Source organism: Salipiger bermudensis HTCC2601, assembly GCF_000153725.1.
GTDB lineage: Bacteria > Pseudomonadota > Alphaproteobacteria > Rhodobacterales > Rhodobacteraceae > Salipiger > Salipiger bermudensis.
Map to the genome: position 1 here is coordinate 577,050 of NZ_DS022277.1, position 56,265 is coordinate 633,314.

Here is a 56,265-nt window from a genome sequence, read left to right on the forward strand (position 1 = left end):
CGGTGCGTGCATGCGCAAACCGGCACCGCCCAATCGCTGGCAGGAGTACGCAGTTTCACGGAATTTTTGCATTCATTTTAGGCGGTTCTGGTGTTTCCGCTCCATTTCGAAACTTGCCATGGGTCAGGTTTCTGCGGTCCCGGTCCGAGCTGGCCGAAGGCGTCCACGATGCAGTGCTCAAGGATTGGGCAATCCTCTTGGGGTGGGCTGAGATCGGCCCTTTGCGATCTGCCGGACCCTCGCGGGACGCAAGGCTCCGACGATTCCCGTCCGACTGCCAGGCCACCTTGGGACCGTGGCGCATGAACGCTTTCCCGGCCGCCACCCGAGATCGGGCCCTCTGCGTTGATGCACACTCAGTGTGCGAGAATCGACCGTTCGGTCGAAGTATATGATCGAACGGGCGGTCAGATATGACTGATCGGGTCCTTATAATAAGGGCGTTCTGTAAGTTTCTGCGCGATTGCACGGTATACCGCAGCACTCCGCCGGATGGCCGCGCTGCCACCGTCTCGGTCCTGCAAGCCCGCCGCAGCGCTTGCGCGGCATCCTGCCGCGGCCTAGGTCGAGCCCAGTGCATTGTTAGCGCACTTACGTTCCACCCATACCGGCAGGACATTCTACATGACCGATCTCCCCGGATACCCGAGCCGACGCAACTTCCTCAAAGCGTCGGCGGCAGGTGTCGCACTCTCCGGTCTGGCCGCCCAAGCGAAAGCGCAGGAGACCACGCCCCCCGTTCCCCTCGAAGATTACGACCGCGCCTATCTGACCGCGGCCGAGTGGGCCTTCGTGATGGCCGCGACCGCGCGGCTGATCCCCTCCGACGGCGATGGCCCCGGCGCAATCGAGACCCGCGTGCCCGTCTTCATCGACCTCCAGCTGGCCGGCGACTACGGCACGGCTGACGACTGGTACATGGAAGGCCCGCACGATCCCGATGCCGAGCCCGCCCGCGGCTGGCAGACGCCTCTGACCCCGGCCGAGATCTATCGGCAGGCGATCCCGGTTTTCGACGCCTGGTGCGAAGAGACCCACGGCGCGACCTTCGCCGAGCTCGATGCCGAGCGTAAGGACGCGGCGCTGACCTCGCTGCAGAACGGCGATGTCGCGCTCGATTCCGAGATCCGCGACTTCTTCACCATCCTGCTGGCCAACACCAAGGAAGGCTACTTCGCGGACCCGCAATACGGCGGCAACCACGAGATGCAGTCCTGGGTCTATATCGGCTTCCCGGGCGCCCGCGCGGCCTATCGCGCGTGGCCGGAACGGCACAATGAAAAATACCCGCTCGGTCCGGTCTCGATCAGCGGCGAAAGGGCATAACCATGGCACGTCAGGAAAAGAAAAAGGACGTGGTCATCGTCGGCCTCGGATGGACCGGCTCGATCGCCGGCATCGAACTGGCGCAGGAGGGCCTCGACATCGTCGCGCTCGAGCGTGGCCATGACCAGAACACCGTCCCGAACTTCGAATACCCGCAGCAGATCGACGAGCTGAAATACGGCGTGCGTCTGAAGATGATGCAGAAGCCGTCGCAGCAGACCGTCACCGTGCGCCGCAATGGCGACGAGACGGCGCTGCCCTACCGCCAGCTCGGCTCCTTCCTGCCGGGCAACGGCGTTGGCGGCGCCGGCACCCACTGGAACGGCCTCAACTGGCGTCCTCAGGAAGTTGAGATGCGGCTGCGCTCCTATGTCGAGGAGACCTTCGGCGCCGACATCATCCCCGAGGGCATAAACCTCGGCGACTACCCGGTGAGCTATGACGAGCTCGAGCCGTTCTTCACGCAGTTCGAGAAGGTCGCGGGCATCTCCGGCTACGCCGGCAACCTCAACGGCGAGATCCGCGAGGGCGGCAACCCGTTCGAGGGCTGGCGTTCGGAAGACTTCCCGATGCCGCCGATGCCCACCACCTATGACAGTTCCAAGTTCCGCGACGCGGCTACCGCGATGGGCTACCACCCGTTCCCGGCCTCGGCGGGCATTGCCTCGACCTCCTATGTGAACCCCTACGGGATGCAGATGGGGCCGTGCAATTTCTGCGGCTTCTGCGAGCGTTACGGCTGTTACCAGTATTCCAAGTCCTCGCCGCAGACCTCGATCCTCGGCGCGCTCAAGCGCTACCCGAACTTCGAATACCGCACCGAGTCCGAGGTGTTGCGCGTGGAGCTGGCCGAGGATGGCCAGACCGCGACCGGCGTCACCTACTGGGACGAGGCGGCACAGGAAGAGGTCTTCCAGCCGGCCGACATCGTCATCCTTTCGAGCTACCAGCTCAACAACGTGCACCTGATGCTGCTCTCGGGACTGGGCGAGGCCTATGACCCGCTGACCGGCGAGGGGACGCTGGGCAAGAACTACGCCTACCAGATGAACGGCGGCATCTCGATGTTCTTCCGCGACGAGGAGTTCAATCCCTTCGTCGGCCATGGTGCCAACGGCATCTGCATCGACGATTTCTCGATTTCGCAGAACGATTTCGGCGCCGAGGGCTTCATCGGTGGCTCCTACTGGCGCTCGGGCACGTTCAACGGCCAGCCGATCCGCAACATGCCGCTGCCGGCGGGCACGCCGAGCTGGGGTGCGGGCTGGAAGCAGGCGATCGGCGAGAACTACGGCCACGCCATGTCGATCGGCTCGCACGGCTCGCACATGGCCTATGCCAACAACCACCTCGACCTCGATCCGACCTACACCGACCGGCATGGCCGGCCGCTGATGCGGATGACGTTCAACTGGCAGGACAACGACCTGAAGATGAACCAGTTCATGAAGTCGAAGATGGAGCCGCTGGCGGCCTCGATGAACCCGGACTCGATGCGCTCGGGCTTCAAGGGCGAGGGCGCGGAATACGACGTTCGCCCCTACCAGACCACGCACAACACCGGCGGCCACATCATGTCCGAGAACGCCCGCGAGGGCGCGGTCAACCGCTACTGCCAGAGCTGGAAGGCGCACAACGTCTTCGCCATGGGCGCGGGCAACTTCGTGCAGAACACCCAGTACAACCCGACCGGCCTTGTCGGCGGTCTGGCCTACCACACGGTGAATGCCATCCGCACCCAGTACCTGTCCAACCCGCGTCCGCTGGTCTGAGGAGAACGTAGATGAAAACCTTTCTCCGCATCGTCGCGGGCCTCGCCCTTGTCGGCGTGGTCGCGCTTCTGGCCTTCATCTTCGTGCCGGTGCAACGCACCCAGCCGGCCGAGGCGCCTGCCGCCGACTGGGAACCGGCAGAGGGGCAGGGCGAATACGTCCTGCACGCCTCGGACTGCGTTGCCTGCCACACCTCGGATGACGGCGAGAGCCTCGCCGGTGGCCGGGCCATCGCCAGCCCCATGGGCACGATCTGGTCGACCAACATCACCCCCGATCCCGAGACCGGGATCGGTGACTGGTCCTATGCCGATTTCCGCGCCGCGATGATCGACGGGCTCGAGCCCGACGGCACCCATCTCTACCCGGCGATGCCCTACGAGAACTACCGGCTGATGACCGAAGAGGACATCCGTGCCCTCTACGAATACATCATGACCGAGGTCGAGCCGGTCTCGAACGAGGTTCAGGAAACCGAGCTCAGCTTCCCGTTCAACCTGCGCTTCGGCATCCGGGCGTGGAACTGGCTGGCGCTGACCCATGGTCCGGGCTTTACCCCGGCGGATGTGCCGGAACTGCAGCAGCGCGGTCAGTACCTCGTCGAGGGGCCGGGCCACTGCGCGGCCTGTCACAGCCCGCGCAGCGTGTTCATGTCGCAGGACGGCGTGACCGCGGACGAGGACAGCTTCCTCGCGGGTGGCGTGATCGACGGCTGGAACGCCCCGGCGCTGCGCGGCGAAGGAACGGACCTTGCCAAGTGGTCGGTGGGTGAGCTTGCCGCTTACCTCGCCACCGGCCGCAACGCCCACTCCACCGCCAATGGCGAGATGGGCCTCGTGGTCGAGCACTCGCTTCAGAAGCTGACCGACGAGGACAACCTCGCGATGGCCGCCTTCCTCAAGGGGATCGACGGCGACGCGGTGGACCTGCCCGAGAGCTTTGCGACCGCGGCAGGAGCGATCGAGGTGCCGGCTGCGGACAGCGCCGGTTCGGCGACCACCGAGATGCTGGCCTCGGCGGATCCCGACATGCCTCTCGGTGCGCGTCTCTACATGGACAACTGCGTCGGCTGTCACTTCGCCACCGGCAAGGGAGCGCCCGAGATCTTCCCCGAGCTGCAGGGCAACTCGATGGTGGTCGGCTCGGAAACCATGCCGCTGATCTCGGTGATCCTGAACGGCGCCGAGGTGCCCTCGACGGCCAAGCGTCCGATGGCGCTGCGCATGCAGGGCTATGCCGACCGGATGTCCGACGACGAGGTCGCGGAGCTGGTGACGTGGCTGCGCGGGGCATGGGGCAACGACGCCTCCGCGGTGACCGCGGCGGACGTGGCCACCGTGCGCGAGGCCGATCACGGGCACTGAGCCTGCCCGCCGAGACGAAAGACGGGGCCGTGGCGGAAACGCTGCGGCCCCTTTTTTCATTCTCACAGGACGTTCGCTTTGCGGCGAGGATCGTACGCAAGCCGGCGCGGAGGCAAAGCCGCAGGGTGCCGCACCTCGCGGGTGAGCGCCTCGAAAGACACGCGCGCGCCCACCAAGACAAGAAAGCCGCGCCCGAAGGCGCGGCCCGATCCTGTCACGACCGGCGCGCAAGCGCGCCGGTCAGCCGCTGGCTTACTGCCAGGACTTCAGCAGTTCGTCATAGGAGATCGTCTTGGGCTCTTCGTCCTCGTTCTCCAGCGCCGCCTTGGGCGAACCTTCCTGGCTGAGCCAGTACTCCGGATCCTGCTCGTCGTTCATCACCGGGCCGATATCGCCCTGGATGCCGGCGCGCTCGAGACGCTCCATCACGCGCTCCTGGTCCTCGCAGAGCGCATCAAGCGCTTCCTGCGGGGTCTTGGCGCCCGACATGGCGTCGCCGATGTTCTGCCACCACAGCTGCGCGAGCTTGGGGTAGTCCGGCACGTTGGTGCCGGTCGGCGACCACGCGGTGCGCGCGGGCGAGCGGTAGAACTCGACCAGGCCGCCAAGCATCGGGGCGCGCTCGGTGAAGCTCTCGTGCTGGATCGTCGACTCGCGGATGAAGGTCAGGCCGACATGGGCCTTCTTCACGTCCACGGTCTTGGAGGTGACGAACTGGGCATAGAGCCAGGCCGCCTTGGCACGATCATCGGGGGTCGACTTCATCAGCGTCCAGGAGCCCACGTCCTGGTAGCCGATCTTGGTGCCTTCCTCCCAGTAGACGCCGTGCGGCGAGGGGGCCATGCGCCACTTGGGCGTGCCGTCCTCGTTCAGCACCGCGTCGGCCCCGTCACCGACCATGTCGGCGGTGAAGGCGGTGTACCAGAACATCTGCTGCGCGATGTTGCCCTGAGCCGGAACCGGGCCGGCCTCGGAGAAGGTCATGCCTGCGGCTGCCGGCGGGGTATACTTCTCGAGCCACTCGATCGCCTTGGTGATGGCATAGACCGCGGCCGGACCATTGGTGGCGCCGCCACGGGCAACGCACGAGCCCACCGGCTGCGAGTTCTCGTTGACGCGGATGCCCCATTCGTCGACCGGCAGGCCGTTCGGCTCACCCTTCGATCCGGCACCGGCCATCGACAGCCACGCATCGGTGTAGCGCCAGCCGAGCGAAGGGTCCTTCTTGCCGTAATCCATGTTGCCATAGATCTCGTCCTCGACGCCCATGTGCGACAGGTCGCGGCCGGTGAAGAACTCGGCGATGTCCTCGTAGGCGGACCAGTTCACCGGCACGCCGAGATCGTAGCCATAGGCCTCCTTGAAGTCGGCCTGGTTCTTCTCGTCGTTGAACCAGTCGTAGCGGAACCAGTAGAGGTTCGCGAATTGCTGGTCGGGCAGCTGGTAGAGCTCGCCATCGGGGGCGGTGGTGAACTCGGTGCCGATGTAGTCGTCGAGATCGAGCGTCGGCGAGGTCACGTCGGCGCCCTCGTTGGCCATCCAGTCGGTCAGGCTGCGGGCCTGCTGGTAGCGCCAGTGGGTGCCGATCAGGTCGCTGTCGTTGACATAGGCATCGTAGATGTTCTCGCCCGACTGCATCTGCGTCTGCAGCTTCTCGACCACGTCGCCTTCGCCGATCAGGTCGTGGGTGAGGTTGATGCCGGTGATCTCGCTGAACGCCTTGGCCAGAACCTGGCTCTCGTATTCATGCGTGGTGATGGTCTCGGAGACCACCTTGATGTCCATGCCCTCGAACTGCTTGGCGGCGTCGATGAACCACTGCATCTCGGCTTCCTGCTCTTCGCGGGTCAGCACCGACATGTCGCCGATCTCGGCATCGAGGAAGGCGCGGGCTTCGTCCATCCCCGCAAGCGCGGCCCCTCCGGTGAGGCTGAGCGCGAGCGCCAGCGCGGTGGTGGATTTCAGGGTCAAGTTCATGTGGTCCTCCCTAGTTTGAACTTGTCATGTCGTGTTCCGGGGCGGGCGGTCTCCTGCCGTCTGCCCCGGCCGTCTCGGGCGCCTAGACCCAGCGGAACACCGCAGCGGCGTAGGCCAGGCAAACCGCCAGCGCCCAGGGCTGGGTGTCGGCTCCGACGAGCCCCAGCCAGGCGAGGTTGATGAAGGCGCTGCCCAGAAGCGTGATGAAGAGCCGGTCGCCGCGCGTGGTCTCGATCCGCAGAACGCCGACGCGCGGCGTTTCGGGGAACTTGATCGCGAGGATCGTGAAGACGATCAGCAGCGAGGCGATCACCATGAAGAAGATCGCGGTCGGCCAGGTCCATGCCATCCAGTCCATGTCAGGTCTCCTTTCGAAGGCTGGCCATCGGGTGCAACCGGCGCGCATGCGCCAGGCCCGACCTCCCCCCCGGGAGGGCCTTTGTTGGGTCGATGAATGCGCGCGTGGCAGTGGTGCTTGGAGTGCGACCGCCGGGCTGGCGATGACGCCCTCCCGAGGTCGGGCCTGCCGCATGCGCGCCTTCATGGTGGTCGTCATCACACCCTCCCCAGGGCGAAGCCCTTGGCGATGTAGTTGCGCACGAAGTAGATCACGAGGGCCCCCGGCACGATGGTCAGGATGCCCGCCGCCGCCAGCACGCCCCAGTCGATGCCCGAGGCGCCCTGCGTCCGGGTCATGATCGCTGCGATGGGCTTGGCGTCAACGGTGGTCAGGGTGCGCGACAGCAGCAGCTCGACCCACGAGAACATGAAGCAGAAGAACGCCGCCACGCCGATGCCGCTCGCAATCAGCGGCATGAAGATCTTCACGAAGAACTTCCCGAACGAGTAGCCGTCGATATAGGCGGTCTCGTCGATCTCCTTGGGCACGCCGCGCATGAAACCCTCGAGGATCCACACCGCCAGCGGCACGTTGAACAGGCAATGCGCCAGCGCCACCGCGATATGGGTGTCGAAGAGACCCACCGAGGAATAGAGCTGGAAGAACGGCAGCGCGAAGACCGCCGGGGGCGCCATGCGGTTGGTCAGCAGCCAGAAGAACAGGTGCTTGTCGCCCATGAAGCTGTAGCGCGAGAAGGCATAGGCCGCCGGCAGCGCCACAAGAAGCGAGATCACCGTGTTCATCACCACGTAGATCAGCGAGTTGACGTAGCCCAGATACCAGCTCGGATCGGTCAGGATCGTGCGGTAGTTGGCCAGCGTCAGGTCGCGCGGGAACAGTGTGAAATCGTTGAGGATCTCGGCATTGGTCTTGAGGCTCATGTTGAGCAGCCAGTAGATCGGCAGCATCAGGAAGAGCAGGTAGGCCCCCATCACCAGCGCACTCTTGTTGACGCGCACGCGTTTGCGGGTGGTGTCCCCGCCGGCGGTGAGATTCTCGGGAATGGCGCTGTCGGTCATCTGAGGCGTGCCTCTTGTGCGTTGAGTGCTGTCTGGCCCGGGATCAAGCCGAAGGCGCCGGGCCAGCGGCGGCCCGTCCGGGCGGGCTGCCGCTTTGTCGCCCCCGCGCAGTGGATCGAGCGAGTCCGGACGTGGCCGGGATAAATCGATGACCTCGCCGGCTCTGGCGGCACCCCACGGGCCGCCGCTGGCCCTGCTTGCGGCGCACCAAAGACGGCATCTCGGGAGTGCAATATAGCGCTGTCGGTCATGTCACATGCCCTTCTTGTCGAGATTGACCATCACGGTGTAGAACACCCAGCTGATCAGCAGGATCACGAGGAAATACATCAGCGAGAACGCCGCCGCCGGGCCGAGGTCGAACTGCCCCAAAGCCATCTTCACCAGATCGATGGAGAGCAGCGTGGTGGCGTTGCCGGGGCCGCCCCCGGTGACCACGAAGGGCTCGGTGTAGATCATGAAGCTGTCCATGAAGCGCAGCAGGATGGCGATCATCAGGACGCCCATCATCTTGGGCAGCTCGATGTAGCGGAAGACCTTCCAGCGGCTGGCCTGATCGATCTTGGCGGCCTGGTAATAGGCGTCGGGGATCGACTTGAGACCGGCGAAGGCGAGCAGCGCCACCAGCGAGGTCCAGTGCCAGACATCCATCACGATGATGGTGATCCAGGCGTCGAGCGTGTCCTGCGTGTAGTTGTAATCGATCCCGAGCTTGTCGAGCACGTAGCCCAGCAGGCCGATATCGACGCGGCCGAAGATCTGCCAGATCGTGCCGACCACGTTCCACGGGATCAGCAGCGGCAGCGACATCAGCACGAGGCAGAAGCTCGACCAGAAGCCGGATTTCGGCATGTTGAGCGCCACGAAGATGCCCAGCGGGATCTCGATGGCGAGGATGATGCCCGAGAACAGCAGCTGCCGTTTCAGCGCGTTCCACATGCGGTCATCGTGCAGCATTTCCTCGAACCACTCGAGCCCGGCCCAGAAGAACTGGTTGTTGCCGAAGGTGTCCTGCACCGAGTAATTGACCACGGTCATCAGCGGGATCACCGCCGAGAAGGCCACGAGGATCAGCACCGGCAGCACGAGGAACCAGGCTTTCTGATTGACGGTCTTGTTCATCGGGTATGTCCCCCGGTTTGACGGGTCGCGCTGTCGTCCTCGGGCCCGACCCGAGGATCTCGTGCCGAAAGGGTGCGCGTTGAGATTGAGATCCTCGGGGCAAGCCCGAGGAGAACGGGGAAGGAGGAATGCTGCATCATGCGGCCGCCCCCTGCACGCGCCAGTCGTCGGCATAGACGTTGACCTGCGAGGCATCGAAGCTCACCCGGTTCATGTCGGGGCTGATGCGGTCGTCCTCGCCGGCGATGATGTTGATCTCCTGTCCGAACATGTCGGCACGGATGATCTTGTGCCGGCCCACATCCTCGACCCGGCGCACCTTGACCGGCAGGCCCTCGCTCTGCGACAGGCGGGCGAATTCCGGTCGGATGCCGATCTCGACCTTGCCCGAGAGCGCGCCGTAGCCTTGCCCGAGCGCGATCTCGGCGCCGCCGACATGGGCGGTGGCCCCCTCGACCCGTGCCGGGATCACGTTCATCCCCGGCGAGCCGATGAAATAGCCCACGAAGGTGTGCTCGGGCCGCTCGAAAAGCTCTTCGGGCGTGCCGATCTGGACCACGCGGCCGTCATACATCACCACCACCTTGTCGGCGAAGGTCAGCGCCTCGGTCTGGTCGTGGGTGACATAGATCATCGTGTGGCCGAACTCGTGGTGCAGCCGCTTGAGCTGGGTGCGCAGCTCCCATTTCATGTGCGGGTCGATCACCGTCAGCGGCTCGTCGAAGAGCAGCGCGTTCACGTCCTTGCGCACCATGCCGCGCCCGAGGCTGATCTTCTGTTTCTCGTCGGCGCCAAGACCGCGCGCCTTGCGCTTTAGCATGTGCTCCATGCCGATCATCTTGGCGATCTCGTTCACGCGCTCGGCCACGTAGGCCTCGTCGCGGCCGCGGTTGCGCAGCGGGAAGGCGAGATTGTCGTGCACCGTCATGGTGTCGTAGACCACCGGGAACTGGAACACCTGCGCGATGTTGCGCTCGGCTGTGGGGGCGCGGGTGACGTCCTTGCCGTCGAAGAGGATGCGCCCCTGCGAGGGCGTCAGCAGCCCTGAGATGATGTTGAGCAGGGTGGACTTGCCGCAGCCCGAGGAACCGAGCAGCGCGTAGGCCTCGCCATCGACCCAGTCGTGGTTCAGCTCCTTCAAGGCGTAGTCGTCTTCCGTCGCCGGGTTCGGCTTGTAGCTGTGGGCGAGGTTGTCGAGCGTGATCTTTGCCATGGTCCTCTCCCCTCAGGCGGCCAGCGCGTAGGCGGCGGGCGCGACCAGCGCGCCGTCCTCGCCGAAGATGTAGACGTGCCGTGCATCGAGCCAGACGTCGAGATCGGCCCCCAGCGTCAGGTCGTGCACGCCGTGGATCAGCCCGACCCAGCGCTCGCCGTGGTGGTCGAGATGCACAAAGGTCTCGGAGCCGGTCAGCTCGGTCACCTGAAGCTTGGCGGTGAACTTCATCGCCTCCGTGCCGTGGCTCATGATCTCGAGATGGTTGGGCCGGAAGCCGGCGGTGTAGCGCCCGTCCGGCAGCTCGGCGAGCTTGCCGAGCGCCGGCGCGCTCTGGCCGTCGCCGAACATCAGCCGGTCGCCGGTCTTGGAGACGGCGAGGAAGTTCATCGGCGGATCCGAGAACACCCGCGCCGTGGTGGCGTCGACCGGTTGGCGGTAGACTCGCGGGGTAGGGCCGAACTGCGTGATACGGCCTTCCCAGAGCGTGGCGACGTTGCCGCCGAGCAGAAGCGCCTCCTCCGGCTCGGTGGTGGCGTAGACGAAGATCGAGCCCGAGGCCTCGAAGATCTTGGGGATCTCCTGCCGCAGCTCCTCGCGAAGCTTATAGTCGAGATTGGCCAGCGGCTCGTCGAGCAGCACGAGACCGGCGTTCTTGACCAGTGCGCGCGCCAGTGCGCAGCGCTGCTGCTGGCCGCCCGAAAGCTCGAGCGGCTTGCGGTCGAGCATCGGGGTGAGCTTCATCATCTCGGCGGTTTCGCGCACCCGGGTGTCGATCTCCTTGGCGGAGACGCCCATCAACTTCATCGGCGAGGCGATGTTGTCGTAGACGCTCATCGACGGGTAGTTGATGAACTGCTGGTAGACCATCGCCACCTTGCGGTCCTGCACGCGCTGGCCGGTCACGTCCTCGCCCTGCCAGAGGATCTGGCCGCTATTGGGCACGTCGAGCCCGGCCATCAGCCGCATCAGAGAGGTCTTTCCGGCCGTGGTCGGCCCGAGCAGCACGTTCATCGTGCCCTTTTCCAGCGTCAGGTCGGTGGGGTGGATATGGGTCTGTCCCTCCACCACCTTCGACACGCCCTTGAGTTCCAGTGTCACCGGTCGTCCTCCTTATTCCGCCGCCGCAGCGGCGCGCCGGCGCGTGCCCATCCAGCGGTCGAGCCGCGCGACCTCGTCCTCGGACAGGCGCAGGCCCAGCTTGTTGCGGCGCCACACCACGTCCTCGGCGGTGCGCGCGTATTCCTTGCTCATCAGCCACGCGACCTCGGTCGCGGTCAGCGTGGCGCCAAAATCTTCGCCAAGATCCGCCAGCGTCTTGGCGCCCTTCAGCATCTCGGCGGCCTCGGTGCCATAGGCCCGCACCAGCCGGCGGGAATGGAACGGCGAGAGATAGGGGTGGGCGCTTGCGAGATCCGAGACCAGCCGGTCGAACCCGTCGACCGGGAAATCGCCGCCGGGCAGCGGCACGCCGGCGGTCCATGGGCCCTCTGCGACGGTCAGGTGTTCACCGATCTTCTCGAGCGCGCCCTCGGCGAGGCGGCGATAGGTGGTGATCTTGCCGCCGAAGACGTTGAGCAGCGGCGCGCCGCCCTCGGCCTCGACCTTGAGCGTGTAGTCGCGGGTCGCCGCGGTGGCACTGCTGGCGCCGTCGTCATAGAGCGGGCGCACGCCGGAATAGCTCCAGACGATGTCGTCCTCGTCGATCGCCCGCTTGAAATACCGGTTGGCGAACTCGAGCAGGTAGGCGCGCTCTTCCGGGGTGCAGACCGGGCGCTGCGAGGGGTCGGCGTGCGCCGCGTCGGTGGTGCCGATCAGGGTGTAGTCGGTCTCGTAGGGGATCGAAAAGATGATCCGCCCGTCGGTGCCCTGAAAGAAGTAGCACTTGTCGTGATCATAAAGGCGGCGCGTCACGATATGCGAGCCGCGCACCAGCCGGATGCCCTCGCGGGTGTTGAGCCGGACCTTGCTGCGGATGATGTCGCCGACCCACGGCCCGCCGGCATTGACCAGCATCCGGGCCCGATGGGTGCGCATCTCGCCCGTCTCTGCGTCCTGCGTGTCGATCAGCCACAGGTCTCCGTCGCGCGCGGCCGAGAGCACCTTGGTCCGGGTCAGGATCTCGGCGCCGCGCGCCTCGGCGTCGCGGGCGTTCAGCACCACGAGCCGCGAGTCCTCGATCCAGCAGTCGGAATACTCGTAGGCGGTCTCGAGCCGGTCGACCAGCGGAGCGCCCTCGGGCGTGCCCTTGAGCGAGACCGTAGAGGTGCCCGGTAGAATCTTTCGCCCGCCCAGATGGTCGTACATGAACAGACCCAGGCGGATCAGCCAGGCCGGGCGGCGGCACTTCATCCACGGCATGACCTTGGTCAGTAGCTTCGAGGTGGGCGTGTCACTCTCGAAACGCATCGACGGGTGATAGGGCAGCACGAAGCGCATCGGCCAGCTGATATGCGGCATGGCGCGTAGCAGCACCTCGCGCTCGATCAGCGCCTCGCGCACCAGCCGGAACTCGAAATACTCGAGGTAGCGCAGCCCGCCGTGGAACAGCTTGGTGGAGGCCGAAGAGGTTGCCGAGGCGAGATCGCCCATCTCGGCCAAGCGGACCGAGAGCCCGCGCCCCGCCGCATCGCGCGAGATGCCGCATCCGTTGATGCCGCCGCCGATCACGAACAGATCGACCACGTCGATGTCGTGGCTGTCGCGCACAAGCTCCTCCTCACCTTGGCGTGAGCGGTAACCTGCTTGATTGAGGGCGCGTTCGCAAGCGTAAATTTTCGCTTATGTTCGGTTTGTGCTAAGTTACTGAAATATATATGGTCACAATGATAACATTCGATATTAACGATATGTTATTGATGCCTGTTGCGCTCACAAGCACGCATTGGCGTTCATTGAAGGCGAGTTTCCCTAGCGTCAGAGTGCCCGTTGGCGCGCTTTTCCATAAAGCGAACAAAAGCGAAAATTTCGGCTATGGAAACGCCGCGCCGCTGGCGTGAAACCGCATTGCAAGTCCGGGGGGTGGGCGGCCTGGCGCGAGACTCGGCGCGTTTGTCGCGAAGCGGGGCCAAAACGCGGCTGCGCCCCGACCGAGGGCCGGGGCGCAGCAGGCATTCGAAAAGGGGCGCGCTCAGTGGCTGTGGCGCGGCATGACCTTGTTGCCGATGTCGCGGAACTGGTCGGCGCCCTCGAGCACCATGCCGTCCGAGAACTGCCGCACCCGGTCGCGGAAGATCGCCTGCCAGGGCGACTGGCTCTCGGGCACCTTGTAGCCGCCCTCGGCCTCGAGCGCGGCGCGGCGCTCGGCGATCTCGGCCTCCGAGAGCTGAAGCTGCACCTGCCGGGTGTTGAGGTCGACGCGCAGCCGGTCCCCATCGCGCAGGATCGCGAGGTTGCCGCCATCCGCCGCCTCGGGCGAGGCGTTGAGGATCGAAGCCGAGCCCGAGGTGCCGGACTGGCGCCCGTCGCCCATGCAGGGCAGGCCGCGGATGCCCTGCTTGATCAGGTAGGAGGGCGGCCGCATGTTCACCACCTCGGCGCCGCCGGGATAGCCCTTTGGTCCTGCGCCGCGCATCACGAGGATGCTGTCGGCGGTGATGTTCAGCGCCGGATCGTCGATACGCTTGTGAAAATCCTCGGGCCCGTCGAAGACGAAGGCCGGGCCTTCGAAGGCCATCGGATCGTCGGCATTGGACAGGTAACGGTCGCGGAACTCCTGCGTGATCACCGAGGTCTTCATGATCGCGGTGTCGAAGAGGTTGCCGGTCATGTTGAGGAAGCCGGCCTCAGGGGTGAGCGCGCGGTCGAGCGGGCGGATGACGTCGTCATTCTCGCAGGGCGCGTCGGTGTAGAGTTGGCCGAAGCCCTCGCCGGTCACGGTCACCGCATCGGGATGCGGAACCAGCCCGCCGCGCAACAGCTCGGCCACCACCGCCGGCAGGCCGCCGGCGAGGTGGAAGTCTTCCGAGAGGTACTCGCCCGCCGGCTGCACATTGGCCAGCAGCGGGATCTTGTAGCCGTGGGTTTCCCAGTCGGCATTGCTGATCTCGATGCCAAGATGCTTGGCGATGGCGACGAGGTGGATTGGCGCGTTGGTCGAGCCGCCGATGGCGGAGTTGACCACGATGGCGTTCTCGAACGCCTCACGGGTCATGATCTGCGACGGGCGCAGATCCTCGTGCACCATGTCGACGATGCGGCAGCCGGTGTAATAGGCCATCTGGCCGCGCTCGCGATAGGGCGCGGGGATCGAGGCCGAGCCCGGCAGTTGCATCCCCAGCACCTCGGCCAGCGAGTTCATCGTCGAGGCGGTGCCCATGGTGTTGCAATAGCCCACCGACGGCGCCGAGGCGGCGGCCATGTTGAGGAACCCCTCGCCGTCGATCTCGCCGGCTGCGTATTTCTCGCGCGCCTTCCAGATCACCGCGCCCGAGCCCGCGCGCTCGCCCTTGTGCCAGCCGTTCAGCATCGGGCCGACCGAGAAGGCGATCGCGGGGATGTTGACCGTGGCGGCGGCCATCAAGAGCGCCGGGGTGGTCTTGTCGCAGCCGATGGTCAGCACCACGCCGTCGATCGGGTAGCCGAACAGGCTCTCGACGAGGCTCAGGTAGGCGAGGTTGCGGTCCAGCATCGCCGTGGGCCGCTTGCCGGTCTCCTGGATCGGGTGCACCGGGATCTCGAGCGGGATGCCGCCCTGGGTCCGGATGCCGTCCCGGGTGCGCTTGGCGAGCTCTACGTGGTGGCGGTTGCAGGGCGACAGGTCCGAGCCGGTCTGGGCGATGCCGATGATCGGCTTGCCCGAGCGCAGCTCTTCGAGGGTGAGCCCGTAGTTGAGGTAGCGCTCGAGATAGAGGGCGGTCATTTCCGGATCGCCCAGATCGTTGAACCAGCTCTCCGAGCGAAGCGGCTTGCGGGTGTTGTCGGTCATGGTGGTCTCCGGGAGGTCAGTGGCCGGTGATGCCGGGGAAGATGATGAGCATGGCGACGGCGAGGATCTGCATCCCGATGAACGGCAGCAGCGAGCGGAAGATGTCGCCCAGCGAGATGTCCGGCGGCGCCACCGATTTCAGGTAGAACGCGGCGGGGCCGAAGGGCGGCGACAGGAAGCTCACCTGCATGTTCATCGCGAAGACCACGCCGAACCAGACCGGGTCGTAGCCCATCTGCACGACGATGGGAACGAAGATCGGCATGCAGAGCAGCGCGATGCCCACCCAGTCGAGGAACATGCCCAGCACGAAGAGGATCGCCATCATGAACAGGATGACCACGGTCGGATTGTCCGAGATGCCGGTGATCAGGCCCGAGACGAAGTTAATGCCCCCCATGAGGTTGAACACGCCCACTAGCGCCGAGGCGCCGATGCCGATCCAGACGATCATGCCGACGGTGCGCAGGGTCTGCTTGGCGGCGCCGATCAGCAGCGAGATGCTGAACTCGCCGCGGATCACCGTCGAGAGGGTCACGCCGATCACGCCGATGGCCGAGGCCTCGGTGACCGAGGCGATGCCGCCATAGATCGAGCCCAGCACGAAGATCACCACGAGGATCGGCAGGAACAGGCCCTTGAGCAGGCGCAGTTTCTCGCCGCGGGTGATGTCCTCGGGCTCGGCGATGGGGGCGAGCGCGGGGTTCATGTAGGCACGGATCAGGATGTAGGCGGCGTAGAAGCCCGCCAGCATCAGGCCGGGCAGGAAGGCGGCCGAGAACAGGTCGCCGACCGAGACGTTGGCGGTCAGGCCGTAGATGATCAGCACGATCGAGGGCGGCACCATGGTGCCGAGCGCGCCACCTGCGCAGCACACGCCGATGGCGAGGTTGCGGTCATAGCCGAGGCGCAGCATCTGCGGCAGCGCCAGCAGGCCCAGCAGGATGACCTCGCCGCCGATGATGCCCGACATGGCGGCCAGCACCACCGCGACCAGCAGGGTCTGGATCGCGACGCCGCCGCGGATGCGGCCGGCCAGCACCTTCATGGCGTCGAACAGGTCCCGGGCGATGCCCGAGCGGTCGAGGATCGCCGCCATCAGCACGAACATCGGCACCGAGACGAAGACGAAGCTGTTGACGAAGCTGAAGATCCGCGAGGTGATCAGCGGCACCGCCATGGGGCCGAACCAGCCGAGCGCGAAGATCAGTGCCACCAGCAGGGTGACGAAGGCCAGCGGCATGCCGGTGAGCAGCAGCACCATGAGCATGACGAACATGGCGAAGGTCGCGCCGCCGATGCCCATGGCCTGAAAGTCGGGGAGGAATTCCATCACTTGGCCTTCTTGCGCAGGTAGTTGACCGTGAAGATCGCGAACTGGAGCGCCAGCAGGATCATGATGACGAAGAGAAAGACCTTGAGCAGCCCGGGATAGGGTGGGTTCCAGGCCGAGCCCGAGGTCTCGAGGCGGAACTCGCCCTGCGGCGTCCAGGCGGCGCGCTCGACGCTGAGCCAGGCGGCCCAGGCGAAGAACAGCGACGCCACCAGGCAGGCCAGCGAGATCGCCACGTCGAAGAGCCGCTTCATGCCGGCGCTGAGCCGGTCATAGAACAGCACCACGCGGATGTGCTTGTCGATGGCGGCGGCGTAGAGCCCGCCGAAGACGAAGGCGATGGCGCTGAGGAAGACCACGGTCTCGTGCACCCAGCGCGTCGGCGCGTTGAACACGTAGCGCATCACCACCTCGTAGAACAGAAGCCCCGCCGATGCGAGGATGCCGATGGCAAAGACGATGCCCACGGCGTTGACCGCGTGGCCGAACATGCCGGCCTCGGGCACCGGTTCGGGCGTCTTGTTGTGCGAGGAAAGGGTTTCGTCGATGGCGTCGGTCATGGAAACGCGGCCTCCGGAGCGGAAGGGAGAAGCCCCCGGCCTTGGCCGGGGGCGAAGGGCGTGGCGGTGAGCTTACTCGGCCGCCATCAGGCCTTCTTCGACGAGGTAGGTGGTCAGCGTGTCATAGACCTTCTGCGAGTTGGCCGATGCGCCGGCCGCCTCTTCCCACTGCGAGCGGGCGATGGCGCGGAACTTGGCGCGGTCCTCGTCGGACCAGTCATGCACGGTGATCTCGCCGCCGGCCTTGGCCTCTTCCACCGCTGCCATGTCACGCTCGTGCACGGTCTCGGACTGGTAGGTGGCGAATTCCTTCACCGACTCCTCGAGCGCGGTCTGCAGGTCCTCGGGCAGCGCGTCCCACTTGGCCTTGTTCATCGACACCTCGATGAGCGGCATCGAGTGGAAGCCCGGGTAGACCGGGTGCTTGGCCACGTCATGCAGGCCCTGCGCGGCGTTGGTCGAGAAGGTGTTGTAGTCGGCGGCATCGATCACGCCCTTGTCGAGCGAGGTGAAGACCTCGGAGCCCGGCAGGTTCACCGGCGCGGCACCCGCGGCGGCGAAGACGTTCTGCACCATGCCCTCGGGGGCGCGCAGCTTCAGCCCCTGCAGGTCGTCGACCCCCTCGAGCGGCACTTTCGAGACGAAGGCCTCGAGGCCCGGCGTGGTGGCGCCGATGAAGTGCAGGCCATAGGGCTCGAGCATCTCGTTCATCAGCTCCTTGCCGCCGCCGTTCTCGATGAAGTCGAACATCTGCTCCGGCGAGGACCACGCGCCCACGGGGTTGGCGATCAGGCCGAAGGCCGGATCCTTGCCCGAGGCGTAGGAGGTGTCGGTGAAGTGGCCGTCGAGGATGCCCGCGGCGACCGCGTCCATGGTCTCGGAGTGGGCGACGATGGTTTCCACGGGGAGCATCTCGATGGCGACGCGGCCGTCGGTCTTCTCCGAGACCATCTCGGCCCATTCCTTCTGCAGGATGAAGTTGGTGTTGCCGGCCGGGTCCGAGGACTGGAAGCGGAAGCTGTGTTCCTGCGCCTGCGCGGCACCGCCGAAGGTGGTCGTGGCGGCAATGGCGATGGCGGTTCCGAGGAAAAGGCTGCGGCGTGTCAGGGTCGTCATAAGAGGGCTCCTCCCTTTTGAAATGCGGCTCGACCGGGGCGGGGCCCCGTCTCCGAGTCGGCTGTACGATAGGTGACGCACGATGACAGCGCAATCATTTTGTCTGTCAGGCTCGCTGGGTCACAGCTCTCAACCCGACGCTACCGGCCGTGGTAATGCGGTGGAAACGTCGGGAGGATTTTCGAGGGCGCGATGCAAGATCCGCGAGTAGCGCGGTTTTTCTTGAACAAACCTGACGGTTCGGCGATGATGCGCCGGCATGAAAGGACCCGAGCAGCGCCCATGGCCCGCAAGAGCAAGATCCAGTCAGACCGCCCGACATTGGTGGATGTGGCCCGCGAAGCCGGTGTCAGCGCAATCACCGTGTCCCGCACGATTCGCTCGCCCGAGATCGTCTCGGAGCGTGCGCGCCGCAAGGTCGAGGAGGCCATCCGCAAGCTCGGCTACACCCCCGATCCGGCAGCCTCGGCGCTGGCCTCGCGCAGCACCTCGACCATCGGCCTGCTGGTGCCGTCTCTGACAAACAACGTCTTTGCCGACGTGCTGCGCGGCGTCTACGAGGGCGTCGAGGGCACGCGGTTCTTCGTGCAGATCGGCAACTACCGCTATAGCGCGCTCTCCGAGGAGGGGCTGATCCGCAACTTCCTCAGCCAGAGGCCGGCGGGGCTGATCGTGTCGTCGATGGACCAGACCCCGGCAGGGCGCAAGCTGCTCGAGGAGGCACCTTGCCCGGTGGTGCAGATCATGGAGACCAGCGTCGACTCGGTCGACATGAGCGTGGGTTTTGACCAGCTCGAGGCGGTGCGCGCCGCGGCGCGGCACGTGGCCGAGTGCGGCTATCGCAGGCCGGGCTTTCTCAGCGCCCGGATGGACCCGCGCGCGCAGCGCCGGCTGGCGGCATTCCGCGAGGTCGCGGCGGCCCACGACATGCTCGACGAGGCGCGCATCATCACCACGCCGCAGCCGTCCTCGGTGGGCATGGGGCGGCACCTGCTCGAGCAGCTGCTGGCCCGCGCGCCGGAGACCGACGCGGTGATCTGCAACAATGACGACCTCGCCGTCGGCGCGCTGATGGAGGCGATCCGGCGCAACATTGCGGTGCCGGAACAGCTTGGTATCTGCAGTTACAACGACATCGAGATGGCCCGCCACATGGTGCCCGCGCTGAGCGCGGTGGCCACGCCCCGGCGCGAGATCGGGCGGCGTGCCATCGCCATGCTGCTGGCAGAGATCGAGGCGCCGGGCTCGGTCCGGGAGCGCCATATCGACCTTGGCTACGAGCTTGTGGTGCGCGAGTCGACCTCGTCACGCTGACCACGTTTACATGGGCGGGAGGCCCTTTCATGAGCGACACGACAACCGCGCTGATCGCGCTGGACTGGGGCACGTCGAGCCTGCGCGGCTTTCGCCTCGCGAGCACCGGCGAGGTGCTCGAGACCCGCGCCTCGGCGCATGGCATCCAGCACCTGCCCGAGCCCGGAGAAGCCGGGTTCGAGGCCGCCTTCGCGGCGCTTTGCGGCGACTGGCTGGCGGCGGGCCCGGTGCCGGTGGTGGCCGGCGGCATGGTGGGCAGCGCGCAGGGCTGGCGCGAGGTGCCCTACCTCTCCTGCCCGACACCGCTGGCCGGGCTCTATGAGGCGGCAGAGCGGGTGGTGACCCGCGACGGCGTCGAGATTCTGCTGGCGCCGGGGCTGATCTTCGAGCCCGAGGGCGGCACGCCGGAGGTGATGCGCGGCGAGGAGATCCAGATCGCCGGAACGCTGGCAGGCCGGCCCGACTGGCAGCGGGCCTCGACCCTCGTTCTGCCCGGAACCCATTGCAAATGGGCCGAAATCCGCGACGGCAGCGTCACTGGATTCGGCACCTACATGACCGGCGAGATCTTTGCCCTGCTGCGGGGCCACTCGATCCTCGGGCGGCTGATGAGCGACGCGCCGGTCTCCGAGGACACCCGCAACGGGGCCTTCGCCCGCGGCGTGGCGCAGGCCGCCGAGGCCGGCCCCGGCGATCTGACACGGCAGCTGTTCAGCACCCGGACGCTGGGCCTGACCGGGCAGCTGCCCGGTGGCGCGCTTGCCGATTACTGCTCGGGGCTGCTGATCGGGCACGAGATTGTTTCGGGCCTGCGCGACAGCGGCGATGGGCCGGTGGTGCTGGTCGGCAGCGGGGCGCTTTGCGCCCGCTACGGCGAGGCGTTGCGCCAGCTGTCCCGCCAAGACCCTGCTGCCATCATCGAGAACCCGGCCCCTGCGGGGCTGCACCGTTTCGCCCGCGACGCGGGCCTGCTTCGCCAGGAGAGCTGACATGACCGACCCGACCCGCCCCCAACGCCTCGAGGCTGCCTGCGAGGCGCTGCCGCTCGTCGCCATCCTGCGCGGGCTGCGCCCGGAAGAGGCGGTGGAGATCGCGCAGGCGCTTTTCGACGCCGGCTTCCGCCTGATCGAGATCCCGCTGAACTCGCCCGAGCCCTTCGACAGCATCGCCGCGGTGCGCAAGGCGCTGCCCGCCGAGGCGCTGGTCGGCGCGGGCACCGTGACGACGCTGGCGGATGTGGCGCGGCTCGACGAGATCGGCGCCGATCTGGTGGTGATGCCGCATGCCGATACCGCGGTGATCGCCGCGGCCAAGGTGGCGGGGATGATCTGCATCCCCGGCATCGCGACCCCGACAGAGGCCTACGCCGCGCTCAACGCCGGGGCCGATGCGCTCAAGGTCTTTCCGGCAGAGCTGGTGGGGCCGGCGGCGGTCAAGGCGATCCGCACCATCCTGCCCGCCGGCACCCGGCTCTTCCCGGTGGGCGGTATCGCGCCCGACACGATGGGGCCGTTCCGAAGCGCAGGCGTCGCGGGGTTCGGCCTCGGCAGCGCGCTCTACAGCCCGGGCGATACGGTCGAGGCAGTGTCCGACAAGGCGGCGCGCTTCGTCATCGCCTGGCAGGAGGGCTGATCCCGCGCAGGAGGGCGGGGCGATTGTCGCCCCTCCTTTGGCCTCTGTCGTCAGCGCGCCGGCAGCAGGACGCCGTCGAAGAAGTCTCCCAGCGCGCCATAGCCGTCAAGCGGCAGCACATGGGCAATGTACTGGTCCGGGCGCACCACGATCATGCAGCCGGTCTCGCGGTCGATGCCGCGCATGTCGAAGATGTCGCCCGCGCCCTTGTGGTCAGTGCAGAACGCCTTCTCGTGGTCCTGCAGGCCATACCTGCCCTTCAGCGGTCTCAGCAGTGACGGCATGTCCTCGTAGGCGAGCTGGTCGAAGGTCTGCTGGAACACCGCGCGGACATCGATGATCGCGTCGATATCCTCGCCCGGCCGGGTGTATTTCATCACCGGCGAGGCAGGGTCGCGCTCCAGCCAGTCGGCCAACCTGTGGATCGCCGAGCCGGGGGCCGCGCTGTCCTTTGCGGCGGCGAAAGCGTAGATCCGCCAGCGCCCGTCGGCCTCTGCCACGTGGCCGAGCTGCATCTGCATTGCGTCCGCAACCCGCACCACCGGCGCCGAGTGGAAGCGCTTGCCGATCACCTCACCGGTCGCCAGCGCCTGATGGGTGGGCTGACCGATCAGCGCCGAAGGCTCATACTTCACCGCCAAACCGCCGGTGAACTCGAGGTTCTCGATGAATTGTGCCTGCACGCGGGGCACGTCAGTGCCATCAAGTTCGGACTCGCCCGGCGGGGCCGACATGATGCGCGCCCATTTGTGATCGGTCTCGATCAGCCGCTTGGCCTCGAGCCAGCGTTCGGCGGAGTAACTGTGCAGCAGACCCGGTGCGGCGCGCTTCTGGAACACATGCCCCAGCTTCCAGCCGAGATTGAACGAGTCCTGCATCGACACGTTCATGCCCTGACCGGCCTTTGGGCTATGGGTGTGGCAGGCGTCACCGGCGGTAAAGACCCTCGGATGCCGTGCGTCGCGCTGATCGTCGGGCACGTCGTCGAAGCGGTCGGTGAGGCGGTGCCCGATCTCGTAGACCGACCACCAGACCACCTCCTTCACGTCGATGGTGTAGGGGGCCATGATCCGGTTGGCGGCGGCGATCATGTGTTCGGAGGTGAGGTTGCGGCTGGCCACGCGCTCGTCGGGGTTGAGCTTGTCGAGCTCGACATACATGCGGAACAGGTAGCCGCCTTCGCGCGGCAGGATCAGCACGTTGCCCTCGCTCTTCGAGGCGACGATGCATTTCTGCCGGATGTCGGGGAAATCGGTGTTGGCGAGGATGTCCATCACGCCCCAGGCCTGATGCGCCGCATCGCCGTGCAGCATGCCGCCGATCGCCTTGCGCACGTTCGAACGCGCGCCATCGCAGCCCACAACGTAGTTCGCCCGCACCGTCTGCAACGTGCCGGCGTTCACCCCGGTGTTCTCGAGCGTTACGGTCACCGGGTGATCCTCGGTGCTTTCGTCGACGCTGAGATCCTTGACCGACCAGCCGTAATCGGGCTCCAGCCGCTTCGGCGACTTGCGCATCACGTCGAGGAACAGCTCGTGGATGCGGGCCTGATTGATCAGCGTATGCGGCATCTCGGAGGAATCGTCGGCCACGTCCTGCACGCGGCCGATGCGGCGCACATGTTCCGGCCTTTGCGGGTCCGGGGTCCAGAAGGTGGTCTGGTTGACCCAGTAGCTCTCGCGCTTGACCTGCTCGCCGAAGCCAAAGGCCTGAAACATCTCCATCGTGCGGGTGTTGACGCCGTCGGCCTGCCCCTTCTCCATCGGGCCCGGCTTGGGCTCGACGATCATCACGTCGATTTCTGGGAATTGCGACAGCTGCGCGGCGAGGCAGAGGCCCGCCGGGCCGCAACCGGCGATCAGCACGTCGACCGTCTCGGGTAGCGGTGCGAAGGCACCATACTCTCGGCGGCAGGGGGCCGCATCGCGCAGGTCGGGATCGCCGCCCCGAAAGCCGTTCAGGTAGTACTGCATCAACGCTCCTCCGTCTTGTGCAGGCATAAGCCATGGCTCGTCTGACCCATATGGTAGCTACACTTATTATATTCGGTCAATAATAGATATGCATGCATATCAAATATGCCTATAGAATTGAAATAAAGAGAGTTTTGAGGGGTTCTCGTCTCAAGGAGGGCAGGAGTTGCGCAAAAAAATCGGGAATCGCTCCGCCACTGCGCAATGGCAGAGCTCTACGCGGCCGTTGTCCGGCGCGGCCCGGCGAATGTCGGATGAGGGGACGGTCGCGCGCCCGTGGGCGCGACCGGACGCGGCGAATCCTGCCGGGCGCTGCGGCGGCCTCAGCCGCCGAAGCTGCGCAGTCCGCTGCCGGTCTTCGAGCCGCCGAAGCCGCCACGCGAAGCGGCGGTGGCGCGGGTGAGGGGCGGCTTGCCGGCGGTCACGGGCGCCTTGTTGAAGGTGCTCGGGTTGAGGTTCGCGCGGCCGGTGTTGTTGGCGTAGGTCGTGCCGCCCGCCGGCGTGGTGAAGCGGCCGTTGGCGTTGCGATACATCGGCTGCGCCGCGAGGCCGCGCTGCCCGCCCAGCATGTTGCCGATCAGGTAGCCGGCCAGCAGCGGCATGAAGATGCTGCCCGAGCCGCCGCCCGTGGCCTGCGCCTCGGAGCCGCAATTGCCCTCGCCATACTGCTCCTCGCAGACCGCGAGGCTGTCATAGCGCGGCGCGGTTTCGGCGTGCAGGGTCTCGGCCTCTGCGAAGGCGTTGGTGCAATCCTGCTCGGAGAACAGGCTGGTCGGGCCGACGGCGCTGCGGCAGCTCTCGAGATCGGGGAAGGCCTGCGCCTCGACCGGTTCCTCGCGGCATCCGGCGAGCGCGAAGGAGGCGGCGCCGACGATGGCGAGTGCGGCTGTGCGGGAACGTTTGGTCATGGCGGTCTCCGTCAGTCTCGGATGAAATGGGGTTTGAAGCGCGACAGATCCTGGGTGATCCGTCCGCGATCCTCGCGAATGCCGATGCCGGCGCAGTGCTCCCCCGCGATCCAGGCGCCGATCACCGGGCGGAAGCCGGCAAAGACCGGCAGCGGGTGATAGGCCTGCGCGATGCGCGGATGCTTGGCATAGCCGTCGTTGCTGGCCGTCTCGGTCACAGCGCCGTCCTCGACGATGCTGATCGACGCCCCCTCTCGCGAGAAGATCGGCTTCAGCACATGACCGCGCGCCATCGCCCCCGAGGCCCGCGCGAGCCGGGCGGCAGTCTCCGGCGACGGGTCGGTCAGGTCGCTCTCGAAGAAGGCGGGCAGCAGGTTGGGATGGTCCTCGAACATCTCCCACAGCACCGGCAGAATGCCCTTGTTCGACAGGATCGCCTTCCACGGCGGCTCGATCATCCGGCACTGCGCGGTAGCGAGATGGGCGGCGTAGTCGTCGCGCAGCAGGTCTTCCCACGGATAGAGCTTGAACAGCGTGCCGATCACCCGGTCCTCGTCGTCGAGGAACTGGCCGTCCTCGCTGACGCCGATCTTCTCGAGATCGGTGTAATGCGCGCCGAGCCCCGCCTCGCGCGCCGCCCAGCCAAGCGCCTCGACGGTGGCGTAGTCCTCGGGCGCGCCGGAAAGGGCGGTGAAATGCAGCTGCGTCTCGGGGGCGAACATCGCGCCCAGCCGCTCGACGATGGCCTCGTGGATGCCATTGAACTGGTCGTCGCCCTCGCGCAGCACGCCGAGCGCCTGCTGGTCCTCGAACCACTGCCACTGGAAGGCCGCGCTTTCGTAAAGCGAGGTCGGGGTGTCGGCGTTGTATTCCAGCATCTTGGCCGGACCGTCGCCATCATAGACCAGATCGAAGCGGCCATAGAGCTCGGGCTCGCCGTCCTGCCAGCTTTGCGCGATGTAGTCGCGATGCGCCTCGGGGATCTCCAGCCGGTCGAGCAGCTCCTCCGAGCCGATCACCCGCGCGACGGCTTCGCGGCAGAGCCCGTGCAACTCGGTGGCGGGGTCCTCGATGCGCTCTTCGATTTCGGCCAGCGAGAAGCAATAGGCCGAAGCCTCGTCCCAGTAGGGCTCGCCATGCATGTCGGCAAAGGTGAAGCCCTGGTCGGCGGCCTTGTCGCGCCAGTCCGGGCGCTCCGGCAAATCGAGCTTCTGCACCTGTGGTCCTTCCTCCTGTCGCCGCGCCTTTCCGAGGGCGGCGGTGTCGCGCGATATATGGGCAGTTCGCGCGGAATTGTGAACCTTGGAAACGGAAAAAGGCGCCGCGCATCCCCACGCGGCGCCTGTCCCCGTCATGCCGGCGCGGGCCGGCTCAGCGCGACATCATCAGCTCCGGCAGGAAAAGGGTGATCTGCGGGAACGAGAGCAGCAGGACCAGCACGACGATCTCCATGCCGAGGAAGGGCAGGATGCCGCGAAAGATCGTGCCGAGCGGCACCCGGGTCTGCGCCGCGGCGACATAGGCGTTGAGCCCCAGAGGCGGCGTCAGCAAGCCGATCTCGACGGTCTTGGTCACCACGATGCCGAACCAGACCGGATCGTAGCCCATTGCCATGGCGGTCGGGAAGGCCAGTGGCATGGCCAGCGACAGGATCGCGAGCTGGTCCATGAACATGCCCATCACCAGCAGCACGAGGATGATGATCGCCATGATTAGCTCGCGTGGCATCTCGGTGGTGGCGACGAACTCGAGCATCCCGTGCGTGATGCGGGTGAAGGCGAGGTAGTTCGAGAAGATTGCCGAGCAGGCCACGATGGCCACGATCATCACCGTGGCTCGGATCGCGCGGCTGATCGAGGTGCCAAACTGCACGAAGCTGAGCGTGCGCTGAAGCATGACGATGATGAGCGAGCCCATCACCCCGAGCGCCGCCGCCTCCGAGGGCGAGGCCAGCCCGCCATAGATCGCGCCGATCACCGCCAGAAGCAGCACCACCATCGGGATCACGTGCACGCTCTGGCGCAGCGCGCCCTTCAGCTCGAACGGATCGCCCTTCGGGGCCTGGTCGGTGGTCTGGGCGATGATCTTGATCACCAGCGCGAGGCCGGCGGCGGTCAGGAAGCCCGGCACGATGCCGGCGATAAAGAGCTTGCCGATCGAGGTCTCGGTCAGCACGCCGTAGACCACCAGCACGATCGAGGGTGGCACCACCACGGCGAGCGTGCCGCCGACGCTGACCACCGCCGCGGCGAGGCGGTCTGAATACCTGTGGGCGCGCATCTCCGGGAAGGCCGAGGCCGCCATCGCCGCGGTCGACGCGGTCGAGCTGCCGACCAGCGCGGCAAGGATCACCGAGGCCGCGACGGTGGCGATGGCGAGCCCGCCCTTCACGTGGCCGATCCAGCGCTGGCAGGCGATGATGGCGCGGCGCGTGACATCTCCGGCGGTCAGCAGCTCTGCCATCAGGATGAAGAGCGGGATCGCCACGAGGATGAACGACGCTGAGGTGTCAAAGAAGGTGCGTTCGAGCACCGCCAGCGCCGGGCGCATGCCGAGTTGCGCGGCGAGCCCGGCGGTGCCGGCAATGCCCATGGCGAAGGCGATCGGCACGCGGAACACCATCAGGGTGGCGAGCAGCAGCAGGATGGCGAAGAAGGTCAGCATGAAGGGTCCGTGCGCGTCTTGAGGGGCGGGCAGCCGCGCGATGATCGCGGCTGCCCCGGGATGGTCTTCAGCTGCGGCTCAGTTGCCGGTGAGTTCGCTGTAGGTCTCGAGCACCGAGATCGCGCCGTCATTGTCGATGCGCTCGACCCAGTCGGTGCTGACGGCGCCGGTCGCCTCGGTCACGGCGGCAAGCTCTTCTGCCGAGAAGCTGTAGGTGTCGATGCCCTCGGCCTTCCACTCCTCGATCAGCCCGGCGACCGAGGCGTCCTGCGCCTGAGCCACATGCGCCGCGGTTTCGGCGCCAAGGCTGACCAGCTTGGCTTGCGTGTCGGCGGGCAGCCCGTCGAACAGGTCACTGCGGATCACCATGACGAAGCTGTAGCCACCGAAGGAGCCGTTGGTCGAGATGTGGCTGACCACCTCGTTGAGCTTGTAGCCCGGCACCGAGGCGAGCGGGAAAAGCACCGCGTCGAGCCGGCCTCGCTCGACCGCGGTATAGACCTCGGGGCCGGGGATCGAGATGCCGACCCCGCCGAGGCTGCGTGCGGTCATCGCCTGGGTCGAGCCGGAGGTGCGGATGTCCTGCGACGCCCAGTCGGCGGGCATCCCGAGGCGCGTCTTGGCCAGCACCTGGTAGGGCGGCAGCACGAAGCCGAAGACCGGCGTGACGCCGGCGGCGAGGAACTCGTCGCGCAGCGGGCCGGCCTCGAGCATGGTCTGCAATGCCTGGGTGCCCTCGGCGGCCGAGCCGTAATAGCCCGGCAGCGCCACCACCGAGTTCAGCGGCAGCACGTCGGCGTGGTAGGGCGTGCCCAGAAGGGCGGCGTCGAGAATTCCGTTGTTCACCGCGTCGAGCTGCGCCTTGGACTTGGCCGCCTGCTGCGAGGGAAAATGCTCGAAGCCGATCTCTCCGCCGGTGGCCTCCTCCACCGCCGCCATCCATTTCGTCGTGCCCTCGACCGACACGATATGCGTGGTCGACTGGAAATCGCCCAGCCGCAGGGTTTCCGCCGCAAGCGGCGCCGCCGCGAGGGTCAGAGCGGTGCCCAGCACCGCGATCATCCGGGTCTTGGTCGTCATGGTGTCTCTCCTCCCTTGAGAAATCATCACAGGTCTGCCGGTTCGCGTCTCCTCAGCGCGTCGTGCAGCAGTCTCAGAACCAGCACGCCGCATCCCAGCGGGACGACGGCGTAGGCCCAGCCGAGGGGCCAGTCGACCACCCCGTATTCCACGTCTCCTTGCAGGATCGCGTCTAGGGCGAACTCGCCCGACATCACCGTCACCGCGCCGAAGAACAGCGCCGGCAGCAGCAACCGCAGCCGCGCCACCACCGCGCCGAAGGGGCCAGGCATCCGCTCGGGCGTGAGCTCGAGCGCCAGGTGGCCGCCGTCGCGGAACACCCGCGACAGCGACAGGCAGGCCAGCGCCGGCATCAGGAACAGCTCGGTCAGCTCGAACTGGACCTGGACCGGACGGTTGGCGAACAGCCGCAACAGGATGTCGAGGTTGATCAGCCCGGCGACCAGCACCAAGCAGAGGCACCCCGCGATGTGCAGGATGTCCTCGAGTTTTCTCAGTCCGGTCTCAAGCATCGGCGCTCCTCCCTAGCCGCTGCGTGATGGACGGGCGCTCAGCGCTTCGGCAGTTCGACGATCGCCGCGCCCATGGCCGAGAGCTCTCCGTCCTGCTGCTCCGCGCGTTGCTGGATCTCCAGCAGGAAGCGGCCGTCCTCTTCGAATTTCCGCACCACGGTGCCGTGGATCAGAATGATGTCGCCTTCGGGGTTGTGCCGGCGCACCTGGCACTTGGCCTGCCGCAGAAAGCCGTCATCGCCCATCCAGTTGGTGATCTGATGCGTCAGCCACGAGGTCCGCTCGGGGCCGTAGTCATAGGCGCCGGGGGCGCCGACCTCGAGCGCGAACTCTTCTTCCCAATGCACCCGCTCGGGGCAGTCGGGAATGCCGAACTTGTTCTTCGGGCCGGCGCTCGGGTGCTTCTGCTGTAGCTGCCATGCCAGCTTGTTGGCGCGGATGTAGAGGCCGCCCCATCCTTGGGCGTAGGCGATGAAGCCGGTGGCCGTCATCGGGCCCTTCACCATGGTGGGCAACTCCTCGCCCTCGGCCACGTCATTCCAGTAGCGGGTCTCGGCGCCGCGCACCGTCTCGTGCTCGTAATACTTGTAGTAGCTGTCGAGCTCTTCCTGGGTCCAGACCTTGCGCCCCTTGGCCTTGGCCTCGGTGTACTTGGTGCCGTTCTCGCGCGCCTGGTCGCGGTCGGTGCGAAAGCACCAGCTGTCGGCATCGGCCACCAGATCGCCGGTCGCCGCGTCGTAGAAATCGACGTGGTAGATCTGCTGCACGGCACGGCCGGCAAAGCGGGTCTCGTGCTCGATCAGATCCTTGAGATAGGCTTCGGTGCGGAATGCCATGTTCCTGGTGATCGTCTTGTGCCAGTTCCAGTTCGCGCCAGACCACATGGCGTGCACCCCCGGCAGCCCCCCGACATAGCCGGAGATGATGCGGTTGGTAGCAAACAGAAAGCTCGGCAGAGCGATCACGTCGCCATGCCTGGTGCCCGCGGCATAGTCCGGGTCGCACCAGAGCGGATTGTCGTCGCCGATGCCATGGGCATAGTGACGGATGTTGTCGCGTGTCGCCTCGTAGCACCACGGCTCCACCGTCTTCTCGATCTTCACGCCAACGCGCTGGCGCAGGTCGTCGAGCCCCTCCTGGGTGATCTTGGGGAATTTCCTCTGGGTCATGTCGTTCATTTACGTCTCTCCTCGAACGTCTGTGGCGGGGCGGATCACTCCGCGGTCTCGAATGCCGCGGCCTCGCGGTCGCGCAGGATCTTGCGGTTGACCTTGCCGGCGGGGGTCTTCGGCAGCTCGCTGACGAAGACGATCTGGCGGGGGTATTCGTGGCGGGCGAGCCGGGCGCGGACGTGGTCCTGGATGTCCTGCACCAGCGCGTCGGCCTCCGCGCCGGACGGGGGCGCGGCGTGCTTGAGAATGATGTGAGCCTTGACGACGAGGCCGCGCACCGGATCGGGCGCGCCGATCACGCCGCATTCGGCCACCGCTGGGTGGCTCAGGACGGCGTCCTCGACCTCGACCGCGCCGATGGTCCAGCCGGCCGAGATGATCACGTCATCGGCCCGACCGCCGTGGTAGAAATAGCCGTCCTCGTCGACCCGCCCGAGATCCTTGGTCGGGAACCACTGGCCGCGCTTCCTCACCATCAGCTCGCCGGTCTCGCCCGGCGCGGCGGGGCTGCCATCGGCGCGCTGCACCTCGACCTCGACCCCGGGCACCGCCTTGCCCATGGCGCCGTCGCGCACCTCGAGATCGTCGGCGCCGGGATAGTTGGCGATGATCACGCCGATCTCGGTGGTGCCATACATCGAGCGCACCTTGGTGCCGAAGACGCGTTCGACATAGGCGGCGGTCTCGCTGTCGATGGGCTCGCCGGTGAACGAGAGCTTGTCGAACTGGTAGGTGAAGCGCTCGGCCTGACCGGAATTGCGCATCATGCGGTAATGGGTGGCGGCGGCGGTGAGGTTGGTGATGCCGAAATCCTGCAGTGCCTTCAGCAACCGGACGGGATCGAACTTGCCGCTGAACGTGCCGGTCGAGACCCCCATGGCCAGCGGCGCCAGCGTGCCGTGCCAGAGCCCGTGGCCCCAGGCCGGCGAGGACGGGCAGAAGAAGCGGTCGCCGGGGCGGATGCCCGTGGCATAGAGCGCGGCGACCATCAGCGTGACGATCGACTGGTGCGAGTGCTGCACTGCCGCCGGCAGCGCGCGGGTGGTGCCCGAGGTGTATTGCAACACCGCGAGATCGCTGCCGGCGGTGTCCCAGTTGAAACGGGTGGGCAGAGCGTCGAGTCCCGACAGGAAGTCATCGTCGACGACGGTCACGTTCTGCGCGCCGCCCTCGATGGCCTCGGGCGCCTTCTCGGCATTGGTGAAGAAGATCTTCGGACGGCAATCGCCGACCCGCAAGCGGATGCCGTCTGGACCGAAGAGCGAGAACATCGGCACCGCCACCGCGCCGGCTTTGATCACCCCGAAGAGCGCGCAGTAGAAGGCCAGCGACGGCTCGATCATCACCGCGATGCGGTCGCCCTTCGCGACGCCCCTGCCGGCGAGGTAATGCGCGATCTGCGACGAGCGGCGTGACAGCTCCTCGAAGGACATGACCTCGTCGCGCCCATCCGCATGGGCCACCCGCAGCGCCACCGCGTCGCCCTTCACGTGCCGGTCGATGCACTCGTGGGCGATGTTGAAGCGCTCCCGCGTGCCGTCGAACAGCTCCCACAGCCGGTCCTTGGAGTAGTGCGTCTGGGCATCGGCGTAGGACGTGAAGTCCACAAGGCTGGTCATCTGGTCGTGCCTCCTAGGTCGCGGTCCGGGCTGGCTCAGGGCGCTGCGTCCGGTTCGTTGACAACGGTAGGGATCGCAGGCAATCATTGTCAATACGCTATTATTATTGTATAGAGGCAATGAAATCTGGCGAAACCGAGGATGGACATGACCACGGAACAGGCATCATCAGGCAGCAAGCGGGCGGTTCCCGCAGTGACGCGCGCCCTTGCGATATTGAGGTTTCTGGCCCGTTCGGCCGAGCCTGTGGGGGTCAACCCGATGGCGCGCGAGCTCGAGCTGGTGCCAAGCACCTGCCTGCACATCCTGCGGGTGTTGCAGGACGAGGGGCTAGTGGATTTCGATTCGGCCACCAAGCGCTATTCGATCGGCGTGGGCATTTTGCCGCTCGCCCGCTCGGCGCTTCAGCGCAACACCTTCTCGGTGCTGATCCAGCCGAAGCTGTCGGAGCTGTCGCAGGCCTTCGGGGTCACCAGCATCGCCACGCAATTTGCTGAGCCGGCGCAGATGATCGTTGTGGCGCTGTCGCAATCGAACATGCCGTTCCGGCTTCAGGTCGACCTCGGCAGCCGCTTCCCGGCGCTGATCAGCGCCACCGGCCGTCTCTTCGCGGCGCATAACGTGCCCGACCCGGAGAGCCTGCGCGCCCGCTTCGACAAGCTGGTCTGGGACCATCCGCCAAGCTTCGAGCACTGGCTCGAAGAGGTGGCCGAGGCGCGCAGCCGCGGCTACGCTCTGGACCGGGGGAGCTATATCTCGGGGGTCACGGTGATCGCCGTGCCGGTGTTCGGGCCGGGCGGGCGGATGATCCGCTCGCTCGTCGCCATCGGGATCTCGGAGCGGCTGGAGGACCGCGAGATACCGAAGTTGGCGCAGGCCATGTGCGCCATGCGCGACGAGGTCCAGGATTTGCAGATCGACGCAGGGAACTAGAAGGGGAGCAGAGATGCGTGAGGAGGAGGTCAGTCCCGAGGGCTGGAAACCGATCAATGTCAAAGGGTTCATCAACGAGATCGGGCCGCTCTTGCGTCCGCTGGAGCGCGGCGAGGAGGCGGTCTACGCGATGCAGGCAGAGGCACGGCACCTGAACCCGCTCGGGCTGGTGCATGGCGGCGTGCTGACCAGCCTGCTCGATCAGGCGGTGGCGCTCGTCGCGTGGAACGCCTGCGACCGGCAGCCGACGGTCACGGTGCAGATGGACACCCGGTTTCTCGGCGCGGCGCGCGCCGGGGATTTCCTCGCCACCCGCGCCAGCCTGCGCCATGCAACGCGCTCGCTGCTCTTCGTCGACGCTAGCGTGAGTGCCGGCGGAGCGCCGGTGGCGGCGGCCTCGGCGATCCTGAAACGCACAGCCAAGACGGGACAGAGCACATGACCGACAGCCAGACGCAGATGCGCCGGGGTCCGCTTGCCGGCATCCGTGTGCTCGATTTCTCGCGCATCCTTTCGGGGCCCTATGCCAGCATGGTGCTCGCCGATCTCGGAGCCGAGATCATCAAGATCGAGCCCATGGGCAACGGCGACGACACCCGGAACTTCCCGCCCTTCCAGGGCGGGCTGAGCCATTATTACATCGCGCTCAATCGCAGCAAGAAGAGCCTCGCGCTCGATCTCAAGTCCGAGGATGGCCTGCGCATCGCGCGCGAGCTTGCGGCGACCTGCGACATCGTGCTGGAGAACTTCCGCCCCGGCGTCATGGATCGGCTGGGCCTCGGCTACGAGACCCTGCGCGACGGCCACGAGGCGCTGATCTACTGTTCGATCACCGGGTTCGGCGCGAACAGTCCGCACAGCGACAAGCCCGCCTTCGATATCGTGGCGCAGGCGCTGTCCGGCGTCATGAGCGTCAACCGCGAGCCGGGGCAGGCACCGAACAAGCTCGGCATTCCACTGGGCGACATGGCGGGCAGCATCTTCTCGCTCTTCGGGCTGCTCGCCGCTCTCCACGAACGCAACGCGACCGGGCAGGGGCGGCACGTCGAGGTGGCGATGCTCGACAGCATGATCGCGCTGCAAGGCTACCTCTCGCAGATCTACTTCGTCAGCGGCGAGAGCCCGCAGCCCGTGGGCACCCAGCATCCCAGCATCGTGCCCTATGGCTCCTATCCCACCGCCGACGGCCACGTCATCGTGGCCTGCCTGACTGAGCGCTTCTGGCACAATTTTGCCCGTTGCATCGGCCGGGCCGACCTGATCGACGATCCGCGCTTTGCCGCCTACGAGGCACGTCTGGCGAACCGCGGCGCTCTCGAGCCGCTGATCCACGAGGCGATGGCGGGGGAGGGCACCGCCTACTGGCTCGAGCGGCTGACCGAGTTCGACGTGCCCAACGCTCCGATCCTGTCGATCGGCGAGGCGCTGGAGCAGGAGCACGTGGCGGCGCATGGGCTGATCGAGGAGGTCGACCACCCCGAGGCCGGCGCGCTGCGGCTGGTGCGCGGGCCGATCCTGTTCGACGGCGAGGGGGCCTCGCCTGCGACGCCGCCCTCGCTGCTGGGCGCGGACACGGCAGAGGTGCTGCGCGAGGGGCTGGGTTATAGCGACTCCCAGCTGCGCGCACTCGAGGCGCGTGGTGTGCTGTCCTGCGGCGTCACGCAGCCGGACCGCAAGCAAGAGGTGTCGTGACGCGCCGCCGCCCGGGCCCGCGCGGCTGATCCCGCCCAGGCGCATGTTGCAGCGTGCCTAGTGGCCGGGTCACTCCGCCGGGCGGCGCTGCCGGGATGTGCGCCGGTTGACCCAGGCTTTCAGGCCGCGTTCGGCGGGGCGTTCGAAATAGATGAACAGCACCAGAGAGGCGACGATGGCCAGCGCGAACGCCGCTGCCGCGACGAAGAGATCGCGGTGGGGCAGGTCGCCGATCAGCCGGTTGCAGATCCGGATCGCGGGCTGATGGATCATGTAGAGCGCGAAGGACGCCTCTCCGAGCAGCACCATCGCCCGCCCCGACAGGATGCGGCAAAGCGCCGGGGCGCGGTCGAGATGGACATAGAGCAGCAGTGTCACCACCGGCAGGAAGAACAGCGACATGCGCACCGCCTCGGGGATGCGGTCGGCCACGAACATCGCTGCGAAGAGCAGCGCCCAGGCAAGCGGCAGCGCGCTCCGTGGCAGGCGCAGCCCCCGTTGCCAGACATCGTAGAGGGCCATGCCGGCGAGGAACTCGAGCAGGCGAAACCCCGGGAAGATGTAGAACACCCAGTGTCCCACGGTGCGCTCTCCGACGAGGATGACGCTGTTGTAATGCGTGACCGCATAGGCCGCGCAGGCCGCAACGGTCATTGTCAGAAGCGCGGTCAGCAGCCAGCGCCTCGGGGCGGCGACAAAACAGAGCGGAAAGAAGCACAGGTAAAAGAACATCTCGTTCGAAAGCGACCATGACGGCGCGTTGAGCGAGAGGTAGTAGGTCGAATCCGGCACCCAGGATTGCAGGAAACTGAGATTGAGCAGCGCCACCGGGGCGGTGAGGTTGTTGCGCCAGATCCCGACCAGCACATAGGGCAGTGCGGTGGCGAGGTGCAGAGGGGAGAGCCGCGCGAGGCGCAGCGCCATGAAGCGGCCGTAGGTCATGTCACCGCAGGTGATGCGGGTGGCGTAGGAGTGCGACAGCACGAAGCCCGACAGCACGAAGAAGAACGAGACCCCGACAAAGCCCTGCGCGAGCATCGTCTGAAGCCAGTCTGGCGCCGAGGGCCATGGCACGTGACTGAGAAAGACCAGCAGGGCCGCGATGAAGCGCAGGCCGGTCAGCTGGTCGAGCCGGGTCACGTCGCCGTTGGACATCAGACAGGCCGACGACAGGGAGGCCGGGTGGCACGCCGCGAGGGGCGCGGCGGCGGCCGGTCGAGGGGGCAGGGAGGCTGACGCCATATCCGTCTTCCAGGAGTGGCGCATGCGCCAGGGGGCCGCCGCGCCATCGTCCGACGCGGTGGTTCATGAGCGGAGCGCCGGGGGGCGCTCCTGCCCGGGAAAGCCGGACGACCGGCGTTAACTTTCGGCGACTGTTCCATGCTGCGGACACCGGAAGATGCTGACATCGCGTTCGAGATACAGGGGCTTGCGGGCGCTGAACTCGGCATCGAGCACGCAGCGCGCCTCCATGTCCGCAAAGAAGCCCCGCATCAGATCAGAAGGCACTTCGTCGCGCATGTACGGCAGGTTCTTGACGACGAAGACCGAGAAACCCTGATCAAGCCAGTAATCGAGCTGCCACTCCTCGCGCTGCGGTGGCCAGGCGTGGGCCTGGACCACGTAATCTTCAGCGTCCTCGTCGACGCCTTCGAGGCCATACATCACCGTCGGCATCCCGATGTAAAACACCGCGCCGGGCACGTTCTCGCGCACGAGGCGCTCTTCGCTGAGCTCGGGCATCACCACGTCGTATTTCGCCGCCAGCCGGTCCCAGCGCGCGTGCTCCATGGCCTGCGCCTCCATGCGCTTGGGCAGGTTGGTCTCGAGCATGGTCATGATGCGCTCATCGGCGTAATCACGCGCGATGCGGGTGTCGACCTCCTCGCGGATCGCGGGGGCGTTGGCCTGCCGCAGCGGGATCGCGGCGTTCGAGGCGCTGAGCACGAGTCCAACCGCCAGCGCCGCCGTGGCGCCAAAGCGCAGCACCGGCTGCGGCGCGGCGCTGAGCCCTGCGAGCGCCAGCGCGGCGAGCAGCGCAAGGCCGGCGAAATTGGCGATCCAGAGATGCTCGGGCTGGCGCGATCCCACCAGCAGCGCCGTGCCGACTGTGGCCAGCACCAGTGCGATCCAGACCACGATGAGCAGCGGTTTGTGGTCGAGCCTGACGCCCGGCAGCAGCAACGCCAGCGGGGCCAGCAGCGCTGCGACCAGCCAGACCGGGTTGAGCCCCAGCACCGGCGTTGCGAGCCGGTCGAGCAGGGTCACAAGACCCACCGTGCGGTCTGCGTCGCCGGTGACCGACATCACCGCCTGGATCTTCTGGAACTCGAGGAAGCTGGCGAAATCGAGCACCAGGCCGATATTGAGGATCGGCCATGCGATCGCGGCGGTCAGCAGGATGCGCCCGACCGAGGCGGCACAGGCCCGGCCGCCCTCGCTCCGGGCGATCAGGAGCCAGTATCCCAGCGCCAGCGGCGCGAGGATCAGGACGCCGGATTGCTTGAAACTGACGGTCAGCACCGCCATCAGCGCCACGATCACGTCCCAGCGCCCCGGGCGCGGGGTGTCGAAACGCACCAGAGTGGCCCAGATCGTCGCGATCAGGGCGGAGGCCAGCGCCACGTCGCCCTTGGCGATGTTCGACATGAAGACCCCGAGAGGAAAGAGCGCCCCAACCAACCCGACCGCGAAGGCGCGGTCGCGGGCAAGCCCGGAGTGACGGGCAATGCCGTAGAACAGCGGCGCGAGCAGCGCGCCGGTGGCGGCGGTCAGCAGCCGTGCGGTGACATAGAACGGCGTCGCATCCTCGAAATACTGGGCGCGGAATCCGCTCGGACCCGACCACCAGTCAAGCACCTGCCCGAGGCCGAACAGCCCGGCCAATCCGATGGCGTTGAGGTAGTTGATCAGGGGCGGATAGAAATGCTGCTCGGGCACCAGTTGCCCGGTGAGCACCTTCGCCGCCTCGTTGATGCGTTCGTCGCCGTGGAAATAGCCGTAATCCGCTCCAACCGCCCGCAGCAGAAATGCAACGGTGAAAAGAACGAGAACCGACACAGTTCCGACCCACTTCTGGCCCGTTATACTCATACCCATGATCCCTGGCCCTACCTGGGACCAGTCAAATACCACAGAGCCTCAATTCGAAACAGTTTTTGTATGTATTGTCCCGAGACGCGCACGAATGGCCAAGGCCAGATCGGACTGTACCGGGGAACAGGGGGAAACCCGATGAACGCTGCGCTCCCGTCTCAGGCTTCCGCGTCGCCCGGTGCCGACACGCCGCTCTATGTCGATCTCGACGGGACGCTCATCCGCACCGATGCCGCGCAGGAGCTTCTGATCGAGTCGCTGAAGACACCGTCGCGTTGGACGGGCATCCTTCGCGCCGCGCGACAGGACGGACGATCCGGGATCAAGCACGCGCTCTGGGACGAGGCGGGGTTCCGGGCCGAGCTGCTACCCTACAACGACGACGTGCTGTCCTATCTGCGGCAGGCCCGCGAGCAGGGCCGCCGGGTGATCCTTGCCACCGCCGCCGACCGCCGCGTTGCCGAGGCCGTCTCCGCGCATCTCGCGCTCTTCGATGGCATTCTGGCCTCGGAGCCGGGCAACAACCTCAAGGGTGCCGCCAAGCTCGAGGTGATCCGGGCCGACGCCGGCGGCGAGCCCTTCGAATATCTCGGTGACAGCCGCGCCGACATCCCGATCTGGGAGGCCGCCGGCTGGGCGGGCTTCGTGGCGCCTTCTGGCGCCGTGGAAGAAGCGCGGCGCCGGACCGGAGACAGGGCAACGCTGGTCTCTGAGGGCAACGGCTCGCTGGTGCGCGGTCTATGGAAGGCGATGCGGCCGCATCAATGGTCCAAGAACGTGCTGGTCTTCGTGCCGCTTCTGCTGTCGCACCAGTACGGTCATGCGGGGATGCTGCTCGCGGCGCTGATGGCCTTCGTCTGCGTCTCGATCCTCGCTTCGTCGGTCTACCTCGCCAACGATCTCGTCGATATCGAGGCCGATCGCCGCCATCGCACCAAGCGCAACCGCCCCTTCGCCTCGGGCGCGGTGTTGCCGGTTGAGGGGGCGGGGGCCGCGCTTGGGCTGGCCACGCTGGCGCTGCTTCTGGCCTTCGCCACGCTGCCGCCGAAATTCGGCGCAATCCTGCTGGTCTACCTCGCGATGACCACCGCCTATTCCTTCGTTCTGAAGCGCTTCTCGACCATCGACACCATCGTTCTGGGGATGCTCTACACGTTGCGCATCGTCGCCGGAGCGGCGGCCTGCGGCATCGCCGTCAGCTCGTGGCTGCTGACCTTCTCGCTGTTCTTCTTCGTCAGCCTCGCCTATCTCAAGCGCGCCATCGAGCTCGAGAGGGTGGAGGAGGCGACCAAGCTGCCGAGCCGCAACTACTGGGGCGCCGAGCTCTCGACGGTGCGTGCCTTTGGCATCGCCAATGCGGCGGCGGCGATGCTGACGCTGGCGCAGTACATGTCGAGCGCCACCGCCAGCCAGACCTATGGTGCCGCCGACCTGCTCTGGCTGGTGCTGCCGCTGATGATGTTCTGGATCTACCGCACTTGGATGTGGGCCTGCCGGGGCAAGATCGGCGACGACCCGGTGATCTTCGCGGTCACCGACCGGATCAGCCAGCTGACCCTTGCCACCACCGTGCTGCTGGTGGTCGCCGCGCGCTACCTGACCATGGAGCCCATGATTCAATGACGTTTCTCGGTTTCGCTCTGATCTTCGTCTCGGTTGCGCTGTCGGCGCTCGGGCAGACCTGTTTCAAGGCCGGCGTGACCCGCGTGAGCTTCGCCGACGGCGCCGGCGTGCTGGGCAAGGCGGCGGCGCTGCTGTTCTCGCCGTGGGTGTTGGGCGGGCTGGCGTTCTACGGCATCGGCACGGTGCTCTGGCTCTTCGCGCTGCGGCGGGTGGATCTTTCGCTGGCCTATCCCTTCGTGTCGATGAGTTTCGTCATGGTGGTGGGGGCCGGCGTGGTGTTCCTCGGCGAGGCGCTGACGCTGCCAAAGCTGCTGGGATTGTGCCTGATCATCGCGGGGCTCTGCGTCATGGCGCTGGACGGGGTGCGCTGAACGGCAACGCCCTGAGACGGGCGCCCTGAACCGACCGTCGCGACAGGCCGGGAGCTTGGGAACTTCGGGCCGCCGCGTGGCGTTAGGCGACGGGCTGCGCAAGGCTTGCCGGTGGGTATCTTGCGTGGCCGACCAGACCGACATCCGCTTCCGACAGGGCCTGACCATATGAAAAGACCCTCAGCCGCGCCGCCAGACCGTCTTCCGGGGCGCGCCCTGATCCCGAGGCTGGCCGCGAAGACGTTAACAAATTCTTGAACGATAAGGGGGCGGCATGAGCCGATCTTGCGACTGGGGCGCGCAGCCCTGCGGCGACGGGACGTGGTCGTTCAACATCTGGGCCCCGGCGGCGGGCAGCGTGCAGCTGCTGCTCGATGGCGATGCGCATCCGATGACCGGCGGCAAGGACGGCTTCTGGCGGGCGCGTCTGCCGGCCCGCGCGGGACAGGACTATCTCTTCCGCATCGACGGGCACGAGCGGCCCGATCCGGCCTCGCGCGCGCAGCGCGGCGGGGGTCGAGGGCGCCTCGGTCACCGTCGACCCCGCCGGCTTCGACTGGGGCGCGCCTTGGCCGGGCCGCGCGCTCGAGGAGGCAGCAATCTTCGAATTGCACATTGGCACCTTCACCGCGGAGGGCACCTTTGCCGCCGCCACCGCGCGCCTGCCCGAGCTTGCCGCGCTCGGTATCACCGCGGTCGAGATCATGCCCGTGGGCCAGTTCGGCGGGCATCACGGCTGGGGCTATGACGGCGTGCTGGTGCGCGCAGCCCACGCGCCCTATGGCTCGCCCGACGATCTGCGCCGGCTCATTGCCACGGCGCAGCGCCATGGCATGATGGTGCTGCTTGATCTGGTGATGAACCATTTCGGCCCGTTCGGAAATTTCCTGCCGGGCTACGCGCCCGACTTCTTCAACCAGCGCCCAACGCCCTGGGGCGACGGCATCGCCTTCGAACGCCCCGAGGTGCAGAGCTTCTTCCGCGAGGCGGCCCTTGGCTGGCTGACCGAATACCGGCTCGACGGGTTCCGCCTCGACGCGGTGCACCAGATCCGTGACGGGCAGGAGCAGAAATTCCTCCGCGATCTTGCGCGGGAGATCCGCGCGCAGGATTTCGGTCGGCCCATTCACCTGATCACCGAGGACGAGCGCAACCTGCCGCACCTGCGCGAGCAGGGCTTCGACGCCGAGTGGAACGACGACTGGCACAACGCGCTGCACGTGGCGCAGACCGGCGAGACGCAGGGCTATTACAGCCGCTTCGCCCGCGATCCGTTCGGCGATCTGGCGCTGGCGATGACGCGCGGACAGGTCGACGAGGGGGCACCGCATCCCGAGGAGGTGCGCGGTGCGCCTGCCGGGCACCTGCCGTGGACCGCCTTCGTCAATGCCAACCAGACCCATGACCAGATCGGCAACCGCGCCCATGGCGAGCGGCTGCTCACCCTGATCGGCGAGCCCTCGGCGCGGGTCTGCCACGCGGCGCTTGTGCTGATGCCGTTCCTGCCGATGCTCTACATGGGCGAGGAAGAGGGGCGCGACACGCCCTTCCTGTTCTTCTGTGATCCGCCCGACGAGGATGCGCGCGAGGCGGTGCGCAAGGGGCGCTCTGCCGAGTTGCGCGGCATCGGATACGATCTCGAGGGGATGCCCGATCCCACCAGCGCCGAGGCCTTCGAGGCCTCGAAACCCTACGCCCCGGACCCGCCCGCTCATGCCGAGGCGTGGCGAGAGCTCACCCGCGAGCTGCTCGCCCTGCGCGCGGCGCAGGTGGTGCCGCTGCTGCGCTCTGGCAAGACCGGGCTCGGAGAGGTCACGCGCCACGGCCCCAAGGCTTTCGAGATCCGCTGGCCCTTCGCGGCGGGCGAGATCCGTATGCTCTTGGCACTCGGCGCCCCGGCGATCAGCGCCGCGCCGCTTGCCGCCCCACAGTTCCGCCTCGGCGATCCCACAGCCGAGGCCTTTGCCATCGAAGTGGAGTTCCGCGCGTGAGACCTCTTGTTGCCAGCTACCGCCTGCAACTGCGTCAGGGCGTCGATTTCGACCGCGCCGTGGAGCTGCTGCCGTATATCGCCGGACTCGGTGTGAGCCACCTGTATCTCTCGCCGATCTTCACCGCCGAGAGCGGCTCGACCCACGGCTACGATGTCGCCAACCCCGCCGAGATCGACCCGGTGCTCGGCGGGCGCGCGGGCTATGAGCGTCTCGCCGCGGCGGCAAAGGCGCGGGGCCTCGGGATCATCCTCGATCTGGTGCCGAACCACACCGTGCTCAGCGTCGAGAACCCGTGGCTTCTCGACGCGCTGACCCACGGCGCGGACAGCCCCTATGCACGGCATTTCGACGTCGACTGGGAAAGCCGGCTGATCCTGCCGATCCTGCCCGAGCCGCGCGACGAGATGATCGCGGCGGGCGCGTTCGAGATCGACCGCGAGACCCAGCGCGTGCGCTGGGAGGGTGGCTGGCTGCCGCTGGCGCCGGGCACCGCGGGCGAGGGCGACGTGGCCGAGATCCTCGATCGGCAGCACTGGCAGCTGCGCCACTGGGTGCGCGAGCGGCGCAGGCTCTCGCACCGGCGGTTCTTCAACATCACCAGCCTGATCGGGATGCGGGTCGAGGACCGCGCGGTGTTCGACGCCATGATGGCCCTGCCGCTCGAGCTGGTGCGCGCCGGGCTGGCCGATGGCCTGCGGATTGACCATGTCGACGGGCTTGCCGATCCGGCGGGCTATCTCGGCTGGCTGCGCGACGAGGTCGGGCCTGAGGTGCCTGTGTGGGTCGAGAAGATCCTCACCGGCGACGAAGAGATGCCCGACTGGCCGGTCGAGGGCACCACCGGCTACGAGGCCAATGACCGCATCACCCGGTTGCTGCTCGACGAGGCCGGCATGGACCGGCTCGACGCGATGTGGCGCGGGGTGACCGGTGCGCGCGGCGACTACGAGGCCGCCTGCCGCGCCGCGCGGCACCAGATCCTCTCCGGTGACCTTGCCGCCGAGCTGCGCGAGATGCAGCGCAGGGCCGGGGCCGCTCTGGAAGAGGCCGGGCAGACCCTGCCGGATGAGACCCTGCGCGAGGCGCTTCGCGAGATGCTCGTCGCCTTTCCCCGCTACCGCAGCTACATCGCGGCGGATGGTCCCTCTGCCGAAGACCGGGCGCTGCTCGACCAGACCGTCGCCATCGCCACGGATGCCGGGGCGGACAAGGCTGCGCTTGATATGCTGCGCGAGATTTTGCTGTCCCCGCGGGGACAGATCGGCGCGGCGTTCGTTGTCCGCTTCCAGCAGGTCTCCGGCGCGGTGGTCGCCAAGGCGCAGGAGGACACTGCCTTCTACCGTCACACCCGCTGCCTCGCCGAGGCTGAGGTCGGCTCCGAACCCGATGCCGCCCCGCTCGCGGGGCCAGCGTTCGAGGCGTGGTGCAAGACGCGTCTGGCGCGCTGGCCAAGCGCCATGTCGCTGGGCTCGAGCCATGACACCAAGCGGGCCGAGGACGCCCGCGCACGGCTTGTCGCGATGACCCACCTGCCGGCGGAGGTGGCCGAGCTCTGGGTGCAGGCCCACACGCTCGAGGCGCCCGAGCCGCCCGACGAGGCGACACGCTGGTATATCCTGCAATCGGCCATCGCGCTGTGGGAGCCCGATCGCGATGATCTCGAGGCGCGCCTCGCGGCGCATCTCGAGAAAGCGCTGCGCGAGGCCAAGGAGCTGACGGACTGGCACGAACCCGACGAAGAGGCCGAAAGCCGGGCGGCGGACTTCGCGGGCGCGCTGCTCGGGGCGTGGCGCGAGGCGCCGCCGGCGGCGTTGGAGGCACTCGTTGCGCGGGGCGAGGCGCTGTCGCTGAGCCAGCTCGCGCTGCGGTTCGTGATCCCCGGCCTGCCCGATATCTATCAGGGCAGCGAAACCGGCACCTTCGCGCTGACCGATCCGGACAACCGCGCCCCGCTTGATCCGGACGCGCCTGTTTCGGCCTTCGGCGCGCGCAAGCTGGCGCTTGTGAAGGAGTTGGTCGATCTGCGCAGGGCGCTGCCAGAGCTGTTCGCGGCCGGCAGCTGCAGCGTCACGGAGGACGGCGAGCGGATCACGCTGACCCGCGCGCAGGGCGGCGCGCAGGTGGCGCTGACCGTCCTGACCGACGGCACCGCCGCGCCGGAGCTCACGCGCTCCTGACGCGGCGAAGGGTCGGGGCCTGCGGCCCCGCCTCGTCACGCGCCGACGATCATGCCGCCATTGACGTGTATGGTCTGCCCGGTGATGAACGAGCCGTCGCGCGAGGCGAGAAAGACGTAGGCCGGGCCAAGCTCGCGCGGCTGGCCGACCCGCCCGATGGGGGCAGCCATGTTCCTGAGCTTGTCCTCGTCGAAATCCTCGAACACCGACTGGATGTCGGTGGCCACCGGCCCCGGCGCGACCTCGTTCACGCGGATGCCGCGCGCCATGACCTGCTTGGCCAGCGAGCGGGTAAAGGTGGTGATGGCGCCCTTGGTGGCGGAATAGGGCAGCAGCGCATCGTTGCCGACAAAGGCATTGATCGAGCTGGTGTTCACGATCGCGCCGTCATCGGGCATATGCCGCAGCGCGGCGCGCGACAGGAAGAACATGCCGGCCATGTTGACGTCGAAATGGGCCCGCCAGTCCTCGTCGCTGACCTCGTCCAGCGTATGGTAGGGCTTCTGGAAACCGGCATTGTTGACCAGCACGTCGATGCCGCCCCAGGCCTCGACGACGCGCGCCACCGCCGCATCGCAATCCGCACTCTTGCCAGTGTCGCCCTGGATCACCAACGCCTCGGCGCCTTCGGCCTCGAGCCCCTTGCGGGTCTCCTCTGCCTTGTCTTCGGCCGAGTGGTAGATGATGGCGACCTTCGCGCCCTCGCGGGCCATGTGCAGCGCCACGGCGCGACCAATGCCGCTGTCGCCGCCCGAAATCAGCACCCGCTTGCCGGTGAGCTTGCCAGCGCCCTTGTAGCCGTCATCGATATAGTCCGGCTCGGGCAGATGGGGGATGTGTCCGTCAGACATGGGAGAATCCTTTGGATGGAATATCACGTGTTTATGGCCGCGACCGCGCCGCCATCCGCGCGCCAGGCCGAGCCGTTGGTAAAGCTCGCGCGGTCCGAGCAGAGCAGCGCCGCCACCGCCGCGACCTCGTCCGCCTGTCCGCGGCGTTTGAGCGAGAGATAGGGGCGTTCCTCGTCGAGGAAGCTCTTGATGGCGTCGTCCTTCGAGACACCGAGGGCCTCGGCGCGCTTGTCCATCATGCCATCGGTCATCGGGCTTTCGATGAACGCGGGCATGACCGCGTTCACCAGCACACCCTTGGGCCCGTAGGGCAGCGACAGGGCCTTGGTGTAGCTCAGCAGTGCCGCCTTCGAGGCGTTGTAGACGGCCTCGTCCGGATAGGGCTGCACGGCGTTCTCCGAGACCGTGAAGACCACCCGGCCCCACCCCTTCTCGACCATGCCCGGCACCAGCGCTCTGGTCATGCGCACGGCGGACATGAAATTGGTGTTCCAGCAGGCGAACCAGTCGTCGTTGCTCATCTCGAGCGGGTCGCCCTTGGCGCCGGTGATCCCGGCCATGTGCACGAGGATGTCGGCGCCGCCCTTCCAGCCGATGCGCTCGGTCAGCGCCGCGACCGCGTCGTCATCGGTCAGGTCGGCGGCGTAGCTGCCCACCACGCTGTGGCCGAGCGTGCCGGCCGCCTCGGCGAGCGCGTCCTCGGAAGTGTCGGTCAGGAACAGGCGCGCGCCGTCCTCGGCAAGCACCCTGGCCGTGGCCAAGCCGATCCCGCCAGCTGCGCCGCTGATCACGGCGAGCCGTCCGTCAATATTCAGTTTCATCGCTAGACCTCTTGGTTTCAGGCGCAACGAACGGGGCGAAAGATCGGTTCCGGGAGTGCGCGCAGAAGCCGGCTCCGGGCCCCTGCCCGAGCGCAGGTTGCCGGTGTTTGAGGCAGAGGCGCGGTCGTACCGGGCTCGTACGCCCTGCTGCGGCGCCGTCCGCAGCCACCGGCAGGCTTGAAAGCCGCGCCGCGCGCCGCATTTTCCAGCTCAGAGCGACGAGGAGGACCCGATGACGGTGCCAGAGGCAACACGGGAGGCAGGCCTGCGGCGGCTTGAGGCCTTCCGGCCGCATATGGGACGCGACTACGCCGAGCTGCGGGGGTTTGACCTTGGCGCCGGCGGGCATGTCCACGTCTCCGGTCTCTCGCCCTACCTGCGGCGGCGGCTGGTGACCGAGCCCGAGGTGATCTCGACGGCGGTCGAGACCCACGGCATCGATGGCGCGGGCACCTTTGTCTCCGAGGTCCTCTGGCGCAGCTACTTCAAGGGCTGGCTCGAGCAGCGTCCGCAGGTGTGGAACGACTATCGTGATGGTCTGCGCCGCGATCTTGCGGCGCTCGACGAGGATGCCGACCTGCGGGATCGCGTGGCCCGGGTCTGCGCGGGGCGGACCGGGCTCGCTGGGGTCGACGACTGGGCCGCCGAGCTGGTGCAGACGGGCTATCTCCACAATCACGCCCGCATGTGGTTCGCCTCGATCTGGATTTTTACGCGGGGCCTGCCGTGGCGGCTTGGGGCGGACTTCTTCCTGCGCCACCTGCTCGACGGTGATCCGGCGTCCAACACCTGCAGCTGGCGCTGGGTGGCCGGGCTGCACACGCGGGGCAAGCATTACGAGGCGCAGGCGTGCAACATCGCGCGGTTCACGCGGGGGCGGGTGAGCCTGCCAGAGGAGCGGCTTGCGCAGGACACCGATCCGCTCGACGCGCCGCTGCCCGAGCGACTGCCGCTGCGCCAGATCACGCCCCCGCGCGAGGGCGTGCCGACGATGTTGCTGCTCACCGAGGAGGATAGCCTGATCTCCGATTTCGCGCCGGAGCGGCTGGACCTGCGCGGTGTGCTCTGCCTGCGGGCCAGCGCCCTGCGCTCGCCGGGGCAGGTGGCGGCGAGGGTCTGCGAGGTCGAAGAAGCGGCGCTGGCCGACAGCGTGGCGCGGCTCGGGCTTGCCGCCGAGTGGCGCGATGCCGGTGATCCGGCAGAGCTTGCGCGGCAGGCGCAGGCTGCTGGCGCGGTGCAGGTGGTGACGCCCTATGTCCCGACCGGGCCGCTGCGCGACTGGATCACGGCGGCGACGCCGCCGCTCGAGGCGGCGGGCATCGCGCTGGCCGAGTGGCAGCGAGGGTGGGACGCATTGGTCTGGCCGCACGCGACCGCCGGGTTCTTCAAGCTGCGCAAGCGAATGCCGCGGATCCTGCACGAGGCGGGTCTGGCATGAGCGGCGACAAGACCCCGTCGCGCCCGGTGCCGATCCCCTCTGGACGGGTCGGGCGCGCCCTGCGGCTGGGCGGCATGGCGGCTGGTATCGCGGGCAACATGGCCCTTGGCGCCTTGGGTGAGGCCGGTCGCGGCAGCCGCCCGGAGATGCGGCGCCTGCTGATGACGCCCGGCAACCTGTCGCGCGTGGCCAGCGAGCTGGCGCGGATGCGGGGCGCGGCGATGAAGATGGGCCAGCTGATCTCGATGGACAGCGGCGAAGTGCTGCCCCCGGAACTGGCAGAGATCCTCGCGCGGCTGCGCGATCAGGCCGATTTCATGCCGCCGAAGCAGCTGCGGGACGTGCTCGACGGGCAGTGGGGGCCGGGCTGGCGTCGCGCGTTTCGAACCTTCGACGTGCGTCCGGTCGCGGCGGCCAGTATCGGTCAGGTGCACCGGGGCGAGCTTCAGGACGGGCGCGAGGTCGCGATCAAGGTGCAATATCCTGGCGTCGCGCGCAGCATCGACAGCGACGTGACCAATGTCGGCGCGCTTCTGAACCTGTCGGGACTGCTGCCGAAGGGGTTCGAGCTGGCGCCCTACCTCGACGAGGCGCGGCGGCAGCTGCACGAGGAAACCGATTATGCCCGCGAGGGCGCGCAGATGCGCCGCTTCTCCGAGTTGCTGGCAGACGCGCCGGGTTTTGTGCTGCCGGAGTGGCATGAAGACTGGAGCACGCCGCGGGTGCTGTGCATGAGCTGGCTCGACGGCCAGCCGATCGAGGCGGTTGCCGAGACGTCGCAGGCCGAGCGTGATCGCGTCGCCGCGGCTCTCATCGACCTGTCGCTGCGCGAGATCTTCCAGTTCGGACTGACCCAGAGTGATCCCAATTTCGCCAATTACCGCTATCAGCCGGAGACCCGGCGCATCGTCCTGCTCGATTTCGGGGCGGCGCGGAGCCTTGATGCGGAGGTCGTCTCGCAGGGGCGGGCGCTTCTGAAGGCCGGGCTCGAAGATGATCCCGATGCCATCCTGAGCGCGCTCGTCGAGCTCGGGATCGTCGCAGCGGGGGATCGGTTCGGACCCGACATCACGGGCATGGTGCGGCGGCTCTTCGATGCGTTGCGTGGGCCGGAGCCCTATGATTTCGCCGACCGGGGCCTGCGGGACCGGCTGCGCGCGGACGGGATTGCGCTGGCGGAGGCGGGCTATTGCCCGCCCGAGCCGCCGATGGACGTGCTCTACCTGCAGCGCAAGCTCGGGGGGATGTCGCTGCTCGCCACGCGGCTCGGCGCGGTGCTGCCGCTGCGCGACAGGCTGGCGGACTGCGTCGCATCGGAAGAGCGCTGATCGAGGCGAGCGGAGGCGGCGGCTTCAGGCCCCTGACGTCAATTCCACCATCCGGCGCACCATCACGTCGAAGGCAAACGGCTTGAGCAGCACCTCGGCACCGGCCAGCGCCGGGCCCGAGCTTGCCTCGTCGTCATAGCCGGTCATGAACATGATGCCGAGATCCGGGTGCGCCTCTCGCGCCGCCCGCGCCAGCTCGCGCCCGGTCATGCCGCCGGGCAGGCCGACATCGGTGAGCAGCGCCGAGATCTCGGGATGTGCCTCCAGAAGCGCGAGCCCGTCGCGCGCGGTGCCCGCCTCGAGCACCTTGAACCCGGCATCGGTCAGCGATTCCGCCACCACCATGCGGACCAGAACCTCGTCATCGACCACGAGGATCGTGGCGCCGCTGCCCTCAGGCGCATCGGCAAGGCCAGCCGACGGCCCGGCGGTCTCGGCCGCCTGTTCGGAGCGCGGCAGGAACAACTCGACCGTGGTGCCCTTGCCGGGCTGCGAGCGGATCAGCGCGGCGCCACCGGTCTGGCGGGCAAAGCCATAGACCATCGACAGGCCAAGCCCGGTGCCCTTGCCGCTGGGCTTGGTGGTGAAATAAGGGTCGAAAGCCTTTGCCAGCTGTTCCGGGGTCATGCCGCTGCCACTGTCACGCACCGAGAGCTTGACGTAGGCGCCCGCCGCCAGATGCTCGGTTCCGGCGGAGAGTGTCTCGTTGCCGGCCTCGATCTCGATCAGCCCGCCATCGGGCATCGCGTCGCGGGCATTGAGGCAGATGTTGAGCAGCGCGTTCTCGAGCTGGTTGCCGTCGACCATTGCGGGCCACATGTCGGTGGCGAAGCGGGTCGTCACACTGACCTGCGGTCCGATCGCGCGGCGCACCAGATCCTCCATGCCGCGCACCAGCGCGGGCACATCGGTGGGCGCCGGCAGCAGTGACTGGCGCCGGGAAAAGGCGAGCAGCCGCTGCGTCACCGTGGCGGCCCGCTCGGTCGAGGCCAGCGCCGCCTCGACGAAGCGGTGGGCCTCGTCGGTGCGGCCCTCGTCGAGCCGGCTGGTGATCAGCTCGAGCGAGCCCGCGATCGCGGTCAGCAGGTTGTTGAAATCATGCGCCAGCCCGCCGGTCAGCTGACCGACCGCCTCCATCTTCTGCGCCTGACGCAACGCCTCTTCCTGTTCCATCAGCTTCGAGGTCTGTTCCGCGACGCGCTGCTCGAGCGTCTGGTTGAGGTGGAACAGTTCGGCAGTGGCGCGGTCGCGCTCTGCGAGGATGGCGCGCCGCTCGTCGAGATCCATCAGCACGCCGGCGAAGATGCGCGGGCTCGTGCCTTCGAGGCGGCCATTGGTTTCGATCCAGTGGTACTGGCCATCGGCCTGCCGCACGCGGAACTGGAAGGCGATTGCGGCCCGTTCCGACATCGCCCGGTTGATCTCTTCCATCAGAGCGGGGCGGTCGCTTGGGTGGACGTTCGACACGATCATCTCGAGCGTGAGATCCGACGCGGGCTGCTCCGGGTCGAGGCCCATCGCCTGCGAGAATCCGGTGTCGAGCTCGAAATGGTCGGTGTCGAGAGCCCAGATCCAGGTCCCGAGAATGGCCCCGGCCGACAGAGCCCGGGCCAGATGGCGGGCGTCGCGCGTGGCGCGCTGCTCGCTGTCGCGCAGCGCCTCTTCGGCGCGTTTGCGTTCGGTGATGTCGCGGAACAGGACCGCGACCCGGCCCTGCTCGACGCTGTCCGCCAACGTGGCGGAGACCTCGATATGGCGGTCGATCTCGGCAAAGCGGCGTTCGAAGCGGATCGGCTGGCCGGTGTCGAGCACGCGACGGTAGATCTTGACCCATTCGGCGCCGTCCTGCGGCGAGACGTCGAACACCGTCTTGCCGACGATCCCGGGAATGCCGGTGTGCCGCTCGTAGCCCGAGTTGGACTCGATATGAACGTAGTCGCTGAGCGGCCCATCGGGGCCATCGATAAATTGGATGATGCAGAAGCCGTCATCCACGAGATCCATCAGGGCCTGATAGCCCGACGGTCGTGCCGGCGCCGGGCGGGATGTGCCAAGACGCAGCTTGTCTTTCCAGTTCACGTGCGGGGTCGCTTTCGGATCAAGGGCAGCTGTCTGGAGGATAGGCCGGTGCGCGCCGGTATCAACAGGCGTTGCGCAGCATCGGATACCGGTCGCAGGGTGCAGGACGAGTTTTCGCAGGCCGCCAGCATTTGTGGTCGGGTCTCGCGCGCGGACCGCCCGTGGAAACCGGCCGGCGGGTCTGTCTTGCGCCGCAGCCCGCGGCATCCGCCAAACCTGTGCGCCAGCTGGGGTTGGAGCGCCACGCGTCGGGAAACCGGGCATCTTGTCCACCTCTTTGGTCCATTTCGATTTACAACGTGCGCATATGCACAGTTAGCCTGCTTCGTGCTTTTCGGGCGCCGTTCGCGATGCTGCTTCACGACGCAACGGCCCTGTCGAAGTCTCGCGTGGTCCGAAAAATATGAGGATTCGGCAGTGTTTGTTGCGGTATGCTCGCGGACGAGCTCGGATCTCGCACGAATTCGAGAGCGCACGTGAGCGTTTCGGTGATTTGAAACTTCCGGGGCGGATGGGCAGATATCCCTCATCCGAACGACACGGAACACAGAATTCTCGCACAACCGTGCGAGTACACACCGAAAGGACCTAGACATGAAAAACGCAGCATTCCTCACCGTCGCCGCTCTTGCCGCCGCCACCGCCTTCTCGGGCGCCGCGTCGGCCCAGACCTTCAACACCGGCGATTTCGCACGCGCCGCTCTTGAGAAGATCGCCCCCGAGGCGGATGTCGCCGATCTGACCAACGCGCAGGCCGTGGCCGTGTACCAGGCTGTGCAAGACGAAAACACCGCCGCAAACCGCGCGGCCAGCGCCGAAGCGATGATCAAGAGCTACCAGTGATCGCGCAGGCCGCCTTCGGGCGGTGCGGGCAGAGATCCCTATAGGATCACCGAAAGGGGCGCCAATCTGGCGCCCCTTTTTGCATGACCGGCGGCCCGTCCTCATTCTGGTCAGGCGAGGCTCGCGACGGCGCAGGCGATCAGGTCGACATTGTCCTCGAGCAGGTCGCGCATGGTCTGCTTGTGCAGGATCTGCGCGCGGATCCCCAGATCCTCGATCGGCAGGCCGGCGCTCGCGCCGGTTCGGTAGGCGCGGCGCATCGAGATGTTGAGGTCGAACCCCGAGGGCAGGGGCTCGGGGCCGGAAATCCCGAGAAAGCGCGTGTAGTTCACCAGCACCGACCACGGCCAGACATTGGCGCCGCCCGCGCCCGTGCTGGCGTCGATGCCGATGATCGGGCCGATTTCGTTGTCGGCAAAATCCGCCGAAAAGAAATCCGTGGTCGAGTAGCACAGCGCGTCGATGATGATCGCGACCTTGCCCGGAAAGCGATAGGGCGGCACGTCGTCGTAGTAGGGCGCGATGGGAAAGGCCTGCGCCCAGACATTCGAGGTCGCGCTCTGCAGCTCTAGCGAGCGGCGCCATTCCTGAAAGGCCGGGGCAGCGGCAAGGCCCAGCGTCGTGGGCGTTGCGCGGAAGGCGATGGGGGCGGGGGTGAGCGGCTTTGCGGTCAGCATCCGGATCAGCCCCTGACCGGCGGGGATCTGGCCGCCGGGATTGCCGCGCAGGTCGATGACCAGCCGGTCCTGCGGCAGGTTTTCGAGGATGCCCGCGAGTTTCTTGAGGAACGCGCCCGGGTCGGGCACTTCGAAGCTGAAGATTCGCAGGTAGCCGCTGCGTCCGCTCGGCGTATGCACGACGCCATAGCGCAGGATGCCGTCGGTGGTGAGCGCCTCGCGCGCCTTCTCGGGGGGCTTCTGCGCGATCGAGCGGAACTTGTTCGACAGCAGCGTCTGCTCATCGAGCCCGACGGTCAGCGCGGCGGCGGGAACGTCGCCCGCCTTCACGCTGCCGTGGCTCTGCGCCCCGGCGGCGGTGGAATAGAAACGCCACGGCGTGGAGACGGCACGGGCGGTGCCGTCGGGGTCCACGTAGTTGATCGTCACCCAGTCTTCTCCGGGCATCAGCACATAGGCCAGCGGACGGATCGTCAGGTTCGCCATTGCCAGCCGCAGCGCCGCCGCCCAGTTCGAGCCCTGCGTCTCGCGCGCAAGCGCGTTGATGTGCAGGTGAATCGGGGTGCCGTTCCAATGGGTGACGGTGGCGCCGACCGGGATCTCGTCATAGCCGAAGAGCTGCTTGGTGACGACGTAATGAGGCAGGTCGTCGTGGTAGACCCGCTCGATCACGAAGGGCACGTAGGCCACGAGCGCGGACCACGGCGGTGGCATGCGCAGCGTGGTGTGCCGATCCTTCAGCCCGTTGATGATGCGCAGCATGCGACGGGTAAAGTTGCCCTCGCGGCTGGCCCTGAGCGCGCGCAGCTGCGCGATCGGGTCGATGCCGAAGGCCGACATCTTCTGCGGCAGGTGGGTGTAGAGCTCCCGCATGCCGATCTCGAGCTGGTCGCAGAGCGCGTGGCGGGCCTCGGACGGAATGCCGGGGACCCGGCCGCGAAGGGATGAGAGCAGCGGGCTTTCGGTGTAGGAAACCATTGTCGTCTTCTCCTTCGTGGCAGGCTGTCAGAGCGGGCGGCCGATCATGAATTCCCCGATCGAGCCCTCGGTGGCGTAGTCGTGACCGGTCATCCGGGCGAAACGGTCGGCATTGCCGAGTCCCAGACCGCAGGCGCCGAGCCCCATTGCCGTCGCGACGAGGTACATGGTCTGGTAGATCGCCCCGACGTTCTTGAGCTGCGCGGCGTAGCACATCGCCGAGTACTTCCAGTTGAAGCCACCGAAGCGGCTGGCGATGGTGAAGAGGATCTGTGGCCGACCAAGCCCGGCGGTGGCGCTCACCGCCTCCTCGATCAGCATGGACATGTCCGCATCCGGCGGGCTGATCGGGCAAAGCGCGTGGGCCACGGGGTCGTAATGATAGAAGCCGCGCGGCAAGTCGGCGCAGGCCTCGACGGTGACATAGAGTTCCTGCTCGTAGATGCCGCCGCCATTGGGGTAGGGACGCGAAGCGACCTCGTAGTCGCCGCTCTTCACGTGCGCGCGTACCCGCATGGTTCGGTAGAGGAATTCGCCCAGCTCCCACGCGGTGATCGGGGCAGGGCTGTAGGCGCGCACCGAGCGGCGGGTCTCCATCGCCTCGAAGAGCGGCATGTCACGCGACAGCACCGTCGGGCGGTAGAGCGGGAGGACGCCGTTGTCGCGCCACGGGCTGTCGCGCAGGATCGGCGGCTGCGGGATCTCGTCGCGGAATTCCCATGTCGCGCCGACGCGGAAGCCCGAGCGTCCAAGCCGGCTGCGGCTGTGATAAACCAGCTCGTGGAAATCCCACATCCGGCGCTGGTCGTCGGTCTCGTCGGCGGTGCGGCCCTCGCCGTCGCAGGGCAGCAGGATGCCCGCGCAGGCGAGCAGGCCAAGAAATCCCGCGCCGCGATTGCCGAGATCGCCCTTGTCGAGCGCCTCGGCGGGCGTTGTCGCGACCGAGAAGCGGCCCATCAGCGCCAAAGCCGCGGGGTCGTGGATCTGCACCATCGCCAACCCCAGCGCCGAGCGCGCCACCGCCTCGCCGCCCTCGCTCTGCACATATTGGAACTTCGACAACTTCCAGCGTTCGGCCTCGGCCAGTGGATCCTCCGGCCCCAGCGCAAAGCCCTCGGCGACCGGCAGCAGCGTCGCAACGTCCTCGCTGTCGCGGAAGGCCACGAGCCCGCCGCGGGCCAGTTGCTCGATGGCGGCGCGCTCGGGCGGTTTGGCAGCAGTGAGCGCCACGCCACCATTGGCGAGCCCCGAGTGCAGGGTGTGGCTGGCCCGGTCGCCCAGCAGGCCGGTGGCGGCCAGCGCCCGGGGCGCGTTGGCCTCGAACCCTTCTCGGCGCAGGACGGCGCGCATCCCGGGCCCGCTCATATGAACATCGCGACCGGGTTCAGGTCGTCCTCCGTCAGGGCCTTCTTGAGCCAGCCCATCTTGACCGGCACGTCATAAAGCCGCCCCGGCGCGTGCCGGGCCCAGAAGTGGCGCATTCCCGGCACGATCACCTTGGCCACCGGCAGGCCAATATCGGGGCGCGACTGGTCGAGGATCAGCACCTCGTGCCCGAGCGCCTCGAACTGTCCGAAGACCTTGCGCACGTTGTCCGAGACCGAGCCCTCGGCCCCGAAGTCGAAATCCTCCGGCTTGCGTTTCTTCGCCCGCGACGGCTTGAGATAAGGCTGGTTCGCAAGCGTCGCTGTGCGCCACCAGTCGAGCGAGTCCGGGTCGTCATAGGCATAGTGTGTGCTGCCATCGGCATTCACGCTCAGCACCGCCGGCATGAACTGGTTCATCTCGGTGAGGCAGCGCGACAGGGCGATGCGCGGGTCGAGATGGGCGCCGAACCCCATGACGATGTCCTCGGTCGGGCCCGAGATGCGCCGGTTGACCGCCGCCATGCAGGGAATGCCCATGTCGTTGGTGAGGTCGAGCACCCAGAACTCGCGGTCGCAGGCGGCGTAGAAGGCTTTGAGCTCCTCGACATAAGGGTCGGCGAAGCTGTCGAGGTCGACGCCGGGGCGCGACAGTCGGTTTATCCACCAGATCGCCACGCCGTCGCGCTCGATCACTTCGAGCGCGCCCTGCAGCAGCGCGTCCTCGAGATTGCCGCCCGCCGCGGCGCCGTTGCTGTCGCCCCAGCAGTAGAAGGCGTTGTCGCCCTCGCTGACGTTGTAATAGGCCAGCGAGGTCGGGATCAGCCGCCGCCGCTCCTGCGTCCACGACCAGACCGGCGACCACGAGATGCGTGCGGTCTCATCAAAGGGCTGTGGCACCACCTGGAAGCGCGCGCCCTTGGCGTTCCACGCGTCGCGCTCGGCATACTGGCGCTCGCTGTAGAGCATCACGTCGCGCGGATCGATGGCCTCGTCTCCGAGCTCTTCGAGGCTTGCGTGGATGCACTCCTCCTCCTGTCGAAAGGTGCCGGAATAGCGCTCGAGCGCTTCGCAGAGCGCCGAGGTGCGGGCCTGCGCGTCGGTCTTGCCCTTGCCCGAGGAATTGGTGCGCAGCCCGTCCTTGAGAAAGAACAGATGGTCGTTCTTGAGCGCGAAGTTGTGGCCCGCCATGTAGGAGCGGATCGGGGTCGAGAATGAGGCCGGCACCGGGAACACGCCCTTGATGACCCCAGTCAGCGGCGACACGAGATGCTGGTAGCGCTGGTAGGTGACCTCGGGCGCTTCGGGCCGGAAACCGTTCTCGTTGGCGACGCGGCCGAGCCCCTCCGAGAGCACCACCGGCCGGCCCGCGACGCGGGCGCAGGCCGGGTCGCCGCACTCGGGGCATTGCGGACGGCGGGTCACGGCGTGGTGGCTCTGCTCGCCCGTGAGCGTGTCGATGGCCACGAGGCGCCCGTCCATCAACGGGCTCTCGGCGCGGGCCAGAAGCCGTGCCATCTGGAGAAGCGCCAGCGAGATGACCTGTGTCTCGCCCAGCGGCACCTCGGCGCGCGACGTGCTGAACGGGGCGTCCTGCCCGGTGCGGCGGCGGACGTAGGTCTCGACCTCGCGGTTGTGGCGCAGCCACGTGGCGAGGCAGGCCCAGCAGCCGCCCGAGTTGGGCCGGAAGATCGGCCCGGCCAGCGGCAGCAGGCCGCGCGGCTTGACCAGCATCCACGGCGCGCCCGTGGATAGCATGTGGCGGTTTATCTCGGCCAGCGTGGGGTTCTCGTAGTCGTCGGTCAGGACCAGCGTGAAGGTGGCCAGGCGCTGCGGATCGGCCTGCAGCCCCAGCGAGGCCAACCCCTGAAGCGCGGCCTGTGCCGAGACCTCGCCAAGCGGCACCACGTGCACATTGCTGCGCGCCAAGAGCTCGGCGGTGGCCTGCGGCGTGAGGCCAAGTTCGGTCCAGAAGATCTGGAATCGTTGCCGGTCGTCGGGCTGGGCCTCTTCCACGTGGGCGTTGGCCAGCAGCACCTCGATGCCTTGCCCCACCGCGTCCGGGCCGAGCGCCGGAGCGAGGGTGGCGTGGATCTCGGGCCAGCCGCGCTGGCCGTCGAGCAGCGGCACGAGCTGCATCATGGTCTCGCCCTCGAGCACGTGCTTCTCGTTCTCGCTGAGCAGGTAGATGCCCTCGCCCGAGACCGGCACGACGACATATTTCGACTTGATGACAGGACGTTGGATCGGGTGCATGGGAGTCACTCGGCAGCGGATACAGGGATGTGGGAAGGCGCGCCCCTCGACAAGCGAGGGGCGCTGGGGGAGCGGCCTGCGCAGGGCGCGGACCGCTCCGAGGAGAGCTTAGCTCTTGGAGCCTGCGGTGCCCGCGGTGCCGACCGATCCGGCGGTGCCGCAGAAGGTGCCGACGGAGCCCGCGGTGGCGGCGCTGCCCCATGTGGCGCCCGACTGCGTCGAGCTGTCGGCGCCGAGCGGTGTCGAGGCCGCGCCTGCCGAGCCCACTGTGCCGCCGCAGGCGAAGGTGCCGGCGGTGCCGCAGAACGTGCCCGCGCTGCCGACGCTGCCGGCGGTGCCGACGGTGCCTCCGGCCTGGGTCGAGCTGTCGCCCATGCCGCTGCCGCCGAGCGGCGTCGAGGCGGCGCCCGCCGAGCCGACGCTGCCCACGGTGAAGGCGGATCCGGCGGTGCCGCAGACCGAGCCGAGGCATCCTCCCGTGCCGACGCTGCCGGCGGTGCCGCCGGCCTGGGTCGCGTCGCCGCTCTGTGCCGAGATCGGGCCGACGCTGCCGACCGAGCCGCAGGGCAGGCAGGGCGGCGGCGGAGGCATGGTCGCGACGGTGGCGCAGGGCGGAGGCGGCGGCGGGGGCGGTAGGGTTGCGACGGTCCCGCAGGGCGGAGGCGGCGGCAGCGTGGCGATCGTGCCGCACGGGAAGCATGGCGCGGGCCGCAGGCTCGCGATGGTGACCGAGGTGGCGGC

Annotated in this window: 44 protein-coding genes and 1 pseudogene; 18 read left to right on the forward strand and 27 right to left on the reverse strand. The window is 67.3% G+C overall.

From position 1 onward, the window contains the following. The first annotated feature begins 624 nt into the window (after positions 1 to 624). From R2601_RS21705 to R2601_RS21715, 3 genes are read left to right on the forward strand one after another with little or no spacing between them, the layout of a single operon-like run. The gene (locus R2601_RS21705; RefSeq protein ID WP_007802777.1) at positions 625 to 1,326 is read left to right on the forward strand and encodes a gluconate 2-dehydrogenase subunit 3 family protein; all 702 of its coding nucleotides are present in this window, start codon (positions 625 to 627) and stop codon (positions 1,324 to 1,326) included. 2 nt (positions 1,327 to 1,328) lie between these two features. Beyond that, positions 1,329 to 3,098 (forward strand): GMC family oxidoreductase, encoded by a 1,770-nt coding sequence (locus R2601_RS21710; protein WP_007802779.1) that lies wholly within the window; start codon positions 1,329 to 1,331, stop codon positions 3,096 to 3,098. Between the two features lie 11 nt (positions 3,099 to 3,109). After that, complete coding sequence (locus tag R2601_RS21715) at positions 3,110 to 4,462, forward strand: cytochrome c (RefSeq protein ID WP_007802781.1); 1,353 nt, start codon at positions 3,110 to 3,112, stop codon at positions 4,460 to 4,462. Positions 4,463 to 4,714: 252 nt separating this feature from the next. Here R2601_RS21715 and R2601_RS21720 read toward each other — a convergent pair whose 3' ends face one another. The 11 genes from R2601_RS21720 to R2601_RS21770 all read right to left on the reverse strand — a co-directional run bounded on the left by R2601_RS21720 (position 4,715) and on the right by R2601_RS21770 (position 18,129). Next, positions 4,715 to 6,439 carry an ABC transporter substrate-binding protein gene (locus tag R2601_RS21720; RefSeq protein ID WP_007802783.1) on the reverse strand — a complete coding sequence of 575 codons (1,725 nt, stop codon included), beginning with the start codon at positions 6,437 to 6,439 and terminating at the stop codon, positions 4,715 to 4,717. Between the two features lie 82 nt (positions 6,440 to 6,521). Beyond that, positions 6,522 to 6,797: a DUF2160 domain-containing protein gene (locus R2601_RS21725; RefSeq protein ID WP_007802785.1), complete on the reverse strand. Its 276-nt coding sequence runs from the start codon at positions 6,795 to 6,797 to the stop codon at positions 6,522 to 6,524. A 197-nt stretch (positions 6,798 to 6,994) separates the two neighbouring features. Continuing rightward, complete coding sequence (locus R2601_RS21730; RefSeq protein WP_007802786.1) at positions 6,995 to 7,858, reverse strand: carbohydrate ABC transporter permease; 864 nt, start codon at positions 7,856 to 7,858, stop codon at positions 6,995 to 6,997. A 252-nt stretch (positions 7,859 to 8,110) separates the two neighbouring features. After that, positions 8,111 to 8,980 (reverse strand): carbohydrate ABC transporter permease, encoded by an 870-nt coding sequence (locus R2601_RS21735; RefSeq protein WP_007802787.1) that lies wholly within the window; start codon positions 8,978 to 8,980, stop codon positions 8,111 to 8,113. A gap of 136 nt (positions 8,981 to 9,116) precedes the next feature. Further along, positions 9,117 to 10,193 carry an ABC transporter ATP-binding protein gene (locus tag R2601_RS21740; protein WP_007802788.1) on the reverse strand — a complete coding sequence of 359 codons (1,077 nt, stop codon included), beginning with the start codon at positions 10,191 to 10,193 and terminating at the stop codon, positions 9,117 to 9,119. Positions 10,194 to 10,205: 12 nt separating this feature from the next. Further along, on the reverse strand, positions 10,206 to 11,294 hold the full coding sequence (locus tag R2601_RS21745; protein WP_007802789.1) for an ABC transporter ATP-binding protein: 1,089 nt from the start codon (positions 11,292 to 11,294) through the stop codon (positions 10,206 to 10,208). Positions 11,295 to 11,306: 12 nt separating this feature from the next. Further along, the gene (gene glpD / locus R2601_RS21750; protein WP_007802790.1) at positions 11,307 to 12,902 is read right to left on the reverse strand and encodes a glycerol-3-phosphate dehydrogenase; all 1,596 of its coding nucleotides are present in this window, start codon (positions 12,900 to 12,902) and stop codon (positions 11,307 to 11,309) included. A 421-nt stretch (positions 12,903 to 13,323) separates the two neighbouring features. Beyond that, entirely contained in the window at positions 13,324 to 15,120 is a 1,797-nt protein-coding gene (locus R2601_RS21755) for an IlvD/Edd family dehydratase (RefSeq protein WP_007802792.1), read from the reverse strand. A 16-nt stretch (positions 15,121 to 15,136) separates the two neighbouring features. Then, positions 15,137 to 16,453, reverse strand: coding sequence for a TRAP transporter large permease (locus R2601_RS21760; RefSeq protein WP_007802794.1), 1,317 nt, complete (start codon positions 16,451 to 16,453; stop codon positions 15,137 to 15,139). Further along, positions 16,453 to 17,013, reverse strand: a complete 561-nt coding sequence (locus tag R2601_RS21765; RefSeq protein ID WP_007802795.1) for a TRAP transporter small permease subunit — start codon at positions 17,011 to 17,013, stop codon at positions 16,453 to 16,455. Before R2601_RS21765 ends, R2601_RS21760 begins: the two co-directional genes overlap by 1 nt. Before the next feature lie 72 nt (positions 17,014 to 17,085). After that, positions 17,086 to 18,129, reverse strand: coding sequence for a TRAP transporter substrate-binding protein (locus R2601_RS21770; RefSeq protein ID WP_007802797.1), 1,044 nt, complete (start codon positions 18,127 to 18,129; stop codon positions 17,086 to 17,088). 282 nt (positions 18,130 to 18,411) lie between these two features. Between R2601_RS21770 and gntR the strand changes: the two genes are divergently transcribed. The 3 genes from gntR to R2601_RS21785 are packed head-to-tail and all read left to right on the forward strand — an operon-like array spanning position 18,412 to position 21,075. Beyond that, on the forward strand, positions 18,412 to 19,443 hold the full coding sequence (gene gntR / locus R2601_RS21775) for an HTH-type transcriptional regulator GntR (protein WP_007802799.1): 1,032 nt from the start codon (positions 18,412 to 18,414) through the stop codon (positions 19,441 to 19,443). Positions 19,444 to 19,472: 29 nt separating this feature from the next. Beyond that, on the forward strand, positions 19,473 to 20,432 hold the full coding sequence (locus tag R2601_RS21780; RefSeq protein WP_007802801.1) for a 2-dehydro-3-deoxygalactonokinase: 960 nt from the start codon (positions 19,473 to 19,475) through the stop codon (positions 20,430 to 20,432). Position 20,433: 1 nt separating this feature from the next. Further along, complete coding sequence (locus R2601_RS21785) at positions 20,434 to 21,075, forward strand: 2-dehydro-3-deoxy-6-phosphogalactonate aldolase (RefSeq protein WP_007802803.1); 642 nt, start codon at positions 20,434 to 20,436, stop codon at positions 21,073 to 21,075. Positions 21,076 to 21,125: 50 nt separating this feature from the next. Here R2601_RS21785 and R2601_RS21790 read toward each other — a convergent pair whose 3' ends face one another. The 8 genes from R2601_RS21790 to R2601_RS21825 form a co-directional block, all read right to left on the reverse strand. Further along, entirely contained in the window at positions 21,126 to 23,048 is a 1,923-nt protein-coding gene (locus R2601_RS21790) for an FAD-dependent monooxygenase (RefSeq protein ID WP_007802805.1), read from the reverse strand. A gap of 323 nt (positions 23,049 to 23,371) precedes the next feature. Beyond that, a complete protein-coding gene (locus R2601_RS21795) occupies positions 23,372 to 23,956 on the reverse strand; it encodes a DUF1190 domain-containing protein (protein ID WP_007802807.1) in 585 nt (194 codons plus the stop codon). 11 nt (positions 23,957 to 23,967) lie between these two features. Then, positions 23,968 to 25,173 (reverse strand): glutathionylspermidine synthase family protein, encoded by a 1,206-nt coding sequence (locus R2601_RS21800; protein WP_007802810.1) that lies wholly within the window; start codon positions 25,171 to 25,173, stop codon positions 23,968 to 23,970. A 154-nt stretch (positions 25,174 to 25,327) separates the two neighbouring features. After that, positions 25,328 to 26,620, reverse strand: coding sequence for a TRAP transporter large permease (locus R2601_RS21805; protein ID WP_007802812.1), 1,293 nt, complete (start codon positions 26,618 to 26,620; stop codon positions 25,328 to 25,330). A 78-nt stretch (positions 26,621 to 26,698) separates the two neighbouring features. Beyond that, on the reverse strand, positions 26,699 to 27,700 hold the full coding sequence (locus tag R2601_RS21810; RefSeq protein WP_007802814.1) for a TRAP transporter substrate-binding protein: 1,002 nt from the start codon (positions 27,698 to 27,700) through the stop codon (positions 26,699 to 26,701). A 26-nt stretch (positions 27,701 to 27,726) separates the two neighbouring features. After that, positions 27,727 to 28,212, reverse strand: a complete 486-nt coding sequence (locus tag R2601_RS21815; protein WP_007802816.1) for a TRAP transporter small permease — start codon at positions 28,210 to 28,212, stop codon at positions 27,727 to 27,729. Between the two features lie 38 nt (positions 28,213 to 28,250). Beyond that, positions 28,251 to 29,390, reverse strand: coding sequence for an FAS1-like dehydratase domain-containing protein (locus R2601_RS21820; RefSeq protein ID WP_007802819.1), 1,140 nt, complete (start codon positions 29,388 to 29,390; stop codon positions 28,251 to 28,253). A gap of 35 nt (positions 29,391 to 29,425) precedes the next feature. Then, positions 29,426 to 31,003 (reverse strand): acetate--CoA ligase, encoded by a 1,578-nt coding sequence (locus R2601_RS21825; RefSeq protein ID WP_007802821.1) that lies wholly within the window; start codon positions 31,001 to 31,003, stop codon positions 29,426 to 29,428. Positions 31,004 to 31,150: 147 nt separating this feature from the next. Here R2601_RS21825 and R2601_RS21830 point away from each other — a divergent pair, with 147 nt between their 5' ends. From R2601_RS21830 to R2601_RS21840, 3 genes are read left to right on the forward strand one after another with little or no spacing between them, the layout of a single operon-like run. Next, complete coding sequence (locus tag R2601_RS21830) at positions 31,151 to 31,936, forward strand: IclR family transcriptional regulator (protein WP_040545853.1); 786 nt, start codon at positions 31,151 to 31,153, stop codon at positions 31,934 to 31,936. A 13-nt stretch (positions 31,937 to 31,949) separates the two neighbouring features. Next, positions 31,950 to 32,378, forward strand: a complete 429-nt coding sequence (locus tag R2601_RS21835; protein WP_007802825.1) for a PaaI family thioesterase — start codon at positions 31,950 to 31,952, stop codon at positions 32,376 to 32,378. Continuing rightward, complete coding sequence (locus tag R2601_RS21840; protein ID WP_007802828.1) at positions 32,375 to 33,628, forward strand: CaiB/BaiF CoA transferase family protein; 1,254 nt, start codon at positions 32,375 to 32,377, stop codon at positions 33,626 to 33,628. The genes R2601_RS21835 and R2601_RS21840 overlap by 4 nt, the downstream gene beginning before the upstream one ends. Before the next feature lie 69 nt (positions 33,629 to 33,697). On the opposite strand, the gene R2601_RS25690 is transcribed toward R2601_RS21840, so the two are convergent. Together R2601_RS25690 and R2601_RS27100 are read right to left on the reverse strand one after the other, a co-directional pair. Further along, entirely contained in the window at positions 33,698 to 34,783 is a 1,086-nt protein-coding gene (locus tag R2601_RS25690; protein ID WP_050768482.1) for an acyltransferase family protein, read from the reverse strand. A gap of 204 nt (positions 34,784 to 34,987) precedes the next feature. Next, the gene (locus R2601_RS27100) at positions 34,988 to 36,721 is read right to left on the reverse strand and encodes an ArnT family glycosyltransferase (RefSeq protein ID WP_195903881.1); all 1,734 of its coding nucleotides are present in this window, start codon (positions 36,719 to 36,721) and stop codon (positions 34,988 to 34,990) included. 141 nt (positions 36,722 to 36,862) lie between these two features. Between R2601_RS27100 and R2601_RS27105 the strand changes: the two genes are divergently transcribed. The 5 genes from R2601_RS27105 (at position 36,863) to treY (ending at position 42,889) form a co-directional block, all read left to right on the forward strand. Further along, entirely contained in the window at positions 36,863 to 38,347 is a 1,485-nt protein-coding gene (locus tag R2601_RS27105; protein WP_007802836.1) for a UbiA family prenyltransferase, read from the forward strand. Further along, complete coding sequence (locus tag R2601_RS21860; RefSeq protein WP_007802839.1) at positions 38,344 to 38,718, forward strand: EamA family transporter; 375 nt, start codon at positions 38,344 to 38,346, stop codon at positions 38,716 to 38,718. Before R2601_RS27105 ends, R2601_RS21860 begins: the two co-directional genes overlap by 4 nt. Positions 38,719 to 38,992: 274 nt before the next feature. Continuing rightward, entirely contained in the window at positions 38,993 to 39,466 is a 474-nt protein-coding gene (locus tag R2601_RS27735; protein ID WP_083794002.1) for an early set domain-containing protein, read from the forward strand. Beyond that, positions 39,381 to 40,709 carry an alpha-amylase family glycosyl hydrolase gene (locus R2601_RS21865; protein ID WP_375360183.1) on the forward strand — a complete coding sequence of 443 codons (1,329 nt, stop codon included), beginning with the start codon at positions 39,381 to 39,383 and terminating at the stop codon, positions 40,707 to 40,709. Before R2601_RS27735 ends, R2601_RS21865 begins: the two co-directional genes overlap by 86 nt. Then, positions 40,706 to 42,889: a malto-oligosyltrehalose synthase gene (gene treY, locus R2601_RS21870; protein ID WP_007802842.1), complete on the forward strand. Its 2,184-nt coding sequence runs from the start codon at positions 40,706 to 40,708 to the stop codon at positions 42,887 to 42,889. Before R2601_RS21865 ends, treY begins: the two co-directional genes overlap by 4 nt. Positions 42,890 to 42,924: 35 nt before the next feature. Here treY and R2601_RS21875 read toward each other — a convergent pair whose 3' ends face one another. Together R2601_RS21875 and R2601_RS21880 are read right to left on the reverse strand one after the other, a co-directional pair. Then, positions 42,925 to 43,740: an SDR family oxidoreductase gene (locus R2601_RS21875; protein WP_007802844.1), complete on the reverse strand. Its 816-nt coding sequence runs from the start codon at positions 43,738 to 43,740 to the stop codon at positions 42,925 to 42,927. Between the two features lie 23 nt (positions 43,741 to 43,763). After that, positions 43,764 to 44,561: an SDR family NAD(P)-dependent oxidoreductase gene (locus R2601_RS21880; protein WP_007802845.1), complete on the reverse strand. Its 798-nt coding sequence runs from the start codon at positions 44,559 to 44,561 to the stop codon at positions 43,764 to 43,766. Between the two features lie 232 nt (positions 44,562 to 44,793). On the opposite strand from R2601_RS21880, the gene R2601_RS21885 reads away from it, so the two are divergent. Both R2601_RS21885 and R2601_RS21890 read left to right on the forward strand, forming a co-directional pair. Beyond that, entirely contained in the window at positions 44,794 to 45,999 is a 1,206-nt protein-coding gene (locus R2601_RS21885; protein WP_007802848.1) for an FAD-binding domain-containing protein, read from the forward strand. Further along, the gene (locus R2601_RS21890) at positions 45,996 to 47,327 is read left to right on the forward strand and encodes an ABC1 kinase family protein (RefSeq protein ID WP_007802849.1); all 1,332 of its coding nucleotides are present in this window, start codon (positions 45,996 to 45,998) and stop codon (positions 47,325 to 47,327) included. Before R2601_RS21885 ends, R2601_RS21890 begins: the two co-directional genes overlap by 4 nt. Positions 47,328 to 47,351: 24 nt before the next feature. Here the strand turns inward: R2601_RS21890 and R2601_RS21895 are convergent, their stop codons facing one another. Next, positions 47,352 to 49,406: an ATP-binding protein gene (locus R2601_RS21895; RefSeq protein WP_007802850.1), complete on the reverse strand. Its 2,055-nt coding sequence runs from the start codon at positions 49,404 to 49,406 to the stop codon at positions 47,352 to 47,354. 594 nt (positions 49,407 to 50,000) lie between these two features. Here R2601_RS21895 and R2601_RS21900 point away from each other — a divergent pair. After that, positions 50,001 to 50,249: a hypothetical protein gene (locus tag R2601_RS21900; protein WP_007802852.1), complete on the forward strand. Its 249-nt coding sequence runs from the start codon at positions 50,001 to 50,003 to the stop codon at positions 50,247 to 50,249. A 110-nt stretch (positions 50,250 to 50,359) separates the two neighbouring features. On the opposite strand, the gene R2601_RS21905 is transcribed toward R2601_RS21900, so the two are convergent. Genes R2601_RS21905 through R2601_RS21915 form a run of 3 tightly spaced genes read right to left on the reverse strand, consistent with a single transcriptional unit; the run spans position 50,360 to position 55,524 of the window. Continuing rightward, positions 50,360 to 51,904, reverse strand: a complete 1,545-nt coding sequence (locus R2601_RS21905) for a S41 family peptidase (RefSeq protein WP_007802854.1) — start codon at positions 51,902 to 51,904, stop codon at positions 50,360 to 50,362. A gap of 27 nt (positions 51,905 to 51,931) precedes the next feature. After that, positions 51,932 to 53,269: a SagB family peptide dehydrogenase gene (locus R2601_RS25695; protein ID WP_007802856.1), complete on the reverse strand. Its 1,338-nt coding sequence runs from the start codon at positions 53,267 to 53,269 to the stop codon at positions 51,932 to 51,934. After that, entirely contained in the window at positions 53,266 to 55,524 is a 2,259-nt protein-coding gene (locus tag R2601_RS21915; RefSeq protein WP_007802858.1) for a TOMM precursor leader peptide-binding protein, read from the reverse strand. Before R2601_RS21915 ends, R2601_RS25695 begins: the two co-directional genes overlap by 4 nt. 115 nt (positions 55,525 to 55,639) lie before the next feature. On the opposite strand from R2601_RS21915, the pseudogene R2601_RS27190 reads away from it, so the two are divergent. Next, positions 55,640 to 56,265 (forward strand): annotated as a pseudogene (locus R2601_RS27190) (hypothetical protein); the annotation flags it as partial.

Coding starts and splice junctions, on each gene's coding strand:
- R2601_RS21705 (WP_007802777.1), top strand. CDS start 625: ATGACCGATCTCCCCGGATACCCGAGCCGACGCAACTTCCTCAAAGCG.
- R2601_RS21710 (WP_007802779.1), top strand. CDS start 1,329: ATGGCACGTCAGGAAAAGAAAAAGGACGTGGTCATCGTCGGCCTCGGA.
- R2601_RS21715 (WP_007802781.1), top strand. CDS start 3,110: ATGAAAACCTTTCTCCGCATCGTCGCGGGCCTCGCCCTTGTCGGCGTG.
- R2601_RS21720 (WP_007802783.1), bottom strand. CDS start 6,439: ATGAACTTGACCCTGAAATCCACCACCGCGCTGGCGCTCGCGCTCAGC.
- R2601_RS21725 (WP_007802785.1), bottom strand. CDS start 6,797: ATGGACTGGATGGCATGGACCTGGCCGACCGCGATCTTCTTCATGGTG.
- R2601_RS21730 (WP_007802786.1), bottom strand. CDS start 7,858: ATGACCGACAGCGCCATTCCCGAGAATCTCACCGCCGGCGGGGACACC.
- R2601_RS21735 (WP_007802787.1), bottom strand. CDS start 8,980: ATGAACAAGACCGTCAATCAGAAAGCCTGGTTCCTCGTGCTGCCGGTG.
- R2601_RS21740 (WP_007802788.1), bottom strand. CDS start 10,193: ATGGCAAAGATCACGCTCGACAACCTCGCCCACAGCTACAAGCCGAAC.
- R2601_RS21755 (WP_007802792.1), bottom strand. CDS start 15,120: ATGACCGACAACACCCGCAAGCCGCTTCGCTCGGAGAGCTGGTTCAAC.
- R2601_RS21760 (WP_007802794.1), bottom strand. CDS start 16,453: ATGGAATTCCTCCCCGACTTTCAGGCCATGGGCATCGGCGGCGCGACC.
- R2601_RS21765 (WP_007802795.1), bottom strand. CDS start 17,013: ATGACCGACGCCATCGACGAAACCCTTTCCTCGCACAACAAGACGCCC.
- R2601_RS21770 (WP_007802797.1), bottom strand. CDS start 18,129: ATGACGACCCTGACACGCCGCAGCCTTTTCCTCGGAACCGCCATCGCC.
- gntR (WP_007802799.1), top strand. CDS start 18,412: ATGGCCCGCAAGAGCAAGATCCAGTCAGACCGCCCGACATTGGTGGAT.
- R2601_RS21780 (WP_007802801.1), top strand. CDS start 19,473: ATGAGCGACACGACAACCGCGCTGATCGCGCTGGACTGGGGCACGTCG.
- R2601_RS21785 (WP_007802803.1), top strand. CDS start 20,434: ATGACCGACCCGACCCGCCCCCAACGCCTCGAGGCTGCCTGCGAGGCG.
- R2601_RS21790 (WP_007802805.1), bottom strand. CDS start 23,048: ATGCAGTACTACCTGAACGGCTTTCGGGGCGGCGATCCCGACCTGCGC.
- R2601_RS21795 (WP_007802807.1), bottom strand. CDS start 23,956: ATGACCAAACGTTCCCGCACAGCCGCACTCGCCATCGTCGGCGCCGCC.
- R2601_RS21805 (WP_007802812.1), bottom strand. CDS start 26,620: ATGCTGACCTTCTTCGCCATCCTGCTGCTGCTCGCCACCCTGATGGTG.
- R2601_RS21810 (WP_007802814.1), bottom strand. CDS start 27,700: ATGACGACCAAGACCCGGATGATCGCGGTGCTGGGCACCGCTCTGACC.
- R2601_RS21815 (WP_007802816.1), bottom strand. CDS start 28,212: ATGCTTGAGACCGGACTGAGAAAACTCGAGGACATCCTGCACATCGCG.
- R2601_RS21820 (WP_007802819.1), bottom strand. CDS start 29,390: ATGAACGACATGACCCAGAGGAAATTCCCCAAGATCACCCAGGAGGGG.
- R2601_RS21825 (WP_007802821.1), bottom strand. CDS start 31,003: ATGACCAGCCTTGTGGACTTCACGTCCTACGCCGATGCCCAGACGCAC.
- R2601_RS21830 (WP_040545853.1), top strand. CDS start 31,151: ATGACCACGGAACAGGCATCATCAGGCAGCAAGCGGGCGGTTCCCGCA.
- R2601_RS21835 (WP_007802825.1), top strand. CDS start 31,950: ATGCGTGAGGAGGAGGTCAGTCCCGAGGGCTGGAAACCGATCAATGTC.
- R2601_RS21840 (WP_007802828.1), top strand. CDS start 32,375: ATGACCGACAGCCAGACGCAGATGCGCCGGGGTCCGCTTGCCGGCATC.
- R2601_RS25690 (WP_050768482.1), bottom strand. CDS start 34,783: ATGTCCAACGGCGACGTGACCCGGCTCGACCAGCTGACCGGCCTGCGC.
- R2601_RS27100 (WP_195903881.1), bottom strand. CDS start 36,721: ATGAGTATAACGGGCCAGAAGTGGGTCGGAACTGTGTCGGTTCTCGTT.
- R2601_RS27105 (WP_007802836.1), top strand. CDS start 36,863: ATGAACGCTGCGCTCCCGTCTCAGGCTTCCGCGTCGCCCGGTGCCGAC.
- R2601_RS21860 (WP_007802839.1), top strand. CDS start 38,344: ATGACGTTTCTCGGTTTCGCTCTGATCTTCGTCTCGGTTGCGCTGTCG.
- R2601_RS27735 (WP_083794002.1), top strand. CDS start 38,993: ATGAGCCGATCTTGCGACTGGGGCGCGCAGCCCTGCGGCGACGGGACG.
- R2601_RS21875 (WP_007802844.1), bottom strand. CDS start 43,740: ATGTCTGACGGACACATCCCCCATCTGCCCGAGCCGGACTATATCGAT.
- R2601_RS21880 (WP_007802845.1), bottom strand. CDS start 44,561: ATGAAACTGAATATTGACGGACGGCTCGCCGTGATCAGCGGCGCAGCT.
- R2601_RS21885 (WP_007802848.1), top strand. CDS start 44,794: ATGACGGTGCCAGAGGCAACACGGGAGGCAGGCCTGCGGCGGCTTGAG.
- R2601_RS21890 (WP_007802849.1), top strand. CDS start 45,996: ATGAGCGGCGACAAGACCCCGTCGCGCCCGGTGCCGATCCCCTCTGGA.
- R2601_RS21900 (WP_007802852.1), top strand. CDS start 50,001: ATGAAAAACGCAGCATTCCTCACCGTCGCCGCTCTTGCCGCCGCCACC.
- R2601_RS21905 (WP_007802854.1), bottom strand. CDS start 51,904: ATGGTTTCCTACACCGAAAGCCCGCTGCTCTCATCCCTTCGCGGCCGG.
- R2601_RS25695 (WP_007802856.1), bottom strand. CDS start 53,269: ATGAGCGGGCCCGGGATGCGCGCCGTCCTGCGCCGAGAAGGGTTCGAG.
- R2601_RS21915 (WP_007802858.1), bottom strand. CDS start 55,524: ATGCACCCGATCCAACGTCCTGTCATCAAGTCGAAATATGTCGTCGTG.